At 29.5% G+C, this 57,671-nt stretch carries 55 protein-coding genes and 1 pseudogene (2 of these 56 running past the window's edge); 27 read left to right on the top strand and 29 right to left on the bottom strand.

Going from position 1 to position 57,671, the window contains the following annotated elements:
- The 6 genes from IEW75_RS06190 to lipA all read left to right on the top strand — a co-directional run.
- Positions 1-1,375 carry the 3' portion of an elongation factor G gene (locus tag IEW75_RS06190; RefSeq protein ID WP_134247860.1) on the top strand. Its footprint begins 734 nt before the window's first position, so only the last 1,375 of its 2,109 coding nucleotides appear in the window; its start codon lies beyond the left edge, outside the window; it ends in the stop codon at positions 1,373-1,375.
- Positions 1,376-1,803: 428 nt separating this feature from the next.
- Entirely contained in the window at positions 1,804-1,989 is a 186-nt protein-coding gene (locus IEW75_RS06185) for a membrane or secreted protein (protein ID WP_134247859.1), read from the top strand.
- Between the two features lie 3 nt (positions 1,990-1,992).
- Positions 1,993-3,105, top strand: coding sequence for a glycosyltransferase (locus IEW75_RS06180; RefSeq protein WP_134247858.1), 1,113 nt, complete (start codon positions 1,993-1,995; stop codon positions 3,103-3,105).
- Positions 3,099-3,680, top strand: coding sequence for an RNA polymerase sigma factor (locus IEW75_RS06175; RefSeq protein ID WP_229714407.1), 582 nt, complete (start codon positions 3,099-3,101; stop codon positions 3,678-3,680). Before IEW75_RS06180 ends, IEW75_RS06175 begins: the two co-directional genes overlap by 7 nt.
- Complete coding sequence (locus tag IEW75_RS06170) at positions 3,661-4,890, top strand: NRAMP family divalent metal transporter (RefSeq protein WP_134247857.1); 1,230 nt, start codon at positions 3,661-3,663, stop codon at positions 4,888-4,890. Before IEW75_RS06175 ends, IEW75_RS06170 begins: the two co-directional genes overlap by 20 nt.
- Before the next feature lie 34 nt (positions 4,891-4,924).
- Positions 4,925-5,800, top strand: coding sequence for a lipoyl synthase (lipA, locus tag IEW75_RS06165; RefSeq protein WP_134247856.1), 876 nt, complete (start codon positions 4,925-4,927; stop codon positions 5,798-5,800).
- 125 nt (positions 5,801-5,925) lie between these two features.
- On the opposite strand, the gene IEW75_RS06160 is transcribed toward lipA, so the two are convergent.
- From IEW75_RS06160 to ung, 3 genes are all read right to left on the bottom strand, one after another.
- Entirely contained in the window at positions 5,926-6,189 is a 264-nt protein-coding gene (locus tag IEW75_RS06160; protein ID WP_134247855.1) for a hypothetical protein, read from the bottom strand.
- Positions 6,190-6,384: 195 nt separating this feature from the next.
- Entirely contained in the window at positions 6,385-7,107 is a 723-nt protein-coding gene (locus IEW75_RS06155) for a hypothetical protein (protein WP_134247854.1), read from the bottom strand.
- A 61-nt stretch (positions 7,108-7,168) separates the two neighbouring features.
- Complete coding sequence (ung, locus tag IEW75_RS06150; protein ID WP_134247853.1) at positions 7,169-7,834, bottom strand: uracil-DNA glycosylase; 666 nt, start codon at positions 7,832-7,834, stop codon at positions 7,169-7,171.
- A gap of 58 nt (positions 7,835-7,892) precedes the next feature.
- Here ung and IEW75_RS06145 point away from each other — a divergent pair, with 58 nt between their 5' ends.
- The 3 genes from IEW75_RS06145 (at position 7,893) to IEW75_RS06135 (ending at position 12,094) form a co-directional block, all read left to right on the top strand.
- Positions 7,893-10,100: an endonuclease MutS2 gene (locus IEW75_RS06145; protein ID WP_134247852.1), complete on the top strand. Its 2,208-nt coding sequence runs from the start codon at positions 7,893-7,895 to the stop codon at positions 10,098-10,100.
- Positions 10,101-10,222: 122 nt separating this feature from the next.
- A complete protein-coding gene (locus tag IEW75_RS06140) occupies positions 10,223-11,260 on the top strand; it encodes a TraB/GumN family protein (RefSeq protein WP_134247851.1) in 1,038 nt (345 codons plus the stop codon).
- Positions 11,261-11,431: 171 nt separating this feature from the next.
- Positions 11,432-12,094, top strand: a complete 663-nt coding sequence (locus IEW75_RS06135; protein WP_134247850.1) for a peptidase associated/transthyretin-like domain-containing protein — start codon at positions 11,432-11,434, stop codon at positions 12,092-12,094.
- 77 nt (positions 12,095-12,171) lie between these two features.
- On the opposite strand, the gene IEW75_RS06130 is transcribed toward IEW75_RS06135, so the two are convergent.
- The 14 genes and pseudogenes from IEW75_RS06130 to IEW75_RS06065 all read right to left on the bottom strand — a co-directional run bounded on the left by IEW75_RS06130 (position 12,172) and on the right by IEW75_RS06065 (position 25,038).
- Positions 12,172-13,350, bottom strand: coding sequence for a GlmU family protein (locus IEW75_RS06130; RefSeq protein ID WP_134247849.1), 1,179 nt, complete (start codon positions 13,348-13,350; stop codon positions 12,172-12,174).
- 61 nt (positions 13,351-13,411) lie between these two features.
- Entirely contained in the window at positions 13,412-13,786 is a 375-nt protein-coding gene (locus tag IEW75_RS06125; protein WP_134247848.1) for a HEPN domain-containing protein, read from the bottom strand.
- Positions 13,787-13,860: 74 nt separating this feature from the next.
- Positions 13,861-17,394, bottom strand: a complete 3,534-nt coding sequence (gene nifJ, locus IEW75_RS06120) for a pyruvate:ferredoxin (flavodoxin) oxidoreductase (protein WP_229714406.1) — start codon at positions 17,392-17,394, stop codon at positions 13,861-13,863.
- A 514-nt stretch (positions 17,395-17,908) separates the two neighbouring features.
- Positions 17,909-19,369, bottom strand: a pseudogene (locus IEW75_RS06115) (magnesium chelatase).
- A 2-nt stretch (positions 19,370-19,371) separates the two neighbouring features.
- A complete protein-coding gene (locus IEW75_RS06110) occupies positions 19,372-20,493 on the bottom strand; it encodes a vWA domain-containing protein (protein WP_134247847.1) in 1,122 nt (373 codons plus the stop codon).
- A gap of 14 nt (positions 20,494-20,507) precedes the next feature.
- Positions 20,508-20,864 (bottom strand): glyoxalase, encoded by a 357-nt coding sequence (locus IEW75_RS06105; protein WP_134247846.1) that lies wholly within the window; start codon positions 20,862-20,864, stop codon positions 20,508-20,510.
- A gap of 17 nt (positions 20,865-20,881) precedes the next feature.
- Positions 20,882-21,388 carry a CIA30 family protein gene (locus tag IEW75_RS06100; RefSeq protein WP_134247845.1) on the bottom strand — a complete coding sequence of 169 codons (507 nt, stop codon included), beginning with the start codon at positions 21,386-21,388 and terminating at the stop codon, positions 20,882-20,884.
- 30 nt (positions 21,389-21,418) lie between these two features.
- Positions 21,419-21,904 carry an SRPBCC family protein gene (locus IEW75_RS06095; protein ID WP_134247844.1) on the bottom strand — a complete coding sequence of 162 codons (486 nt, stop codon included), beginning with the start codon at positions 21,902-21,904 and terminating at the stop codon, positions 21,419-21,421.
- Positions 21,905-21,997: 93 nt separating this feature from the next.
- Positions 21,998-22,459 (bottom strand): TspO/MBR family protein, encoded by a 462-nt coding sequence (locus IEW75_RS06090; RefSeq protein WP_134247843.1) that lies wholly within the window; start codon positions 22,457-22,459, stop codon positions 21,998-22,000.
- Positions 22,460-22,469: 10 nt separating this feature from the next.
- Positions 22,470-22,949, bottom strand: coding sequence for a glutathione peroxidase (locus IEW75_RS06085; protein ID WP_134247993.1), 480 nt, complete (start codon positions 22,947-22,949; stop codon positions 22,470-22,472).
- A 96-nt stretch (positions 22,950-23,045) separates the two neighbouring features.
- A complete protein-coding gene (locus IEW75_RS06080; protein WP_134247842.1) occupies positions 23,046-23,729 on the bottom strand; it encodes an SDR family NAD(P)-dependent oxidoreductase in 684 nt (227 codons plus the stop codon).
- A gap of 6 nt (positions 23,730-23,735) precedes the next feature.
- Positions 23,736-23,957, bottom strand: a complete 222-nt coding sequence (locus IEW75_RS06075; RefSeq protein WP_134247841.1) for a hypothetical protein — start codon at positions 23,955-23,957, stop codon at positions 23,736-23,738.
- Positions 23,958-23,960: 3 nt separating this feature from the next.
- Positions 23,961-24,662, bottom strand: coding sequence for a GTP cyclohydrolase I FolE (folE, locus tag IEW75_RS06070; protein WP_134247840.1), 702 nt, complete (start codon positions 24,660-24,662; stop codon positions 23,961-23,963).
- Positions 24,625-25,038: a 6-pyruvoyl trahydropterin synthase family protein gene (locus IEW75_RS06065; RefSeq protein ID WP_134247839.1), complete on the bottom strand. Its 414-nt coding sequence runs from the start codon at positions 25,036-25,038 to the stop codon at positions 24,625-24,627. The genes folE and IEW75_RS06065 overlap by 38 nt, the downstream gene beginning before the upstream one ends.
- A 172-nt stretch (positions 25,039-25,210) precedes the next feature.
- Here IEW75_RS06065 and IEW75_RS06060 point away from each other — a divergent pair, with 172 nt between their 5' ends.
- From IEW75_RS06060 to IEW75_RS06045, 5 genes are read left to right on the top strand one after another with little or no spacing between them, the layout of a single operon-like run.
- On the top strand, positions 25,211-25,867 hold the full coding sequence (locus IEW75_RS06060; protein WP_134247838.1) for a TetR family transcriptional regulator C-terminal domain-containing protein: 657 nt from the start codon (positions 25,211-25,213) through the stop codon (positions 25,865-25,867).
- A 7-nt stretch (positions 25,868-25,874) separates the two neighbouring features.
- A complete protein-coding gene (locus IEW75_RS06055) occupies positions 25,875-27,188 on the top strand; it encodes an ABC1 kinase family protein (RefSeq protein ID WP_134247837.1) in 1,314 nt (437 codons plus the stop codon).
- The gene (locus IEW75_RS15950) at positions 27,188-27,367 is read left to right on the top strand and encodes a hypothetical protein (protein WP_308423309.1); all 180 of its coding nucleotides are present in this window, start codon (positions 27,188-27,190) and stop codon (positions 27,365-27,367) included. The genes IEW75_RS06055 and IEW75_RS15950 overlap by 1 nt, the downstream gene beginning before the upstream one ends.
- Before the next feature lie 24 nt (positions 27,368-27,391).
- Complete coding sequence (locus IEW75_RS06050) at positions 27,392-27,805, top strand: flavin reductase family protein (RefSeq protein ID WP_308423308.1); 414 nt, start codon at positions 27,392-27,394, stop codon at positions 27,803-27,805.
- Positions 27,806-29,230 carry an SDR family oxidoreductase gene (locus tag IEW75_RS06045; protein ID WP_134247836.1) on the top strand — a complete coding sequence of 475 codons (1,425 nt, stop codon included), beginning with the start codon at positions 27,806-27,808 and terminating at the stop codon, positions 29,228-29,230.
- Between the two features lie 4 nt (positions 29,231-29,234).
- Here IEW75_RS06045 and IEW75_RS06040 read toward each other — a convergent pair whose 3' ends face one another.
- From IEW75_RS06040 to rpmH, 9 genes are all read right to left on the bottom strand, one after another.
- Positions 29,235-30,521 (bottom strand): cryptochrome/photolyase family protein, encoded by a 1,287-nt coding sequence (locus IEW75_RS06040; protein ID WP_134247835.1) that lies wholly within the window; start codon positions 30,519-30,521, stop codon positions 29,235-29,237.
- The gene (locus IEW75_RS06035) at positions 30,522-31,214 is read right to left on the bottom strand and encodes a lycopene cyclase domain-containing protein (RefSeq protein WP_134247834.1); all 693 of its coding nucleotides are present in this window, start codon (positions 31,212-31,214) and stop codon (positions 30,522-30,524) included.
- Positions 31,211-31,651, bottom strand: a complete 441-nt coding sequence (locus IEW75_RS06030) for a sterol desaturase family protein (protein ID WP_134247833.1) — start codon at positions 31,649-31,651, stop codon at positions 31,211-31,213. Before IEW75_RS06030 ends, IEW75_RS06035 begins: the two co-directional genes overlap by 4 nt.
- Positions 31,648-32,148 (bottom strand): hypothetical protein, encoded by a 501-nt coding sequence (locus IEW75_RS06025; RefSeq protein WP_134247832.1) that lies wholly within the window; start codon positions 32,146-32,148, stop codon positions 31,648-31,650. Before IEW75_RS06025 ends, IEW75_RS06030 begins: the two co-directional genes overlap by 4 nt.
- Positions 32,148-32,987: a phytoene/squalene synthase family protein gene (locus IEW75_RS06020; RefSeq protein WP_134247831.1), complete on the bottom strand. Its 840-nt coding sequence runs from the start codon at positions 32,985-32,987 to the stop codon at positions 32,148-32,150. The genes IEW75_RS06025 and IEW75_RS06020 overlap by 1 nt, the downstream gene beginning before the upstream one ends.
- Positions 32,988-33,014: 27 nt before the next feature.
- Positions 33,015-34,475 (bottom strand): bifunctional phytoene desaturase/3,4-desaturase, encoded by a 1,461-nt coding sequence (crtID, locus tag IEW75_RS06015; RefSeq protein WP_134247830.1) that lies wholly within the window; start codon positions 34,473-34,475, stop codon positions 33,015-33,017.
- A gap of 54 nt (positions 34,476-34,529) precedes the next feature.
- Positions 34,530-35,429 (bottom strand): MerR family transcriptional regulator, encoded by a 900-nt coding sequence (locus IEW75_RS06010; RefSeq protein ID WP_134247829.1) that lies wholly within the window; start codon positions 35,427-35,429, stop codon positions 34,530-34,532.
- 97 nt (positions 35,430-35,526) lie between these two features.
- On the bottom strand, positions 35,527-38,379 hold the full coding sequence (gene carB, locus IEW75_RS06005; protein ID WP_134247828.1) for a carbamoyl-phosphate synthase large subunit: 2,853 nt from the start codon (positions 38,377-38,379) through the stop codon (positions 35,527-35,529).
- Positions 38,380-38,521: 142 nt separating this feature from the next.
- Positions 38,522-38,683, bottom strand: coding sequence for a 50S ribosomal protein L34 (gene rpmH, locus IEW75_RS06000; RefSeq protein ID WP_134247827.1), 162 nt, complete (start codon positions 38,681-38,683; stop codon positions 38,522-38,524).
- Positions 38,684-38,876: 193 nt separating this feature from the next.
- Here rpmH and IEW75_RS05995 point away from each other — a divergent pair, with 193 nt between their 5' ends.
- From IEW75_RS05995 to IEW75_RS05965, 7 genes are all read left to right on the top strand, one after another.
- Positions 38,877-39,752, top strand: a complete 876-nt coding sequence (locus IEW75_RS05995) for an SDR family oxidoreductase (RefSeq protein ID WP_134247826.1) — start codon at positions 38,877-38,879, stop codon at positions 39,750-39,752.
- A gap of 107 nt (positions 39,753-39,859) precedes the next feature.
- The gene (locus IEW75_RS05990; protein ID WP_134247825.1) at positions 39,860-42,364 is read left to right on the top strand and encodes a cation-translocating P-type ATPase; all 2,505 of its coding nucleotides are present in this window, start codon (positions 39,860-39,862) and stop codon (positions 42,362-42,364) included.
- Positions 42,365-42,586: 222 nt separating this feature from the next.
- Positions 42,587-44,230, top strand: coding sequence for an alpha-glucan family phosphorylase (gene glgP / locus IEW75_RS05985; protein ID WP_134247824.1), 1,644 nt, complete (start codon positions 42,587-42,589; stop codon positions 44,228-44,230).
- Between the two features lie 230 nt (positions 44,231-44,460).
- Positions 44,461-46,074 carry a CTP synthase gene (pyrG, locus tag IEW75_RS05980; RefSeq protein ID WP_134247823.1) on the top strand — a complete coding sequence of 538 codons (1,614 nt, stop codon included), beginning with the start codon at positions 44,461-44,463 and terminating at the stop codon, positions 46,072-46,074.
- A gap of 108 nt (positions 46,075-46,182) precedes the next feature.
- Positions 46,183-48,081, top strand: a complete 1,899-nt coding sequence (yidC, locus tag IEW75_RS05975; protein WP_134247822.1) for a membrane protein insertase YidC — start codon at positions 46,183-46,185, stop codon at positions 48,079-48,081.
- A gap of 91 nt (positions 48,082-48,172) precedes the next feature.
- Positions 48,173-48,616, top strand: coding sequence for a hypothetical protein (locus tag IEW75_RS05970; RefSeq protein ID WP_134247821.1), 444 nt, complete (start codon positions 48,173-48,175; stop codon positions 48,614-48,616).
- Positions 48,617-48,726: 110 nt separating this feature from the next.
- Entirely contained in the window at positions 48,727-50,157 is a 1,431-nt protein-coding gene (locus IEW75_RS05965) for a bifunctional metallophosphatase/5'-nucleotidase (protein WP_134247820.1), read from the top strand.
- An 11-nt stretch (positions 50,158-50,168) separates the two neighbouring features.
- On the opposite strand, the gene IEW75_RS05960 is transcribed toward IEW75_RS05965, so the two are convergent.
- Both IEW75_RS05960 and IEW75_RS05955 read right to left on the bottom strand, forming a co-directional pair.
- Positions 50,169-51,119, bottom strand: a complete 951-nt coding sequence (locus tag IEW75_RS05960) for a phosphoribosylaminoimidazolesuccinocarboxamide synthase (protein WP_134247819.1) — start codon at positions 51,117-51,119, stop codon at positions 50,169-50,171.
- 81 nt (positions 51,120-51,200) lie between these two features.
- Positions 51,201-52,154, bottom strand: coding sequence for a PhoH family protein (locus IEW75_RS05955; protein ID WP_134247818.1), 954 nt, complete (start codon positions 52,152-52,154; stop codon positions 51,201-51,203).
- Positions 52,155-52,337: 183 nt separating this feature from the next.
- On the opposite strand from IEW75_RS05955, the gene IEW75_RS05950 reads away from it, so the two are divergent.
- From IEW75_RS05950 to IEW75_RS05925, 6 genes are all read left to right on the top strand, one after another.
- A complete protein-coding gene (locus IEW75_RS05950; RefSeq protein ID WP_134247817.1) occupies positions 52,338-53,168 on the top strand; it encodes an SAM hydrolase/SAM-dependent halogenase family protein in 831 nt (276 codons plus the stop codon).
- A 9-nt stretch (positions 53,169-53,177) separates the two neighbouring features.
- Positions 53,178-53,474, top strand: a complete 297-nt coding sequence (locus tag IEW75_RS05945; protein WP_134247816.1) for a putative quinol monooxygenase — start codon at positions 53,178-53,180, stop codon at positions 53,472-53,474.
- Between the two features lie 23 nt (positions 53,475-53,497).
- Complete coding sequence (gene gldF / locus IEW75_RS05940; RefSeq protein WP_134247815.1) at positions 53,498-54,226, top strand: gliding motility-associated ABC transporter permease subunit GldF; 729 nt, start codon at positions 53,498-53,500, stop codon at positions 54,224-54,226.
- Positions 54,216-55,856 carry a gliding motility-associated ABC transporter substrate-binding protein GldG gene (gene gldG / locus IEW75_RS05935; RefSeq protein ID WP_134247814.1) on the top strand — a complete coding sequence of 547 codons (1,641 nt, stop codon included), beginning with the start codon at positions 54,216-54,218 and terminating at the stop codon, positions 55,854-55,856. The genes gldF and gldG overlap by 11 nt, the downstream gene beginning before the upstream one ends.
- Before the next feature lie 103 nt (positions 55,857-55,959).
- Positions 55,960-56,802, top strand: a complete 843-nt coding sequence (locus IEW75_RS05930; protein WP_134247813.1) for a DUF2911 domain-containing protein — start codon at positions 55,960-55,962, stop codon at positions 56,800-56,802.
- The gene (locus IEW75_RS05925; protein ID WP_158283780.1) at positions 56,802-57,296 is read left to right on the top strand and encodes a DUF2911 domain-containing protein; all 495 of its coding nucleotides are present in this window, start codon (positions 56,802-56,804) and stop codon (positions 57,294-57,296) included. Before IEW75_RS05930 ends, IEW75_RS05925 begins: the two co-directional genes overlap by 1 nt.
- A gap of 97 nt (positions 57,297-57,393) precedes the next feature.
- Here the strand turns inward: IEW75_RS05925 and ligA are convergent, their stop codons facing one another.
- Positions 57,394-57,671, bottom strand: the final stretch of a protein-coding gene (ligA, locus tag IEW75_RS05920; RefSeq protein WP_134247811.1) for an NAD-dependent DNA ligase LigA. Its footprint extends 1,726 nt past the window's final position; 278 of the gene's 2,004 nt are visible here — the last part of the coding sequence; its start codon lies off the right edge, out of view — the gene reads right to left on this strand; its stop codon occupies positions 57,394-57,396.

The raw sequence follows: 57,671 nt of genomic DNA, 5'->3' as shown, positions 1-57,671 counted from the left end.
GTTGAATCATGAATTATTTCCTGTATTTTGTGTTTCTGCCTTAAACGATATGGGAACTGGTAGATTAATGGGCTTTATTGATAATGTTGCTCCATCTGCTGCAGATTTAAAACCAGAACAAAGTGTTGAAGGCGAAACTATTGAATGTAAGCCAGATGCACCAACATCATTATTTATTTTTAAAACTTTATACGAACCAAATTTAGGTCAAATTAGCTTCTTTAAAGTAAAATCTGGAGAAATAAAGCAAAACGATAAATTAGAAAATTCAAGAAACGAAGAAATTGAAACACTTAATCAATTGTACATCATGGACGGTAAAAACCGTGAACCTGTAGAAAAGTTAAGTGCTGGAGATATAGGGGCAACCTTAAAACTTAAATATACAGAAACCAACGATACATTAAGAGTTAAAGGTTCTAATATTACAATAAAACCTATTAAATTTCCAGAACCAAGGATTACAAAAGCTGTAAGTGCAATTGATAAAAACGATGAGGAAAAGTTAAATGATGCACTTAAAAAGATTCATAGTCAAGATCCAACCGTTTCAATTCGATATTCAAAAGAACAAAAACAACAAATTTTATCTTGTCAAGGTGAATTACACTTAGCAACAATTGATTGGACTCTTCAAAAAATTTATGGTATAAAAGCTGCATTTGAACAACCTAAAATAACGTATAGAGAAACAATTCAACGTTCTGCAACCACAAGTTACAAACACAAAAAACAATCTGGTGGTTCTGGACAATTTGGTGAAGTTCATTTAAAAATAGAACCTTGGTTTGAAGGAATGCCAGAACCTGAAGGCTTTAACATTAGAGGAAAAGAAGAGGTAGATTTAGATTGGGGCGGTAAATTAATTTTTTATAACTGCATAGTTGGTGGTGTGATAGACACACGTTATTTACCATCTGTTTTAAAAGGCTGTTTAGAAGTTATGGAAGAAGGTCCTTTAACTGGATCTTACGCTAGAGATATCAGAGTTATGGTATTTGATGGTAAAATGCATCCAGTTGATTCTAATGATATTTCATTTAAGATTGCTGCTGCTCATGCTTTTAAAGCTGCTTTTCTAAATGCAAAACCTAAACTTCTAGAACCTATTCAAGAACTAACCGTTAAAGTTCCTGAAGAACTTATGGGTAATGTTATGACAGATTTACAATCTAGAAGAGCTATAATTTTAGGTATGGATAGTGAAGGAAAATACCAGTCAATTAAAGCAAAAACTCCTTTAGCAGAAATGTATCGATATTCAACAACTTTACGTTCTATTACGCAAGGTAGAGGTAGTTTTAGCACCAAATTTTCTAATTTTGAATTAGTTCCAAACAATGTGCAAGAAACTTTGATAAAAACAGATTCTTAAATAAAATAGTACTTTTATAAAGTAAAAAAAGACTCGTTATTTTAAAATAACGAGTCTTTAAATTAGTAGTAATTCGATTAATACTTATTTAATTCAATCAATCCTAATTATACAATTTATCTAGTTGGTTTAATCTCTAAAAATTAGTATATAAATATTAATCATTGCTAATTTAGTAATTTTTTCGAACTAAACAAGGTAAACTTATTAATAATTAACATTTTAAGTAAATTATATTTACTTTTTAACCCAAAACACTGCGTAAAGTTTAATAGAGATCAGAAATCTATTTACTTTTAAAGTTCGTTCAAAATTCTTTATCTTTGCAATTCAAAAAATTCACAAGAAAGAGAGTTACTTAATACCTCCTTTTTAAGGCAAAAATTAAGTGACAATTTTAAGAAAAATAACTATAAATTTCCAATTAGATGAAATTATTATTTATCACATTAGCATTATTAGGATTAGGAGTTGCCGGAATTGCAATTAAAATATGGGCAAAAAAAGATGGTAAATTTGCAGGTACTTGCGCTAGTCAAAATCCCCATCTAAATAAAAATGGAGAACCTTGTGGTTATTGCGGTAAAACTGCTGAAGAATGTGAAAATAGGTAAGAAATGCTCGAATATCTTTTTATTGCTTTTATAGTAATTTTTTGTATTCAATGTATTTTCTACCTCTTTCTTTTTGGAAATTTTGCATTTTCAAAAAAAACAGTTCAAAATAATGATTTTGAGCAAGCTGTGTCTGTTATTATTTGCGCAAAAAATGAAGCTGAAAATCTTAAAAAAAATATTCCTTACTTTTTAGAGCAAAACTACTCTAATTTTGAAATTGTTCTTATCAATGATGCTTCCAGAGATGCTTCTTTAGAAATAATGAAGCAATTTAAAAGTAACTATCCTACAAAAATTAAACTTGTTGATGTAGTTCCAAATGAACAATTTTGGGGAAGTAAAAAATATGCTTTGACCCTAGGCATTAAAGCCGCTACTCATGAATATTTATTATTCTCTGATGCTGACTGTAAGCCTGTTTCAAAAAATTGGATTCAAGAAATGTCTAATAATTTTTCTTCTCAGAAACAATTAGTTTTAGGCTATGGCACTTATAAAAAAATTGAAAATTCAATTTTAAATAAACTCATTCGTTTTGAAACACTATTTACCGCTATTCAATACTTTTCATATGCTAAAGTAGGGATTCCATATATGGGTGTTGGACGCAATTTAGCCTATACAAAAGCGACTTTTTTTGATGCAAATGGCTTTGTTAATCATATGCACCGAATTAAATCTGGAGACGATGATTTGTTTATAAACCAAGTTGCAACTAAGAACAATACTGCATATTGTATTTCAAAAGATAGTTTTACAGAATCTACACCTAAAACATCTTTTAAAAACTGGCTTCAACAAAAAAGGAGACATATTTCAACCGCATCGCACTACAAACCTATTCACAAGTACTTATTAGTTCTATTTTTTAGTTCACAATTACTTTTTTGGCTATTCGGAATTATTTTATTGAGTTTTCAATTTAACTTAATAAACGTTTTACTAATATTAGTATTAAGGCAATTATTCTTTTATCTTTCTGTAGGTTTTTCTGCAAAAAAGTTAAATGAAACTGATTTAATTCTATTATTACCTTTTTATGAAATATTTTTAATATTCATTCAATTGTTTATCTTTATAAAAAATCTTATTTCAAAACCCACGCATTGGTAAATAAAAATATTGATATTATTGAATTAATTGAAAAAGCACGTAAAAAAGATCAAAAAGCTTTTAATACATTATTAAACACTTATTGGAGTGATGTTTTTAGATTTCAACTATCTAAAACAGAAAATGAAGATGAAGCTGAAGATATTACTATTAAAACGTTCTCAAAAGCCTTTGATAAAATTCATCTTTATAACGAACGCTATAACTTTAAAACTTGGTTAATTTCTATCTCTAAAAACATTTTTTTAGATCATTTACGCAAACAACGAACCAACACTATTTCTATTAATAAAAAAGAATCTGAAGCTTATAAAATTTTTGATGAAACACCATCAGCCGAAGATCAGTTAATCATTGAGCAAAATTTAGCCCAATTATTAAACTACTTGAAACAACTAAAACCACATTATCAAGAAATAATAAATCTTCGTTATTTTAGAGAGATGAGTTATAAAGAAATGGCTGATAAATTGAACGAACCAATGAGCAACATTAAAGTTAAACTACTTAGAGCCAAAAAGTTATTAGCTGAAATTATTGAAAAGTCATCAAAAAATGATTTCAAAAACAAATAATTGGCTAAAAAAATTAGGTCCAGGATTACTGTTTGCTGGTGCAGCAATTGGAGTTTCACATTTAGTGCAATCTACCAGAGCTGGAGCCAATTTTGGTTTTGGTTTAATTTGGGCTTTGGTATTAATACATATTGTTAAATATCCTTTTTTTCAATTTGGCCCAAGATATGCAACCGCAACTGGAGAGAGTTTATTAGATGGCTATAAAAAACTAGGAAAAGGCGTTTTACAAACCTATTTTATTCTAAACTTAGCTACAATGTTTACCATACAGGCTGCGGTTACTATTGTTACAGCTGGATTAGCAGCAAATTTGTTTGGAATAACTACAAACCCAGTTATCTGGAGTATTATAATTACACTAATTTGTTTTTCATTATTAGTAATAGGGAAATATAAATTACTAGATAATTTAATGAAACTTATTATTATAACCTTAACAATAAGCACCTTAGCAGCTTTAACTATTGCTTATTTTAATACAGATACAACTGTAAATTTTACTCAAATTTTACCTAAAGGAAGTGTAGAAGTAGGTTTCTTAATTGCTTTCTTAGGATGGATGCCAGCTCCTCTCGATGTTTCTATTTGGCAATCTCTTTGGGCAATTGAAAAACAAAAAGACAATACTATTAAGTTCAACACAAAACAAGCAATTTTCGATTTTAATATAGGTTTTGCTGGTACCCTAATTTTAGGAATTTGTTTTGTTTCTTTAGGTGCCCTAATTATGTTTAATTCTGGTGAAACTTTTAGTGGCAGCGCTGTAGAGTTTTCGCAACAACTCATCCAATTATACACTAAAAACTTAGGTACTGGAATGTATATTTTTATTGCAGCAGCCGCATTTACAACAATGTTTAGTACAACACTAACAACCTTAGATGCTTCGCCAAGAGCAATGACGAAGGCTTTTGATTTACTCACAAATAAATCTTATAAAAATATATATTGGTTTTGGATTAGTTTTCTAGCTATTGGAACTATTGCTATTTTACTATTTTTTATGTCTGAAATGGGCGTTTTAATTAAAATTGCAACAATACTATCGTTTTTAACAGCCCCTTTTTATGCTATCATAAATTTCCTTTTAATATCTGGAAAACACACTCCAAAACAATGGAGGCCCTCAACTCCAATAAAACTTCTAAGTTGGTTTGGAATTTTATTTTTAATAGGATTTAGCATTTGGTATTTATTCAGTTTATAAATTCTTTGTATTTTTGCATTCAATTTTGAATGAAATGAGCAAAGAAATAACAATACCAACAGATAAGAAAATACAAAAACCAAAATGGTTGCGCGTAAAATTACCTGTTGGAAAAAAATATACGGAATTAAGAAGTGTAGTTGATAAGTACAAACTAAACACTATTTGTACAAGTGGAAGTTGTCCAAATATGGGTGAATGTTGGACCGAAGGCACAGCAACTTTTATGATTTTAGGAAATATTTGTACACGTTCATGTGGTTTTTGCGGTGTAAAAACTGGAAGACCAGAAACGGTAGATTGGGAAGAGCCCGAAAAAGTTGCACGTTCCATTAAATTAATGAATATAAAACACGCTGTTATTACATCTGTTGATAGAGATGATATTAAAGATGGCGGTTCTATTATTTGGGCTGAAACTGTAAATGCTATTAGAAGAGCAAATCCAACTACAACATTAGAAACTTTAATACCAGATTTTCAAGGAAACACAACTAATGTAGATCGAATTCTAGCTGTTGCTCCTGAAGTAATTTCTCACAATCTAGAAACTGTGAGACGCCTAACTCGGGAAGTGCGAATTCAAGCAAAATACAACCGTAGTTTAGAGGTTTTAAAATATATGAAAGACCAAGGGCAACGTAGAACTAAATCTGGCATTATGCTTGGTTTAGGTGAAACTGAAGCTGAAGTAATTGAAACTATGCAAGATTTAGCAAATGCTAAAGTTGATATTTTAACCATAGGGCAATATTTACAACCTAGTAAAAAGCATTTACCTGTTAAAGAATTTATTACTCCAAAACAATTTGATAAATACAAGAAAATTGGATTAGAAATGGGGTTTAGACATGTAGAAAGTAGTGCTTTAGTTAGATCATCTTATAAGGCTCAAAAACATTTAGAGTAAAAAACATAATCTAATTTAACTTTTTTTATTAAACCAAAGACTACTTGCAACCTTTTGTTTTTTAATTAAACCAACTTTTATCTTAAAAAGATAATTAATCTTTTAACAAAGGGTATTTATACTTTTTATCTGTAAAATAAAAATTCCAGTTCCAGAATTTTAAAGGTTCTAAATAAAATTGTATCTTTTGTATGGAGGTTTTCTATCAAAAAAGAATTAAACTGATTTTTCATCATAGGAATATCTCGTCCTTTTTCTTCAATTACAATAAATGAAAATTCATTATTAATAGTTCTATATTCATAAGAATTCATTATCCCGTTTAAAATTGGTTTTACAAACCCTAAATTTGAAACAAAAATTGCTAAAAATTTCGCTATTTTGTTCATATTAAAATAATTTAGTTAGAATTTACAAATAAATTAACCTTAACTTATATTTAACAATCGTAGTCTCTTTTTTGGCACAAGTATTGCTTTAATTAAAATGAAGCAAAGAAGTTGTTAGCTTTGTTTTCATTATATAAATTGAGTTAGTTAATAAAAAAAAGCGCCCAAAGCGCTTTTTTTTATTTTACCTATTCACTATTTTATTAATTCACCTTCTTCCAGAAGAATATCATAAACATATCCGTATCCAAAATCTTTCTCTAATGTAATTTTACCTTTAAAAGTTACAATATCACCTACTTCAATAATTTCTTGCGTTGTAACAGTAATACTTTTTTTATCTTCAAATTGAGTTCCATCAGCAATATGCACCCAGTTCTTGTTCATAATTCCATTATTTACTTTTACAACTTTTCCTTTTAAAATTACTTTTTTACCTTCATATGATTTTTTATTAGAAAGTAATTCATCTAAAGAAATTCCGTTCTCAGCTTTTTCAATTTTTACTACTTCTTCCACGGCGGCTTCTGCTGTATTATGTACATGTCCCTCATTTTGTGCAGGACTAGCAACTTCTTCAGAAGTTCTAATTCCCTCAACAAAAATAATTTCATCAAAAACTCTATTTAGTTGTTCACTTTTAAAGTCTTTCATAACCATTCCTCCATCATAAAAATAAGTACCTCCTTCTTTCACATCCATATTTGGAATTGCCATCCAATAACTATCATTACCCTCAGTTACATTTAAGTAAGCGTACGTTCCGCCTCCAACATATTCATCAACAACAATTTTGTGAATAGTTGTTTTTGAAGCAGTTTGTGGTGTATCTATTTTAGAATAATTACTTTTTTCTTTACAAGAAATTACTAGTAACATGCTGATAACAAAGACAATATAATTTATATTTTTTTTCATTTGAATTGATTTAATTTTAAATAAAAGTAACTAATATTACATTTAATAAATATGACAAAAATCACCAATTAATTATTGGTAAATTGTTGTTTTCTAAATAACTATTTGCTTTACTAAAATGCTTATTACCAAACCAATAACCTCTATTTGCACTTAACGGTGACGGATGTCCACTTGTTAAAACAAAATGTTTACTGGTATCTATCTTTAAACCTTTCTTTTTGGCAAAACCACCCCAAAGTAAAAAAACAACATGTTCATGTTCCTTTGAAACTTTAGAAATAACTGCATCTGTAAATTGCTCCCATCCCTTTTTTTGATGCGATCCAGCCTTATGTGCTCTTACAGATAAAGTTGCATTTAATAAAAGTACTCCTTGCTTAGCCCAACGCTCTAAACTTCCACTTATTGGATATGGAATATTTAAATCAGCTTCAATTTCTTTAAAAATATTTATAAGAGAAGGAGGATGTTTAACACCATCGTTCACAGAAAAACAAAGTCCGTGTGCTTGTCCAACATCATGATACGGATCCTGACCAATAATTACAACTTTTAAATCTTCAAAAGGGCATAAATTAAAAGCTTCAAATAGTTTATTTTCAGGAGGAAAACATAAATTTGTTTCATACTCTTGTCTCACAAACATCGTAAGTTCCTCAAAATAAGACTTTTTCAACTCAGCATCGAGTATTTCTCTCCAACTAGTAGCTATTTCAATTTTCATTACTTGTATTCACGTTAAATTTATACTTTTGTACATTGTGTCAAAAGTAGCACTTTTTATGAGTAACATTTCAGAAAAAACATTAATAGATTTAGAATTTTTTACCATTTTACAATCGGTAAGTGAAAATTGTATTTCTGAATTAGGAAAAAATAGCGCTTTAGAAATTAGACCTTTTAACACAAAAGCAGCACTAATTTCTGAACTAAATTTGGTAAATGAATACCTTTCTTCTTATGAGAATGATAACAGACTACCAAATCATTATTTTGATGATATTCAAAAGGAAATTCATTTATTAAATATTGAAAATAGTTATTTAGAACCTGCTTCCTTTTTAAAAATTTCTAATAATGTAACCACAATTTTTGAACTTTTAAAATTTTTAAAAAAGTTTAAAACAATTTACCCTTCATTGTATAATTTCTCAGAAGAAATTGATTATCAAAAACTTATTACAGAAAACATTAATTCAATCATCACTTCATTTGCTGAAGTAAATGAAAACGCGTCGGTCCTTTTAAAACAAATTAGGACTGAAATTAACGCTGTACGTTCAAAAATTGGTTCAAGTTTTACGAAAGCTTTAAGTATGTATAGTAGCTCTGGTTATTTAGATGAAATTAGAGAATCTGTAGTTGACAATCAGCGAGTTTTGGCCGTACAAGCAATGTATAGAAGAAAGGTAAAAGGTAGCCTTTTAGGGAGCTCAAAAACTGGAAGCATTGTTTATATTGCACCTGAAACAACATTACAATTTAGTAGAGAATTACAAAATCTTGCTTACGAAGAACATCAAGAAATTGTTCGTATTTTAAAGGAATTAACTAACAAAATAAGAGTTTTTGTTCCAGATTTAATTGCCTACCAAAACTTTTTAATAAAGCTAGATGTTATTGGAGCAAAAGCTAAATATGCTAAAAAGATTGAAGCTTGTTTACCAAAAATTACTACTGAAAAAAAGGTATTCTTACGAGATGCTTATCATCCAATTTTATTACTAAAAAATAACGAAAAGCACTTAAAAACAGTTCCTCAAACGTTAGAATTAAATAACAAACAACAAATTATTGTTATTTCCGGTCCAAATGCAGGTGGTAAAAGTATCACACTAAAAACTATAGGTTTATTGCAAGTAATGTTGCAAAGTGGTATTTTAATTCCTGTACACGAACGCTCTTCATCTTATTTTTTTGATAAAATTTTAACAGATATTGGCGACAATCAGTCTATTGAAAACCAACTAAGTACTTATAGTTATCGTTTAAAAAATATGCGAAGTTTTTTAAGAAGATGTAATGGAAGCACGCTGTTTTTAATTGATGAATTTGGTACAGGAAGTGATCCTGAATTAGGTGGCGCATTGGCTGAAATTTTTTTAGAAGAATTTTATAATAAAAATGCGTACGGAATTATAACAACACACTATTCTAATTTAAAAGTATTGGCAAACGAACTGGAAAATGTTGCAAATGCTAATATGCAATTCAACGAAAAAACCTTAGAACCACTATTTAAATTATTTATTGGACAAGCCGGAAGTTCTTTTACTTTTGAAGTTGCGCAAAAAAATGGAATTCCTTTTAGTTTAATTAACAAAGCAAAAAAACGTGTTGAAGGAGAAAAAGTAAGATTGGATAAGACAATCTCTAGACTTCAAAAAGAACGTAATATTCTCCAAAAGACTTCTGAAAGCTTAGAAAAAGAAAAAAATATTGCTGCTGAAAAAACAGGTGCTCTGACAGAAAAGCAAGAAAAAATTCAAGAAAAACTGGAAAGTTTTCAAACATTATACGATAGCAATCAGAAAATGTTGGCTTACGGAAGAAAAATTAATGAACTATTAAACAAATACTTACAGACCAATAATAAAAAAGAGCTGAACCTAGCATTTAATAACTGGGTAACTTCTGAAAAAACAAAACACCTTAAAAAAAATCCACCAAAACCTAAAACAAAGGCTCAAAAACAGAAAGTAAAAGTTGAGCAAAAAACAGAAGAAAAAAAGTTAATTACAACGGAAAAAGAAGTGTTGGTTGAAGTTGTTAAGGTTAGAGAACATAAGAAAACTGAAGCAAAAAAGGTTGCAAAACAAAGAGCTGATTATATTTTTAAAGTAAACGACAAAGTTAGATTAATCGACAGTAATGCTTGTGGTACCATTGAGAAGATTGAAAAAAACAATGCATTTATTAATTATGGTGTTTTTACAACTAAAACAACTATTAATAAATTAGAACTGGTTGAATCTGCTAAGAAAAAATAGCTATTTTTACAACTGCTAGTCGAAAAAAACACCCAACTTATAGGGTGCTTTAATTTCTATTTGGTTTTTATTTATTAAATTAGTTCTATATAAATCGAAGTCAAATAACTTTAAAATAAATTATGAGAAAACTATTACTTAGCATAATCATAATTCTTTCTATTTTACAGTGTAGACCAAAGCATATTGAACCTTTACCGCAAAATGGATTATTTTGGAAAATATCAGGCAATGGACTAAAACACAACTCATATTTATTTGGAACATATCATAAAGAAGGTGGTATGAAAATTCTTGATTCCATCAAAACATTTGATTCAATATTTAACTTATCAAATCAACTTATATGTGAAGTTCAACTTGCTGATTACTTCAAATTTTCTAATAAAAAAAAGGAAAATAATCTAAATTCAATAAGAAACAATTTAAAACCTTGGCCTATAAAAGATTCAACCTATGATAATTTATTAAATAACAAACAAAAAAACTTATTAGATTCTTGTATAAACTCTAGTAAATTACTAACAAGTTTTAAGCTTGCTAATATTAATTTACGACCTATTGATCTATTATATTACTTTAATTTTTCTTATAGAGAGTCTCTCAATACATCTAATTCAAAAAATCATATCCCAACAAATGATACATTAAAAAAATATTATCTTGATTCATATATACGAAATCTAGCAAGAAAACGTAATATGAAAATCGTTTCTTTAGATTCTCCTGCAGAATATCTAGAAGTTATAGATTCGGTCGATAATCTTTATTCACAATTAAGTTATAGCACCGAGGTTGATATTATGCTTTATTATATTAAAAACCATATTACAATAAACTCTTTAAGACAAGACATAGCGGAAAGTTACCTATTATCATATTTAAAGCAAGATCTAAGTTTCTCTCTAAATACAAACAAACAAGAAGAAGTCAATATTTATAATAATAAACTTTTGTATTACCTCGAGAACGATAATTTTATAATAGAAAGCAATAAACTTTTGTTTGACAAACGCAATAATTACTGGATGAATAAAATTCCTAAATTATTAATAGAATCATCTTGTTTTATAGCTGTAGGTGCAGGTCATTTAAGTGGAGAGGAAGGGCTCATTAATCAATTACGGGAATTAGAATATACAGTTGTTCGAATTCCTTAAATTTATAAATAAAAACAACCTTTAATTAACAATACATATAATAAATTACAAAATTTTGAAATAGTAATTGTACAATCTTGTTATTCAACAATTGTTACCAAAATAGCTTAGAAAATTGCAACAAATTGAGAAATAAATATTATTTGAAATAAAAAACAACTCAAAAACACAATGAAAAATACAATTATTATTGGAATAATATTGTTTATTTTTCCGTTCTACTTGGTTAGTCAAAACAAACAAATTGTTTGGGAATATATAACACCAAGTAATAATGGACATACCATAAATTTAAAAAAAATTGAAAGAATTGTTTTTTATGATGATAATTCTTTTGAAAGTTTAACTTCTGATCCAGGATACGCTGGTGGTAAAGGAAAATATGAAGTTGATAATTCTATTATTACTTGTATTTATAGTGATGAAATAGAAAAAAATAAAGGGTATGTAGAAATTATTAATCCTGATATTGATAAAACGGAATTTAGAATTATTGTTTCCAATTTAAAGGGAGAAAATTTACCTGGAACTAATGTTTTTTTAAAATCAAGTCAAAATGAATTAATTGAAAAAATCACTACTAATTTTGATGGAGTAGCAATAATCCCAAATAAAAAATTTAATAAAATAATAGTTGAATTTATCGGTTACAAGTCTCTAGAAGCAACTATTTCAGAAACTTATAATACTGACTTAAAGTTTATTCTTGGAGAATGCTGTCCAGAGTTGGTCATTGCCAAGGGTAGTATACAACAGTTTAAAATAATTAAAATTGATAAAAAGTCTTTAAACCTAAAACAACTTAATTTCAAAAAAGTTCTATTTAAAAATTAAAATCAATTATTAATAATAAAATAAAGCCAAAAATATTTACAGATTACAGATGAATTAAATTAATATCCAAATTGCTTTTATTTAAAATTTCTATATTTTGAAGTTAACTCAAAAATATGATTTAAAATTCTTTTTCCTTGCTCATCAAATTCCAATCCTTTACGCGCAAAAACCAAAGATGCAGTTTCTATAGCTTTGGAAACTTTATATTCAGAAAAACCAGCAGCTCCACCCCAACTAAATGAAGGAATAAAATTTCTTGGAAAATTACTACCATAAATATTAGCACTTACACCTAAAACAGTTCCTGTATTAAACATAGTATTTATTGCACATTTAGAATGATCTCCCATCATTAAACCACAAAATTGCAAACCAGTTTTAGCAAACCTCTGAGTCTCATAGCTCCATAACTTTACCTCAGCATAATTGTTTTTCAGATTAGAATTGTTAGTTCCCGCACCCAAATTACACCATTCACCTATTACTGAATTTCCTAAATAACCTTCATGCCCTTTATTGGAATATGCCATTAAAACACTATTTTTAATTTCACCACCAACTGTACAGTTTGGACCTACTGTTGTGGCTCCATATATTGTTGCTCCCATTTTAACAACACTATCTTTACCCAAACTAAAAGGACCTCTAATAGCACTACCTTCCATAATTAAAGCATCTTTACCAATATAAATTGGGCCTGTACTTGCATTTAAAGTTGAAAATAATACCTCAGCTCCTTCTTCAATAAAAATATCATCTTTATTAAGACAGTTAACTCCTTCTGGTATTGCTTGTGATTTTCTTCCTTCAGTAACTAATTCAAAATCCAGTCTAATAGCAGCATCATTTAGAGAAAACAAATCCCACGTATTACAAATTTGTAAAATCTCGTCTTTAAAATCTATTTTTTCATACACTTCAAAATCAACTTCCTCCTGATTATCAGTAGTATAAAAAGCAATTACTTCATTATTTTTATAAACTGCTTGATTTTCTTTCAGTCCTTTTATAATTTCAACCAATGAAGTTGTTGGTAAAAACGAAGCGTTTATCATAACATTTTTCGCCATTTCTACCATTGGATATTTTTCTTCTAAATATTCTTCGGTTAAAGTAGTTGTTGTAAATCCTAGATGCTTTTCCCATTTTTGACGAATAGTGAGAATACCTATACGTAAATCTGCAACTGGCTTTGTGTAGGTAAAAGGCAATAATGCATCTCGCACAGAACCGTCATATAAAATATAATTCATTTGTCAAAATAATTTCGACAAAGGTACTGCAACTTTTTTTTTTGCCAAAAAAAATATGATTTTATAAAAGACTAATTTTTCTTAAATAAGTATCAATATTGTCTGCAGTATCAAAACAAGCACTTACAGAATTTATTTCTGAACAATACCTTGAATCAATTGCATGGTCTTTACAACCAATTGTGTTTATATCAATATTTTTAAAGTTTTTATCTATAGCTATACATTTATTGTATAACGTAGCAATAGTTTCATTTTTTACTATTTCAACTTCGTTGTTAATTAAAAAACCTTTCAGATAGTTTTCAATTGCAAATTGTGCGTTTTTACAAATTGAATAGGTTACAATATCTTCAGAAGGTTTAAACAATTCGTTTTTTGCTAATTGTAAATTTTTTGTTGCTTCCTTAAAAAAAGCCGATGATCTTGATTTCATAATACTATCTTTAATAAGTTAATAAAAAAAGTGCCAGGTACAATAAATACCTGGCACTTTAAAATTAGTTTGGTTTATAAATTTTTATAAAGCTCTAATCGTTCCCATTGAACATCTACTTGTTCTTGGGCTCTATCCAATAAATCTTTTCCTAATTCTGCATTTTCTTTTACAACTCTTGTAAAACGAGTTTCTGAATACATGAACTCTTCTAAAGGAGCAGATGGTGCTTTTGAATCTAATCTAAATCTTTTTCCTTTAGCTCCTAAAGGATCAAATCTAAATAATGGCCAGTAACCAGTTTCAACAGCTTTTTCTTGGTGTTTAGCTCCATCTTTTAAATCGTAACCATGTTCACCACAATGTGAATAAGCTATTATTATTGATGGTCCAGGATATGCTTCTGCCTCTTGAATTGCTTTTAAAGTTTGATTGTCTTTAGCTCCAATTGCAATTTGCGCTACATAAACATTTCCATAAGAAACTGCTTGTAAAGCTAAACTCTTCTTATTGCTTTGTTTACCTTTCATTGCAAATTTAGCACTTGCCCCTAGAGGTGTAGCTTTTGAAGCTTGACCACCAGTATTAGAATACACTTCTGTATCCATTACTAATATATTTACGTTTTCTCCAGATGCTAATACGTGATCCACACCACCGTAACCAATATCGTAAGCCCAACCATCACCACCAAAGATCCAAACCGCTTTCTTACGCAAGTACTCACTTAGGTTTCTTAATTTTTTAGCTTCGTACGTATCAATTGTATCTAAAATCTCGTTTAGCTCTGCAATATCTTTTAGTTTTTCAGCTTTTAAAGTTTCTGTATTTTCTGGACTATCAATAATTTTATTAACTAATGTACTTCCAATAACATTCTCTAAAGATTTTAATAAGCTAACTGCTATTTCTTCTTTTTTATTTAATGCTAATTTAATACCTAAACCAAATTCAGCGTTATCTTCAAATAATGAATTTGCCCAAGCTGGCCCTCTACCATCTTTATTGGTTGTGTATGGTGTTGTAGGTAAGTTTCCTCCATAAATAGAAGAACAACCTGTTGCATTGGCAATTACCATACTGTCTCCATACAACTGAGTAATCAACTTAATGTATGGTGTCTCACCACAACCAGAACAAGCTCCTGAGAACTCAAATAATGGTTCTAAGAATTGAGATCCTTTTACATTTGTAGTTACTAATTCTGTTCTATTATAATCTGGAAGATCAATAAAGAAATCCCAATTTTCGTTTTCAACTTTTTCAACCTCAGATTTTTTAGCCATATTAATAGCAAAAATACCTTCAACTTCTTTGCTTTCAGCTGGACAAACAGCTACACAAAGATCACATCCTGTACAATCTTCTGGTGAAACTTGCAGAACGTAGCTTTCAGTTTTACCATCAAACGGTCTTCCTTTAGCTGGCACATGTTTTAAACCAGAAGGAGCATTTTCTAATATTTCATTTGAAACAACTTTAGCTCTAATAGCCGCATGTGGACAAATTGCAACACATTTATTACATTGTGTACATAAATTTTCATCATCCCAAGTTGGAACAGCATCTGCAATTCCACGTTTTTCATATTGTGTTGTTCCGGTTGGGAACGTTCCATCAGCTGCAAATGCACTTACTGGAAGCGAATCTCCGTTACCTGCTAAAATTGTTCCTAAAATTTCTTTTACAAAATCATCTGCTTTTTCACTCATCATAGGCACTAAACCATCTTGGTTTGTTGTATGACGAGGATATTCAACTTTTTGTAAGTTTTCTAACGATTTATCAACCGCATTAAAGTTCATTTCAACAACACCTTCTCCTTTATGAGAATAAGATTTCACAATTGCATCTTTAATTTTTTTGATTGCTTCATCCTTTGGAAGCACACCAGAAATTGCAAAGAAACAAGTTTGTAATATCGTATTTGTACGTTTTCCAAGATTTGCTTCTGCAGCAACTTTTGTTGCATCAATTACATAAAACTCAACATTATTATCAATTATTCTTTGTTGAACAGTACTTGGCAATTCAGCCCAAATCTTATATTTTGAATGTGGTGTATTTAAAAGGAACGTTCCTCCCGGCTTAATCTTTTTCAAAATATCGTATTCATTCACAAAGTTTGGTTGGTGACAAGCGATAAAATTAGCTGTACTAATTAAATAAGAAGAATAAATTGGTTCTGGTCCAAAACGTAAATGTGAAATTGTTTGTGCTCCTGCTTTTTTAGAGTCATACACAAAATAACCTTGAACAAAATTATCAGTTGTTTCACCAATAATTTTAATAGAATTTTTATTTGCACCTACAGTACCATCAGATCCCAATCCATAGAACATACAGTTAAATGTAGATTTTCTTGTTTGAAAATCTGGCTTATAAGTTAAACTTGTATGTGTAACATCATCATTAATACCCATTGTAAAGTGATTTTTTGGAGAATTATTATCTAATTCATCAAAAATACCTTTTACCATAGAAGGTGTAAATTCTTTAGAAGAAAGTCCATAACGACCACCAACAACAGTTGGCATTGATTCTCCCATTTCTACATATGACGTAACAACATCTAAGTATAATGGTTCTCCAGTACTTCCTGGTTCTTTTGTTCTATCTAAAACAGCAACTTTTTTTACTGTTTTTGGCATTTGCTCAATAAAATTATGAATTGAGAACGGACGATATAAACGTACGAATAATGCTCCAACTTTTTCACCTTTCTCTACTAATGTATCTATGGTTTCTCTTACTGGACCTTGAGCAGATCCCATAATTACCATAACTTTTTCTGCCTCTGGGTGACCAATATAATAGAATAAACTATATTTTCTACCAGTTAATTCAGCAAATTGATCCATTGTATTTTGAACAATTTCAGGAACTTTTTCGTAATATGAATTCGCTGCTTCACGCGCTTGGAAAAATACATCTGGGTTTTGAGCTGTACCTCTAATTACTGGATTATCTGGATCTAATGAATTTTTTTTATGTTTCATTATTTCCTCTTCTGGCATCATAGTTTTAATTACTTCATCAGAAATTGCATCTATTTTAGAAATTTCATGAGAGGTTCTAAACCCATCAAAAATATTCATAAATGGCACTTTACTTTTTAATGCCGCAACTTGAGATATTAATGCAAAATCATGTGCTTCTTGTACAGAACCTCCAAACAACATAGAAAAACCAGTTTGTCTAGCAGACATAACATCTGAATGGTCACCAAAAATTGATAACGCGTGTGTTGCTAATGTTCTTGCTGCAACGTGAATTACTGTAGGTAATAATTCACCAGCCATTTTATACATATTAGGAAGCATTAAAAGCAACCCTTGTGATGCTGTAAAAGTAGTTGTTAGCGCCCCTCCTTGCAAAGAACCATGAACAGTACCAGCAGCACCACCTTCACTTTGCATTTCAATAATTCTTGGGACATCTCCCCAAATATTTTGTTTTCCTTCAGCACTATAAACGTCCACATGCTCTCCCATCGGAGAAGCTGGAGTAATTGGATAAATTGCACATACTTCATTTGTTTTGTGAGCTACTCTTGCAACAGCTTCATTAGCATCACAAATTAATTTTTTGTTTTCTGGTTTCATCATACTTTATATTTACACTTAATAATTTGCGAAACCCGTAATTAAATTCGGATTAAATTGCAAACTATATAATTCGACTATTCATTTTTACAGTGTAAAATTAGAGTTATAATGTAAAAGTTATAATGATATATATCAGCAAAAGAAGGTAGAAAACTATTTAGAATTAATTAAAATAAGAAACGCAATCAACTGATTGATATAGTATTAAAAACAACACTAACAGAAATGGATTTTTTTTTGTAACAAAAATAACAATTCTTTAACTTTTAAAAATGACCAATTAAAGAGATTTTATTAATTTTATATATAATGTAATTTTTTAATTTTAGTTTTTTTTTAAGTATCATAACTTTATATTTATATGTTAATTTTTTACTGAAAAAATAGCTAAATACTAAGTTTTTTTTCTAAATTATTTGAACAATAGTTACAAGAAAAAAACAACCATAAATTTAAGAATTTATAGTTGCTTTTAAATTATTAGTTTATGAATAGCGTCTAGATCTATATTACTTTATAAATCTGAAAAATAAACCCCAAAAGTATCTCTAAATAAGAACCCTTTTAAAACTCGTTGTTTATTTAATTTTTGCTTCTCCACCAAATACCATAAAATAAATTCTTTTACAAATAAAACATCTTTATCAACTATTTTAGGCATATAATTACTTATTAGAGTAGCTAATGGAGTAACTTGGTTTAAAGTGTTTGCGTATTCTTGTTCAGATGCATCATCCAATAATTCAAATGAACCATGCTCGAAAAACCAATCTAAAACAGCATCATAAGGGTCATTTTCATTCTCATGTTTTAATTTTTTAACCTCTGGAAAATACTTGGAAAATAACGTAATAGCTGCGCTCCCAATTAATGATTGTGCAACAAAATCGGCTCCTTCTTGCTCTCCTTCATAAACTAGTTCTATTTTACCAGTTATAGAAGGAATTATACCTAATATATCTGCAAACCTAATAGTAGTATTTTGTGAACTAGAACTTAAACACCTATACTCTGCAGTACTTAATAAGTTTTCATAAGCCGTAATACTCATTCTTGTACTAATACCGCTTTTATTGTCTACATATTCACTATTACGAGCTTCAAAAGCAATTTGCTCCACTAAATCTTTCGCAATTTCCGGTATGTATATTTCGCATACTCTCTCCTCTTGTAATTTAGCTTCTTGTTTTGTTATTGTTTTGGAAATCTCAATATTTTCAGGATAGTGGGTCAAAATTTGCGACCCAATTCTATCTTTTAAAGGAGTTACTATACTTCCTCTATTTGTATAGTCTTCAGGATTTGCTGTAAACACAAATTGCAAATCTAATGGCATTCTTAACTGAAAACCTCTTATTTGAATATCACCTTCTTCTAAAATATTAAACAACGCAACTTGAATTCTAGCTTGTAAATCTGGCAATTAATTAATTACAAAAATACATCTGTTCGCTCTTGGAATCATTCCATAGTGAATTACTCTTTCATCGGCATAACTCAATTTTAAATTTGCTGCTTTTATGGGATCGATATCCCCTATTAAATCTGAAATAGTTACATCTGGAGTAGCTAATTTTTCATAAAACCGATCACTTCTGTGCAACCATGATATTTTTGTTTCATCTCCAAATTTTAAAAGCTGTTCTTTTCCAAATGCACTGATTGGATTTAAAGGGTCGTCATTTATTTCGGAACCTTTTATAACCGGAATGTATTCATCTAATAACTGCACCATTAAACGTGCTAATCTTGTTTTTGCTTGCCCACGGAGACCTAATAAATTAATATTATGTTTAGAAAGGATTGCTCTTTCTAATTGAGGAATCACAGTGTTTTCATACCCATGAATACCTTTAAAAGACTCTTTGTTATTTTTAATATTTTCAACTAAATTTAAACGAAGTTCATCTTTTATACTTTTAGAAACATACCCTGCTTCTTTTAATTCTTTGATAGTTTTTATAGTAGTATTCATAGTTATCTAATTCTTTTTTTTCTATTATTTTCATAATCGTGAAAAATCATTTCACCTAAACCTTCCAATCCTGTATAAAAAGCTTTCCCTCTATTCGACTCAGTGAATTTCTCAACAAAAGATTGTAAATAAGGATCTTGAGCAATCATAAAAGTTGTGATTGGAATATGTAATTTTCTAGCATGAGCCGCCATATTGTAACACTTTTCAACAATAAATTTATCTAAACCATTGCTGTTTTTATAATACGTTCCATCTGGCATTTGTAAACAGCTTGGTTTACCATCGGTAATCATAAAAATATGTTTATTGGTATTTCTTTTTCGTCTTAAAATATCCATTGCCAGTTTTAAACCAGCAACTGTATTTGTGTGGTAAGGACCCACCTGAAGGTACGGTAAATCCTTCACTTTTATTGGCCAAGCATCGTTTCCAAAAACCAAAATATCTAAGGTATCTTTAGGGTATCTTGTAGTAATTAATTCTGCTAATGCCATAGCCACCTTTTTGGCTGGTGTTATTCTATCTTCACCATATAGTATCATACTATGGCTAATATCAATCATTAACACAGTACTCATTTGAGATTTATGATGTGTATCTTCTACTACTAAATCTTGTTCGGTTAATTTAAAACTTCCTAAACCGTGATTAATTTGAGCGTTTTTTAAACTTTCCGTAACCGATAAACGATCTAAAGAATCACCAAATTCAAAATTCCTATAGTCACCGGTATGCTCATCTCCAATTCCCGTAATTTTTGTTTTGTGATTACCCGTTCCACTCTTTTTTAGTTTTCCGAAAATCTGATTTAAGGCATTTTTTCGAATGGCTCTTTCTGTTTTTGCTGTAATACTACTTTTAGAATTACCGTCTGGTGTTATGGTTTCTTTTAAATATCCTTTATTTTTTAAATCTTCAATAAAATCTTCAATTGTATAATCTTTAGTTGTAAGCTTATATTCTTTATCTAGCATTTTTAACCAATCAATCGCTTCATCAAAATCGCCTGATGTATGTGTAATTAATTCTTTAAAAATATCAAAAAGCATATCAAAAGGACTTTTTATTTTAGCCTCATATGATGAAAACTTAAACCCTTTTCTATTACTCTTTTTACTCATATTAATTAATGTGTTTATTGATAACTTAAGATGCGTTGTTTAATAATTCCCAAAATTCTTTTATTGATATCTTTAGTTGCGTTTTTATAAAAATTATATTCTTCAATAGAAAAATGACCAATTACAAACCCTTTAATCTCATTTTTAAATTGATTGTCTTTTAAAAAAGCTACTGTAACAAATTTTTCCTTTTGAACATCTGTTAAATTCACAATATCAAACCTTTTTAGGATCATATAGTTCTGAAAGTAAACAAATAACAAATCATTTAATGATTTAATTATTGGACGTAAGGTTATATTTTGAAATTTCTCTAGCTCTTTTGTCTTATCAAAAATAACCGCATTTGGTACTAATGGCCTTCCTTTCATTTATATTTAAACTAAAGTTACTCTAAAATAATAGCATCTAAAATAAGTTGAAATTTTTCTTGTTTTTTATTTCCTATTAAAAAACCAACTTCCTCTAATTCAGTTCCATAAAAATTTGGCATATCTAATTTTCTACCTCTAAAAACGGGCGTAAGATCTGTTAATTTTAGTTCAATGGTTTGCCATTCTCCACTAGTTTGAAAATAACCAACATAAGAATATTGATTAAATCTAGATGGTTTTATTCTAAACTGATATTTTTTCCCATCTCCTTTTAACCGTATCTTTATTTTTGAAAAATTTGAAATATCTAATTTTTCAAAACGATACCTAAGAGACGAAAACCCTCCGTTATTTTCTAAAGACACTGCTCCCTTAAACACGGCATTCCCTTCCTCATTTATCTCAATTGTACTAGTAGATTTACCTCCCATTACAACATCATTTACAATAGACCAGCTGTGTAGTTTGCTGTTTTTTGTAAAATCTACAATTGTATGGTTTGCATTTAGAAGTATTGACATAAGTATAAAAATTTTAAAAATTGGCATTGTTTATTTTTTATATTCTCCAAAGAGTTCGATTAGTTTTTTAGTTCTATAATTAAAAATTTCTGTAAGTTTTGGTTTTACTAAGATTGGATGCACCAACCTCCCTAAAAATCCAAAAGGCACTTTATAATCTATAATATCTTCCATTTCTACACCACCATCAATTTCTTTAATAAAATGTTTGTGGTGCCAAAGTGCATAAGGTCCAAATCGCTGTTCATCAACAAAATATTGTTTATCCACAACGTGTGTTATTTCTGTAACCCAATTGGTTTTAATTCCTAATACTGGAGTTACAACATATTGAATTATTTGTCCTGAAAACATATGTCTATCAGCACCAGATAATATATCAAAACTCATATAAGCTGGTGAAATTGTTTTTAAATTTTTTGGACTCGACAAAAACTCCCAAGCTTTATCAACTGTTATTGGTAATTTTTGTTTTGAAGATAAGCGATAAACAATTCCTTTTGATGAAAATTTCATGTGTCTATATTTATTATTTTTTAAAGTCACATTCAGCCCTATATCAAATATTTAGCTGTATGACAAACTTCCTAAAGTGCTCGTTTTAAAGCATTAATTTTTTAAATATGAATAAGCATTTAAACTAGTTGCAATTAGTAACCATATAAAATAAGGCGCAATTAATAAGGATTTAAACGTCATATCAGACAAAAAACTGAACAAATAATAACCAACTAGCACTGTTAATGAAATTATTACCACCAAGGCAAACCCAATAGCATGTTGATTAAAAAATATATAGTTCCAAGATACATTTAAAATAAATTGTATAATAAAAAGTATCCAAAACGTATTGGTTTCTTTAATATCTACCAAATACGATAAATAAATTGAAAAACAGATCATTATGGTTGTCCAAGCTACACCAAAAACCCACCCTGGAGGTGTCCAAGGAGCTTTATTTAATGTTAAATACCAGCCAGATGTTGGGCCATTGTTCATTAAATAGCTACCAATACCAAGAGCTGAAAAATTTATTACTAAAAACAGTACTAACCACATTAATTGTTTCATTAAACTTTTATTATAGTTGCTTTGTAATTTTACTACTTAATGGTTTTGTCATTGAATAATAAAAATCGATATAATCTCCATTTTCATCAATCAAATATTTTTGAAAATTCCATTTAACTGATGAATTTTTGACTCCATTCAATTCCTTCTTAGTTAACCAAGCATATAATGGGTGTTGATTATCTCCTTTAACATCAACCTTTTCTGTCATTAAAAATGTAACACCGTAATTAACTTCACAAAAAGTTTTAATTTCAGTTAATGTTCCTGGCTCCTGTCCTCCAAATTGATTACAAGGAATTCCAATTACAACTAATTTATCTTTGTAAGTTTTATGCAACTTTTCTAAGTCTTCATATTGCCCCGTAAATCCGCATTCTGAAGCAGTATTTACGAACAGTATTTTCTTGCCTTTAAAATCATTTAAATTAATTGCCTCTCCTGTAATACTATTTATTGTAATGTCATATAAAGACGATTGTGAATCCATATTCGTGTTATTTAAATTTGTTTCGTTTATAAAAAATACTGAAAGTATTATACTTGTTATTAAACCTGTTATTTTCATGTGTTTTATTTTGAATTATTAGTTTTTAAATGTAGTGATTCCACAATCCATTTCAAATATTTGCCCAGACATAGATGCTGATTTATCCGAAATTAAGAAGGCCGCCATTTCAGCAACTTCTTCAGGATTTAAATATTTTTTTAAAGGATGCCTTTCTATCATTTGCTCTTTTTGCCGATCATTTCTCAATAATTTCGCTGCCAAAGTTGTATCTGTAACAGTCGGTGCAATTGCATTAATTCTTATTTTTGGAGCATATTCTGCAGCTAACGATTTTACCAAACCTTCAATTGCTGACTTTACACTTGCAATGCTGGTATGAAAAGGCATTCCTAATTTAGATGCAACCGTGCTAAATAATAAGATATTTGCATTATTTGTTGCTTTTAAATTTGGCAAATATTTTTGAATTGCTTTAACTGCACCAATAAAATTAATTTCGTAATCATTTTTAAAATCTTCTATTTTTAAGCGTTCAAAAGGTTTTAAATTTATACTTCCTGGGCAATAAATTAATGTGTCAACCTTTTCTAGATCTGGCAATTCATCTGTTAAAATATCACAATTATAATGTGTTAAATTTCGATGAGGAAATTCTGGTTGAGACCTGCTAATATTAATTACGCTATTTTTATCTAACATTGCAGTAGAAATTGCTTTTCCAATACCTTTGCTTCCACCTATAATTACAATTGTTTTCATATAAATTTAAATAGTAATCCGTAATTTTAATCGTTTTTCAATTTTTTTCTTAATAACTGTTAAACGCTTCATAAGATCCATTAATTCGGGGTTTTTTGTTTTTTTATAAATTTCATTTAACCCTAAAATTAATGCTTTCACTTCTCTTGAAGCTAAAATCCGTTCGTTTGTTGTTTTTAATGAAAGTTTACGCTCCTCAAATTCCAACGCTTTTTCAACTAATTCCATACTTTATAATTTTAAATAATTTTGTAATTCTACAATTTTTTCTTGTTGATTAAAAATCCCTCCATAATAACTTGTAACAGTTGCAGAAGAATCATCTTTAATTCCTCTTGAAGCCACACACAAATGCTTAGCATCGATAATAACAGCAATATCATCCGTTTCTAAAATGGAAGCTAATTCAAGTGCAATTTGATTTGTTAATCGTTCTTGAACCTGAGGTCTGTTAGCAAAATATTGTACAATTCGATTAATCTTTGATAGCCCAATTACTTTTCCAGAAGAAACATAAGCTACATGTACTTTGCCAAAAATTGGCACAAAATGATGTTCACAATTAGAATAAAATTGAATGTTTTTTTCAACCAACATTTGGTTATACTTATATTTATTCTCAAACAAAGCAATTTTAGGTTTATTCTCAGGGTTTAAACCTGAAAATATTTCTTCAATATACATTTTAGCAACTCTTTTGGGAGTTCCTTTTAAAGAATCATCGGTTAAGTCTAACCCCATAACTTCCATTATTTGTGAAAATAATTTAGCTATTTTTTCTTTTTTTTCTTCATCAGAAATATCAAAGGCGGTTGATGTTAATGGAGTTTCAATACCAGTATATAAATGATCGTCGCCTATTTCATCAAATGTAAATCCATTCAGTTTTGTTCCGTTAATAGGGATATTCAACAAAGTTTCTTCGTGTCTCATAAAGCTTAATTTTTAGTTCGTAATTCTCCTCAATAAGAGGTCTCAAAATGTTATAAATAACAATAGCAATATTCTCTGCGGTTGGATTTAAATTTTTAAAATCTTCAACATCTAAATTCAAATTTTTATGATCAAATTTATGTAACACATGCTCTTTTATTAAATCTGACAAGTATTTAGTATCTATAATATAACCTGTGTCCTCATTAACTATGCCAATAATTTTTACTTCTAATTCATAATTATGTCCATGATAATTTGGATTATTGCATTTACCAAATACAGCGAAGTTTTTTTCATCGGGCCACATAGGATTATGCAATCTGTGTGCCGAATTAAAATGCTCCCTTCTTACTATTGCTGTCTTAAAATTCATTTTGTTTATTTAATTTTAAACAAAGTTAAACATTTTATTTTAAATTTCAATTATTAGCTATCAGTTTTACTTATACTTTAATAAACTTTTAACATAGTTAAATACATAATAAGTGGCTTTATTTTGTTTAATTTGTTTATATTTATGTTAAACATTTTAAAAAATTAATAATATGTCAAAAAAGAAAGAAATAAATAAACTAGAAATCATAACATTATATATGGGTTATATTCTAGACCACAGCGCAAAACCAACTTCTGTTTACAGTTTTGCAAAAGAAAATAAGTTTGAAGAAGCCATATTTTATGAGTTTTACGGATCGTTTGAAGCTATTGAAAAAACAATTTTCAATACATTTTTTGAAAACACTATTAAAATATTAGATAAGAGTAACGATTATAAAACATTTGATGCTCGAAATAAATTATTGAGTTTCTACTATACCTTTTTTGAAAATTTAAATGCAAATAGAAGCTATATTATTGCAACTTTAGACTCTAAAAAGTTAGATTTAAAAAAATTAGATGCGCTATCTGATCTTAAAAAAAGTTTCACACATTATATAGATACGCTTGAAATTGAAACTATTGATTTAAAACAGAAAAACATAGAGCAGATTCAACAAAAAAGCATTAAAGAGACTGCCTGGCTTCAACTTTTGATTACACTAAAATTTTGGTTAGACGATAGCTCCGCCAATTTTGAAAAAACAGACATTTTTATTGAAAAATCTGTAAATACAAGCTTTGATTTAATTGACTCAACTCCTTTAAAAAGCATCATAGATTTGGGAAAATTTTTATACAAAGAAAAAATGAATATAAACTAATTTAATTATGCTAAAAACAATTGACACAATTCCAGTTTCTAAAATTCATAGAGCTTCTAAACTAGTACAAACTGGTGCAAAAGTTGGTATAAATTACTTAAAATATTACGGTGATAAATTAGTAAATACTGAAGACGAAGCAAAAGAAAAACTCAACAAAAATAACGCCGAAGATATTTATGATGGGCTAAAAAAATTAAAAGGTAGTGCTTTAAAAGTTGCTCAAATGTTGAGTATGGAAAAAAGTGTTTTACCAAGAGCCTATGTAGAAAAATTCTCTTTATCTCAGTTTTCTGTGCCTCCATTATCTGCACCATTAGTTTTAAAAACATTCAAAAAATATTTTGGAAAAGCTCCGGATGAAATTTTTGATACTTTTAATGCAAACTCTGTAAATGCTGCAAGTATTGGGCAAGTGCATAAAGCTAAAAAAGATGGTAAAAATTTAGCGGTTAAAATACAGTATCCAGGTATTGCAAATAGTATTTCTAGTGATCTTACTATGGTAAAACCAATTGCCATTAGTATGTTTAATATTAAAGGAAAAGATTCTGATAAATATTTTAAAGAAGTTGAAGATAAATTAATTGAAGAAACCAATTATTTAATCGAAATTAAACAAAGTAAAGAAATTTCTGAAGCCTGTAAACACATTCCAAACTTAAATTTTCCGAAATATTATGAAACGTTTTCTTCTGAAAGAATTATTACAATGGATTGGATGAATGGTGAACATTTATCTGAATTTACCGCACATAACAACGACTTAGAAAAATCTAATAAGTTAGGACAAGCATTATGGGATTTTTATATGTATCAAATTCATTCTCTTAAAAAAGTACATGCAGATCCGCATCCTGGTAATTTTTTAATATCAAAAAACGCAAATTTAATTGCACTGGATTTCGGGTGCATGAAAACCATTCCAGAAGATTTTTACATTCCTTATTTTGAATTGGCAAAAAAAGAGAATATCCAGAATCCTGAAATTTTTAAACAAAAACTATTTGAATTAGAGATTTTAAGAGACGATGACTCTCCAGAAGAATTAGCTTTTTTTACTGCAATGTTTCATGATATGTTAAGTTTATTTACACAACCTTTTCATCAAGAAGTATTTGATTTTTCTGATCCAAATTTCTTTAAAAAGATTGCTGAGCTAGGAGATCGTTATTCTAAAAGCACAGAACTTAAAAAAATGAATGGTAATAGAGGTTCTAAACATTTTATATATATCAACAGAACCTTTTTTGGGTTGTATAATTTAATGCTCGAGTTAAAAGCAACAACAGTTCACATTAATAATTTTAAAAATTTATAATGAAATATTTGAATGTTGATGAAATACATAATCTAAACCATTTATATAAAATAAATCTTATTAATAGTTGTGCTGGTTTTAAATCCGCAAACTTAATTGCTACAAAATCTACTGATAATAACACAAATGTTGCTATCTTTAGTTCCGTAATACATTTAGGTTCGGCACCTCCGTTATAAGGTTTTATTTTAAGACCTACTTCAGTGCCAAGAAATACGTATGAAAACATTATGGAAACTGGCTATTATACAATAAATCATGTTCACGAGAAAATTATTAAAGATGCACACCACACATCTGCAAAATACGATAGTAAGGTTTCTGAATTTGATGTTACAAATTTAGAAACCAGCTATAAAAACAACTTTTTTGCGCCATTTGTGCAAGATTGTCCTATTCAAATTGCTATGAAATATGTTGAAGAATATGACATTAAGTCAAATAACACGAAACTTATTATTGGAGAAATTCAAGAATTGTATATTGAAGACACACTTTTAAAAGATGATGGATTTATTAATTTATCTGAAGGAAATATTGCAACTATAAATGGACTAAACGGTTATGCAATTCCAACATTAAAAGAACGCTTAGAATACCAAAGACCTAAAATATAAATGAAAATTCTAGTTACAGGAGCCACAGGCTATATTGGAAAACGCTTAATACCTTTGTTATTAAATGATGGTTATAGTATTGTTTGCGCTGTGCGTGATAAAAACCGAGCTCCAAAAAATTTTATAAATGATAAAAATATAAGTATTGTAGAAGTTGATTTTTTAAAACCAGAAACTTTTAAAAATATCCCTAAAGATATTAAAACAGCTTATTATTTAATTCATTCTATGTCAAATTCTTCAACAGAATTTCATGCGCTTGAAGAAACATGTGTACAAAATTTTAAAAATTATATAGAAACAACTTCTGTTGAACAAGTAATTTATTTAAGCGGAATTACAAACGACACAAAGCTGTCTAAACATCTATTATCACGTAAAAATGTTGAAAACAGGTTAGCTTCTAATAATTATGCATTAACCACCTTTAAAGCTGGAATTATTGTTGGCTCTGGTAGTTCTTCTTTTGAAATAATTAGAGATTTAGTTGAAAAATTACCATTTATGATAACTCCAAAATGGCTTAATACCAAAACCCAGCCAATTGCAATTAGAGATGTTTTGGCTTTTTTGCAAAGAGCTATTGGCAAAAAAGAGTTGTATAATAAATCGTTTGATATTTTTGGTCCAGAAATACTTACTTATAAGCAAATGCTCTTAGAATTTGCAGAAATTAGAGGCTTAAAAAGACATATTATAACCATTCCGTTAATGACTCCAAAACTGTCATCTTATTGGTTGTATTTTGTCACTTCAACTTCTTATAAACTTGCTGCATCATTGGTAAACAGTATGGGTATAGAAATTATTGGAAGACCAAGTAATATTTACCAAATGCTAAAAGTAAAGCCTATTTCCTACAGAGAAGCTGTACAAAATGCTTTTGCAAAAATTGAACAAAACAGTATTGTTTCAAGCTGGAAAGATTCATTTATTAGTAGTGCACTAAAAAGTGATTTACATAAACATATTAACGTACCTAAATATGGATGTTATACAGATAAAGAACAACGTACATTAAAAGATGAAAACTATACGCTCAATAAGATTTGGGCAATTGGTGGTGAAAATGGTTGGTATTATGGAACTTTTTTATGGAAATTACGAGGCTATATAGATTTACTTTTTGGAGGAATTGGGTTAAGGCGTGGACGTACGCATCCAACAGATTTAAACAATGGAGATTCTTTAGATTTTTGGCGTGTTATTTATGCAAATAAAGAAGCCAAAAAACTTTTATTATATGCCGAAATGAAACTTCCGGGTGAAGCTTGGTTAGAATTTAAAATTGAAAATAATATCTTATACCAAACAGCAACTTTTAGACCACAAGGAATTGCAGGACGCTTATACTGGCATGCCGTAACACCGTTTCATTGGTTTGTTTTTAACGGCATGATTTCAGCATTGGCAAAATCGCCTTAAGTTGTTATCGTAACAAAGATTTTTTTACGACGTCTAAATAGCGTAAACGGGCAAATTTATGCTCAACAATTTCAGGAATATTTTTGTAATTAGGATTCCATTTTTCGATGTACTTAAAATCTGGATCAAACTTTTGTTGTTGAGTTGTTGGATTAAAAATCCTAAAATATGGTGCCGAATCACATCCAGTTCCAGCAACCCATTGCCAATTTCCATTATTTGCAGCTAAATCATAATCTAATAATTTTTCAGCAAAATAAGCTTCTCCCCAGCGCCAATCAATCAACAAATGTTTGTTTAAAAAACTTGCAGCAATCATTCTAACTCGGTTGTGCATATAACCAGTTTTATTCAATTCGCACATACCAGCATCAACTATTGGATAACCCGTTTTTCCTTCGCACCACAATTTAAATTCTTCTTCATTATTCCGCCAAGGAATAAAATTGTATTTCGATTTAAAATTATTATTTACAACTTTTGGAAAATGATACAAAATTTGCATAAAAAACTCTCTCCAAATAAGCTCGTTACAATACGTTTCATTTTTGGTTTGCGCATATTTAAATAGCTTACGTGTACTTATCAATCCAAATCTTAAATAAACTGAATTATTAGATGTATTAACAATTGGAAGGTCTCTAAAGTTTTGATAATCTAAAATTGCATTTTTATTAATTGCTCTAACTTTTTTAGCACTTTCAGTAAAACCTAACTCCTCTATTAAAGGAAAGTTATGATTAGATTCTATAAAATTTTCTTTATAATTTTCTGAAGGAAATAATTTTAACTCGCCTGAATGAAACAAATTCCACCATTTATTTTTATAAGGTGTGTAAATTGTATAAGGAGTTCCATCATCTTTTAAAACTTCACCTGCTTCAAAAATAACCTGATCTTTATAAGAAAAAACTTCAATATTTTTATCTGAACACAAATTAGTTATTTCAGCATCTCTTTTAATTGCATAAGGCTCGTAATCTTTATTGAAAAACACCTTTTTAATATTGAAATTACTCAAAAGCTCTTTCCAAACAGCAATTATTTCTCCCTTTCTAATGTATAATGAAGATTTATTTTCAATTAAATCTTCATTAATTTCATTTAATGATTGATGTATAAAACTTAGTCTTGCATCATTTTTAGCTAATTCATTTAAAATAGCTTCATCAAAAATAAAAATTGGTAGTACTGGATATTTAGAATTTAGGGCATAAAATAATGCAGTATTATCATGCAATCTTAAATCTCTTCGAAACCAAAATATAGCAATTTCTTGTTTGCTTGTCATTTACTTTTTCTTAAAAATTGGTTTAAATTTTTCAATTAGCACAGTTGCGCCATACAACATACTAAATGCATAAAAAGCATCTTCAACAGGAACAGTTCCTAATCTAATTCCTAAATTTTCTGCATTGTTATACCAAACAACTTGGTCTTCTATAAAACTTCCAGTTAACAAACCGTTTACAATAAAAAACGGAATTAAAACAACCAAAAATGTAATGTAAAACGAATTTAATAGCGTATCCTTAATTATTAGCGCATACAATAAAAGTGCTGCAAAAACTGAAAAATTTACTAATGTGTACCATTTATCATAATTAAAAAACACAATTACAAGCGCTATTAACAAAAGAGAAATAGATATTCCTTTTGTAACTTTTTTTGGTAAAGTTAACTTCGGAAAAAAATATAATAATGCATAATGCGTAAAAATACTTGAATATGGAATAAAGAAAAAAAACAGCACCTCTTCAAAAGGTAAATTAGCAATTTTTGGTCCCAACAAATAGGTTGGATTAAAACCCCAAACTCCCATATTCGTAAACCAAACATCCCAAATTAAAAATGGAATTGCCACAATTGAAATCGCTAAAAACACAGATTTCCAGTATTGTATGTAATTCATTCTTTTTTCAAAACTGTACAAAAATGGAATTGAAAAAGATGCCACGTTTATTATAAAATATAAAGAGGTCATACTTTATAGTACTTAAAAGGAACAAACAGCATACCGAAACATTCACCTTCTTCTTTTCCCAAATGTTTATGATGTACTTTGTGTGCCTTTCTTAAACCAATTAAATATTTATTGTTCGTTTTATTGAACCACTTAAAACGCCTATGAATTAAAACATCGTGCACCAAAAAATAAGCCATTCCGTATAACATGATACCTAAACCAATAAAAAATAAATAATTTAAACCGCCTTCAACACCAAAATAAAACAAAGCTATACTAGGAACTGCAAAAATAACGAAAAACACATCGTTTCGTTCAAACCAATTTTGATACCGTGGCTGATGGTGATCTTCATGAAAATACCACAAAAATCCGTGCATAACGTACTTATGAGTTAACCAAGTAACACATTCCATAATCAAGAAAGTAGCTATTGTAATAAGAGCAAATATCATAATTTATCTAGTATTTCGTGAATTTTATTTTTGTTCATTTCACTTAAATCATCTACCAACAACATAGTGTCTAACATTTTAAGTTTCAAATTTTTGTTTAAATTTGATTCTAATAGTTTAGCAGAAATAACGCTAAAATCTTCTTCTATATTTTTATTATAACCCAAAAAATTAGGAATTCTCTTTTGCATTAAAAATCGAATATACCTAATCTCTAAAACCTCTGGATTTTCGTTTATATCGTTATCCAAAATTTTCTTCCCATGTTTAAAAAATTTTAATTTCGAGAATGGACCTTTTATATAGCGAGATTTCATTAAAAACATTGCAGCCGTATAGCCTTTTGCCTCAGGTGAACTATCGTTTTTCAGTTTTTCTATAAACTTATTGGCTTCATTTAACGATGTAATATCAGGGAAATGATCTCTCACACTCTCAAGAGGTGTTTGCACACTTAAAGAGATTAATGAAAAAAAAATAAGTCCAAAATATTTCATTATAATAAATTTAATTTATACACTACAAAAGATTTAGCCAATAAACTAATTTTTAACGAATTAGAAACACGAATACGTGTATTTAAAATTTCTGTTGAAGGTGTTTTACTTAATTTATTCAACAACCTTTTATAATAAACATAAGCAGTATATACGCCAAATTTTGCCTCTAAAGGCAATTTTTTTATCCCAATTAAAGCCTCATTAAAATCAGCTTCAATATCTGAAATAATTTCTGCTTTTTCTTCAGCTTTTAATTCTTTTAAATTTACACCTGGAAAATAAGAACGGTTTAACAATTCATAATCATCTTTTAAATCACGTAAGAAGTTTACTTTTTGAAAAGCTGAGCCCAATTTCATTGCAGAAAACTTTAATTCATCATACCTTTCAGTATCTCCATTTACAAATACCTTTAAACACATTAACCCAACAACATCTGCCGATCCATAAATGTACTCGTTGTATTCCTCAACAGTATTATAGGTTTCTTTATTTAAATCTGCCTTCATACTATTTAAAAACGACTGAATTAAATCGTCTGTAATGTTATATTTTTTTACAGTATGCTGAAAAGCATTTAAAATAGGGTTTAAGCTAACATTGTTCTTGTGCGCCTTATAATAATCTGCTTCAAATTCATTTAATAAAACTTCTTTTTCATGGGTGTGAAAAGAATCTACAATTTCATCAGCGAAACGAACAAAAGCATAAATACTGTAAATGGCTTCTCTTATTTTGGGCGATAACATATAAACCGCTAAAGAAAAAGAAGTACTATATTTTCTAGTAACAATTTTACTACATTTAAAAGAGGTTTCATCAAATAGCTGCTTCATAATGATTTTTTTTAGTTAGTTGTAATTTTATTTAGTATTTTTTATAACCATATCTGAAACAATTTTTCCAGAAATTATAGCTGGAGGTACTCCAGGACCTGGAACAGTTAATTGTCCTGTAAAAAACAAATTTCTTACTTTTTTACTTTTAATTTTAGGTCTTAAAAAAGCAGTTTGAAATAATGTATTTGCCAAACCATAAGCATTTCCTTTGTACGAGTTGTAATCATTTACAAAATCATTCACACAATACGATTGTTTAAACAACACCTTATCTTTTAAATTTTGTCCAGTTAAAGTCTCTAAACGTTCTATAATTTTTAAAAAATACTCTTCTCTTACCTCAGGAATATCAGTTAAACCTGGTGCCAAAGGGATTAAAAAAGTTGCAGCTTCTTTTGAATCTGGAGCAAAACTAGCATCGGTTATACTCGAAAAACTTGCATAAAATAAGGGATCTTCTGGCCATTTTGGATTATCATAAATATCCTGCGCGTGTATGTCAAAACTAGTATCAAAAAATAATGTATGATGCGCTACATTTTTAATTTTTGTATCAAAGCCAACATAAAAAAGCAACGCAGAAGGAGCAAAAGTCTTTTTCTTCCAATACTTTTCTGAGTACATTCTATACTTTTTATTCAACAATGTTTCGGTATGATGGTAATCTGCACCACTAATTACTGAATCTGATTCTTTAAAAACTGCATTTGAAACAACCCCCTTAACTACACCGTCTTCTACAACAATCTCTTCAACATTTTGATTGGTTAAAATTTCAACACCTAAGTCTTCCGCCAACTTTACAAAACCATTTACCACTTCATACATTCCTCCTTTTGGATGCCAAGTACCAAGACCAAAATCGGCATAATTCATAAAATTATAAAAACTGGGCGTGTTTGTTGGTTTTGCACCTAAAAATAATACCGGAAATTCTAAAATTTGTTGAAGTTTTGTACTTTTAATTTTTTTACGAACCGTTGAGCTAATAGATGTGAAAAATTGATTCGCTTTTGACAGTGTTGTGAAATTTATTAATTCTGTAATAGATTCTCCAGGTTTGTAAACTAAATCATTAATTGCTACTTCATAATTAAATTTAGCTGAATCTAAAAATGATTTTAAATGTTTTGAACTCCCCTTTTCTTCATTCTCAAAAACATCATAAATTTCATTTAATGTACCTGGAATTGTAATTGAATCGTCTTCACCAAAGTATACTTGATATGCTGGAGAAAGTCTTTCTAATTGGTAATAATCTGAAGTTTTTTTATTAAAATCTTTAAAAAATTTCTCAAAAACATCAGGCATCCAATACCATGTTGGCCCCATATCGAATTTAAAACCATCTTTTTCAAACTGTCTCGCTCTTCCACCTATTGTGGAATTTTTCTCAAGGATAGTAACTTTATAACCCGCTTTTGCCATATGACAAGCAGCCGAAAGTGACGAAAATCCTGAACCAATAATTATTATATCTTTCATCTGTTTAGCAAATATACACTTTTGTTAAACAAAAGCAAATTTGTTTGATATTTTTTACAATTTATTTAACAGTAAATCAATAGATTTAAACATTCTTACATTTGCTAAATTTAAATCCTCTTCAACTTCAGTTAATTTTCTTCCTAATAGCCATAATTCGCTATTGGTATCTGTTAAAACTGTATCATTAACTGTTACAATATACTCAAAAACTGACATTCTTGATGGCTCAACAGTTAAATAACTAATAAAACATATATTATCATACACCTTTTGAACATCGCTTAAATTGGCTACAGGAACACTTTGTCCTAAATAAATAGATTGATAACCGTGTAATAATAATTCATAATGCAGGTACAATAAACCTAAATCATGTATTTCATTCATTGGTAAGTATAAAACAAATATTTTTTCAAAATTAGTTGGTGATGCTAATTGTAAGCGCTCAATATTTATATGAATTTTTTGTGAAATTAGATTCGTAATAAAATGCTCATGAGCAGGAGTAATTGAATTTACCTGCCATAACAATCCTAAATCATTCATAAATGGAAGGAGAACATTTTTAAAAATGTCTCTAAGTGATGCTTGTGCTATTAAATTATTATAAGTAATATTAAACAAATTCTCATCAAAATTTAACATTGCAAGCTTCAGTGAATTTGATGCTTGTGAGTTTACTCCTTTTTTAGAAACTAATTCACGAACTGATGCATTAATTTTAGATTCTGGTAACTCAGCAATTTTAGATATTTTTAATCCATTTGCATTTAAAAGCGACACATTTAAAAGCTTCTGTAGGTTATTAATATCATAATACCGAATGTTAGATTCTGTTCTATTTGGCTCTAAAAGATCATATCTTTTTTCCCAAATTCTAATAGTGTGTGCCTTAATTCCAGTGAAATTTTCAAGGTCTTTTATCGTAAATTCTGACTTAATATTGTTCAATGTAATTATTTTTTGTTTAAACAAAAGTACAAACAAAAAATGATATAAACAAAAAAGAGCCCCGAAAGGAGCTCTTTTTAAATATTTATTACTTTTTTTACTTATTTAAATACATCTTTCTACGTGAGTACAATTCATAAAATTGATCATCTTTTAAATTATCAATAAATAAAATACTCTCTCCTGTAGATTTCATTTCTGGCCCTAATTTTTTATCTACATTAGGAAATTTATTAAATGAAAATACAGGTTGTTTAATTGCAAAACCTTCTAATTGCGGATTAAAAACAAAGTCTTTTACTTTTTTATCACCCAGCATTACTTTAGTGGCATAATTCACATAAGGTTCTTGATATGCTTTTGCAATAAATGGAACCGTACGAGATGCTCTTGGGTTTGCCTCAATTATATAAACAGTATCATCTTTTACTGCAAACTGAATATTTATTAACCCTTTAGTTTTTAGAGCTAGTGCAATTTTTTTAGTATGATCTTTAATTTGTTGCATTACAAACTCACCTAAATTAAATGGTGGTAATGTTGCATTTGAATCTCCTGAATGCACTCCACAAGGCTCTATATGTTCCATTATTCCAATAATATAAACATCTTCACCATCACAAATGGCGTCAGCTTCCGCTTCAATTGCTCCATCTAAATAATGATCTAGCAACAACATGTTATTAGGGATTTTACGTAATAAATCTACTACGTGTTTTTCCAACTCTTCTTTATTAATAACAATTTTCATTCCTTGTCCACCTAAAACATAAGAAGGTCTCACTAATATTGGAAAATCTAAACTATCAGCTATTGCAGCTGCTTCATCTGCGGTTGTTGCGGTTCCGTATTTGGGAAAAGGAATATCTAAATCAACTAATAATTCAGAAAAACGCTTTCTATCTTCCGCTAAATCAAGGGCTTCGAAGCTAGTTCCTATAATTTTAACACCCCATTTATCCAACTTTTCAGCTAATTTTAATGCTGTTTGCCCACCTAACTGAACTATAACCCCTTCTGGTTTTTCGTGTTCAATTATATCGTAAATATGCTCCCAGAATACGGGTTCAAAATATAATTTATCTGCGGTATCAAAATCTGTGGAAACTGTTTCTGGATTACAATTAATCATAATTGTTTCATAACCAGCTTCTTTAGCTGCTAATACGCCGTGGACACAACAATAGTCAAATTCAATTCCTTGTCCAATTCTGTTTGGACCAGAGCCTAATACAATTATTTTCTTTTTATCGGTTACAACACTTTCATTATCCGCTTTAACAACTCCATCTGGAGTAATCATTTTATTTTCGAACGTAGAATAATAATATGGTGTTTGTGCACTAAATTCAGCTGCACAAGTATCTACTAATTTGTAAACCCTATTAATATCTAATGTTGTACGTTTCGCTTTTACTTCACTTTCTAAACAACCTAACATATGGGCTATTTGTCTATCTGCAAAACCTTTTTGCTTTGCTTCTAACAATAATTCATAGGATAACGAATCTAATTTATTTGTTGAAATTTCATTTTCAAGCCCTAATAATTCTTCATATTGTCTTAAATACCAGTAATCAATTTTTGTGATTTCGTGAATCCTACTTAACGGTATTCCTATTGAAATTGCATCATAAATTACAAAAACTCTGTCCCAACTTGCGTGTGTTAATTTTTGAATTATTGTATCATAATCCTTCTCTCCTTTTCCATCAGCACCTAAACCATTTCGTTTAATTTCTAAAGATTGCGTGGCTTTGTGCAACGCTTCTTGAAAACAACGACCAATTCCCATTACCTCTCCAACCGATTTCATTTGTAAACCAAGAGTTCTATCTGAACCTTCAAATTTATCAAAGTTCCAACGTGGAATTTTTACAATTACATAATCTAATGTTGGTTCAAATAAGGCTGAAGTTGTTTTTGTGATTTGATTATCTAATTCATCTAAATGATAACCAATTGCCAGTTTTGCAGCAATCTTAGCAATAGGATAACCTGTTGCTTTTGACGCTAAGGCAGATGAACGAGAAACACGTGGGTTAATTTCAATAGCAATAATATCTTCTTTTTCATCTGGACTAACTGCAAATTGAACATTACAACCACCTGCAAAATCTCCAATAGAACGCATCATATGTATTGCCATATCGCGCATTCTTTGAAAAGTAGTATCACTCAATGTCATTGCTGGAGCAACCGTTATTGAGTCTCCAGTATGAATTCCCATGGGATCCATATTTTCAATTGTACAAATAATAACTACATTGTCATTACTATCTCTTAACAATTCTAATTCATATTCTTTCCAACCTAATAATGCCTTATCTATTATAACTTCGTGAATTGGTGAAGCTTCTAAACCTCTGCTCAACAATTCATCAAAATCTTCTTTCTTATAAACTATAGATGCTCCAAACCCACCTAATGTGAATGATGGTCGAATAACCAACGGAAAACCATATTCCTGCGCAATTTCTTTACCCTTTAAAAATGATGTTGCTGTTGTAGAAGGCGCTTGTCCAACTCCAATGTCAATCATTAATTTTCTAAACTGCTCTCTATCTTCGGTTATATTAATAGCATCAATATCAACACCTATTAGCGATACATTAAAATCTTCCCAAATTCCTTTATCATCCGCTTCAATACATAAATTTAATGCTGTTTGCCCGCCCATTGTTGGCAATACGGCATCAATTTCAGGATGAATTTTTAAAATCTCTATAATAGATTTTGTAGTTAAGGGTTTTAAATAAACATTATCAGCTAAAGACGGATCCGTCATAATTGTAGCCGGATTCGAGTTAATTAAAGTAACTTCAATTCCTTCTTCTTTTAACGATCTAATTGCTTGGGAACCAGAATAATCAAATTCACACGCTTGACCTATAATTATAGGTCCAGAACCTATAATTAAAATTGACTTAATGTTTTTGTTTTTTGGCATTTGTTAGTATTAATTAATAATTTGGTAAATATCTATAAAATTCAAATTTTTTAAAAAAATAGTTTTAAAAACTTATTAAAAGGTCATAAAAAAAGGCGTTACTTAAGAAAAGTAACACCTTATATATAAAACTATTGTTTCATTATTTCTTTGGTCTTGGGTCAGAAGAAACACTTACTCTATTTCTTCCTTTAGCTCTTCTTCTTGCTAAAACTTTTCTACCAGTTGCAGAAGCCATACGCTCTCTAAATCCGTGTTTATTTCTTCTCTTTCTTTTTGAAGGCTGAAATGTTCTTTTTGGCATTACTTATAATTTTTAAAATCGTGTTTCTTTTTTTCTTAATTTACTTTAAGAAGAAGTCTCCTTTAAAGCGTGGGCAAATATACAAATCCTTTTGTGTTTGACAAATAGAATTTAAAAAAAAATAAAAAATATTATTTTTCAAGCTAAATTTGAAAAAATCCCTATTTTTATAATAAACAAAAATACCATTTTTATGTATCAAAAACCAATGTTAAAAGAAGGAAGTTTAAAAGATCAAGTAATTGTTGTAACTGGCGGTGGCAGCGGTTTAGGAAAAGCTATGACTACCTATTTTTTAGAATTAGGAGCTTCAGTTGTAATAACATCTCGAAATATTGAAAAATTAAATACGGTTAAAATTGAGTTAGAAGAAAAAACTGGAGGAAAAGTTTTAGCTGTGCAATGCGACGTTAGAAATTATATTGAAGTTGAAAATGTTTTAGCTGAATCTTTAAAAAAGTTTGGAAAAGTTGACGGTTTACTTAACAATGCTGCTGGAAATTTTATATCACCTACCGAACGTTTATCTGCAAACGCTTTTGATACTATTATTGATATTGTTTTAAAAGGAAGTAAAAATTGTACGCTTGCTTTTGGAAAACATTGGATTAAAACAAAGCAAAAAAAATCTACTATTTTAAATATTGTAACTACATATGCATGGACAGGCTCGGGTTATGTTGTGCCATCTGCAACTGCAAAAGCAGGTGTGTTGGCTATGACACGCTCTTTAGCTGTTGAATGGGCTAAATATGGAATTCGATCAAATGCTATTGCTCCAGGTCCTTTTCCAACAAAAGGTGCTTGGGATAGATTGCTTCCTGGAGAATTAAAAGAAAAGTTTGATATGAAAAAGAAAGTTCCTGTTGGCAGGGTTGGTGAACACCAAGAATTAGCAAATTTAGCAGCCTATTTAATGAGTGATTTTTCTGCTTATATAAACGGAGAAGTTATAACTATTGATGGTGGTGAGTGGCTAAAAGGCGCAGGTGAATTTAATATGCTCGAAGAAATCCCAAAAAATATGTGGGATATGCTAGAAGCTATGATACGGAAAAAGAAAAAGTAGTACTATTAAAATTTACTTTGTTTAAGGCTCTTTTAAAATAATTGATGAGATTTATATGTAATAATTACCCCTAACCCTATCCAACCTAATGTAATTAAAACTAAACATTGACTACAAATAATTTCGACATATTAGGGTTAACAAACGAGCAGGTAATTCTTGCAAGGGAAAAATTTGGACAAAACACATTAAACTACAAAAAAGAAAACAGTTTCTTAAACACCTTAAAATATATTGTTAAGGAACCAATGACGATTTTATTATTGGTTGCTGCTTCTATTTATTTTATTAGTGGTGAAATAGGTGACGGGATTTTCTTAGTAGCTGCTATTTTATTCATCACCTCAATTTCTTTATACCAAAATTCGAGAAGCAAGAACGCTTTGGAAAAATTAAAAGATTTTTCTCAACCCCATTGCAAAGTCATTCGCAATGGTAAAATAGAAGAAATAAAAAGCAATGAACTGGTTGTAGGTGACAGCCTAATTGTGGAAGAAGGAACCCTTATTGCAGCAGATGGAAGCATTATTCATTCCAACGACTTCTCGGTAAACGAATCCATACTTACAGGCGAATCATTAGCTGTTTTTAAGGATAAAACTAAGGAAGATAAAAGTATTTATAGCGGCACAACTGTGACAAGTGGTTTAGCTATTGCAACAATTACTGCAATTGGTAACAAAACCAAATTGGGTAAAATTGGAATAAGTCTAGAAAGTATTATTGAAGAAAAAACACTTTTAGAAATACAAATTGCAGATTTTGTAAAAAAGATGGCAATCGCAGGTGCTGTAGCCTTTCTATTTGTTTGGGCAATTAATTATTGGAATTCTCAAAGTCTATTGAACAGCTTATTACAGTCACTTACTTTAGCCATGAGCATTTTGCCTGAGGAAATCCCCGTTGCTTTTACAACTTTTATGGCTTTAGGCGCTTGGCGCTTAATGAAAATAGGGATTGTAGTTAAGCAAATGAAAACCGTTGAAACATTAGGTAGTGCAACCGTTATTTGTACTGATAAAACAGGAACCATTACTGAAAACAAAATGAGTTTAGCAAAACTCTTTTTGCTATCATCGAATAAAATCTCTCAACCCAACAACCAATTATCAGATGATGAAAAACAACTTATAGAATTAGCAATGTGGGCTAGTGAACCTATTCCGTTTGAGCCAATGGAAGTGGCACTACACCAAACTTATAAAAATATTGTAAAAAATGATGAACGACCAAGTTACAAACTCATTCATGAATACCCATTAGGTGGTAAACCACCTATGATGACACATGTTTTTGAGAACAATAAAGGCAACCGAATTATAGCAGCTAAAGGAGCTCCCGAAGCTTTGATAAATATATCAAACCTTACAAAAATCGAAAAACAACAAATAAATGAAGCCATTCAAATATTGGCAAATGATGGTTATAGAGTATTGGGAGTAGGTGTGTCAAATTTTACAGAAAATAATTATCCTGCAAAACAACAAAAATTGTCATTTCAATTTAAAGGAATTATTGCTTTTTATGATCCACCCAAAAAGAATATTCAAAAAGTATTAGAAGATTTTTATAATGCGGGCATTGCTGTAAAAATTATAACTGGTGATTATTCAGCAACTACTATTGCAATTGCAAAACAAATTGGATTTAAAGGTTACGAGAAAAACATTACAGGTGAAGAATTGATGAAATTAGATGATAATGAATTAAAAAACTGTGTAATGAATACTACAATTTTTACTCGTATGTTTCCAGAAGCTAAATTAAAAATTATCAATGCCTTAAAATTCAATAATCAAATTGTAGCAATGACAGGAGATGGCGTGAATGATGGACCAGCTCTAAAAGCAGCACATATTGGTATTGCAATGGGTAAAAAAGGAACGGAAATAGCGAAACAAGCAGCATCATTAATTTTATTAGAAGATGATTTGTCAAAAATGGTTGATGCAATAGCTATGGGTAGAAAGATATATGCGAACCTAAAAAAAGCAATCCAATACATTATTTCTATACACATACCTATTATTTTAACTGTATTTATTCCCTTGGCTTTAGGATGGATTTACCCCAATGTATTTTCACCCATCCACATCATTTTTTTAGAATTAATAATGGGACCAACTTGTTCTATTCTTTATGAAAACGAACCAATGGAAGAGAATACGATGTTACAGGAACCTAAAGCATTGACAACTTCTTTTTTTAATTGGAAAGAATTATCGATAAGTATTGTGCAAGGGTTGATGATAACAGTAGGAACTTTATTTGTTTACCAATATTCAGTAATTAGTGGTTACAATGAAGCTTTAACAAGGACAATGACTTTTACTGTTTTAATAGCCGCAAACATTTTCCTGACTTTAATAAACCGCTCATTTTATTATTCTATTTTAACAACTTTAAAGTATAAGAATAATATGGTCTTATTTATCATTTTTATAACCATTGCTCTTGTAGCTCTTATCCTTTATGTAAACCCACTTACAAGTTTTTTTGAATTTGAACATTTGAATTTGCTGCAATTATCAGGCTGTATTGCAATTGGTTTCATTTCAGTGCTTTGGTTTGAAATTTTTAAAATCACAAAAAGAACAAAACCAAAGCACTGAAATAATAGTCATTAAAAATTTATAAAAAATTGCTAATAAAATTAATATTAGGAGCATTACACCCCACTACTATATATGTTCTAAATTAACCAAAAACCAGTAAAAACCGAACCAAATGTTCCAAAAAACACATTTTCAAACATAAATAAGTTAAAATATTACAGATTTAAAATAACATAAATACTTAATTTTGTATTCAATTTTTTTAAAACGAACGAACCTATGGTAAATGAATATAGTAAATGGCATCACCCTTACAAACCAGCAAAAAAATATGACAAAAAAGTAGCATATTTTAGTATGGAGTTTGGAATTCACCAAGCGTTAAAAATTTATTCTGGAGGATTAGGCTTTTTAGCTGGTTCACACATGCGCTCTGCACATGAATTAAAACAGAATATGGTTGGGATTGGAATGCTTTGGAAATATGGATATTATGATCAAGCAAGAAACGAAGACCGTACACTTAGAACTGATTTTATTGAAAAAACATATAACTTTTTAGAAGATACCGGAATTGAAGTTGAAGTACCGCTTCACGACAATCCAGCAGTAAAAGTTAGAGCTTATATTTTAAAACCTGAAATTTTTGGCTGTGTACCAATGTACCTTTTAAGTACCGATGTAGAAGGTAACGATCATTTATCAAGAACTATTACAAATCATTTATACGATTCAAATGAACTTACTCGAGTTTCTCAAAGTATAATTTTAGGTATTGGTGGAGCTAAAGTTGTAGAGGCTTTAGGCGGTGCAGATATGTATCATTTAAATGAAGGACACGCATTACCTGCATTTTATTATTTAAGAGATCAAGGTGTAAAAAAAGAGCAATTTGCTTTTACAACACACACACCTGAAAAAGCTGGAAATGAAGAACGTGATGCAAGACATTTAAATAGATGTGGCTTTTTTGGAAGAACACTTTCTGAAGAAGAATTAAGACAAGAAATGGTAAACGATGGTATGATTAATTATACCGTTGCTGCTTTAAGAATGGCAAATAAATCGAATGCTGTATCTAAACTACACGCTGTAGTTTCAAATGATATGTGGAAAGGTTTTGATGGAATCAATAAAATAATTCCTATTACAAATGCACAAAATCAAAATTTCTGGCAAGATGAAGAAATAAAGAAAGCCTGGAAAACTAAAAGCGCTAAGAAATTTAAAGATAGAAAAACAGCTTTAAAAAATGAGTTATTTGATGTTGTTTTAAATCAAACTCAAAAAAGATTTGACCCTAACGTAATTACAATTGTTTGGGCAAGACGTTTTGCAGGTTACAAAAGAGCAGATATGTTTTTATACGATTTAGAGCGTTTTGAAAAACTACTTTCAAACGAAAAATATCCAGTTCAAATTATTTGGGCAGGAAAACCATATCCAAAAGATTATTACGCTATTGACATTTTTAATCATTTAGTGAATTTTTCTAAAAATAGAAAAAACTTAGCCGTATTAACTGGCTACGAAATGGATTTATCTAAACAACTAAAATACGGTTCAGACATTTGGCTTAACACACCAAGAATTACACGAGAAGCTTCTGGAACAAGTGGTATGACAGCTTCTTTCAACGGTTCTGTAAACCTATCAATTAACGATGGGTGGATTCCTGAATTTCAAAAACATGGAGAAAACTGTTTTGTATTACCTGAATTAGATCACAAAAAACCTGTTTGGGAACAAGATGAAGAAGATTGTGCTAATTTATTTGAAATTCTAGAAAACGAAGTATTACCTACATATTACAACAAGCCTAAAAAATGGCAAGAAATTGTACTTAATGGTATCACAGATACTATTCCAGAATTTACAAGTAATAGAATGGCACAACAATATTACGACGAACTATATAGCTAATACACTTACTACTATACTTTACAAAAGCACTTTAATTTTCAACAATTTTAAAGTGCTTTTTTTTGTTTCAAACAATAATTCTCAAGTTTTTGACTTTGAACCTTTCCTCTTGTCAACTTTTCAACCTTTTCAACATTTCAATATTCGCACTCTTAAACTTTCAAACTTTTTACACATTTCCCTTTTGTAAACTAAAATAGAGTTAGTACTTTTGCCCAAACCTAAGAATAATGAAAAATACAAAATATGTTTTTGTAACAGGAGGCGTAACTTCTTCACTTGGAAAAGGAATTATCGCAGCTTCTTTAGCAAAATTACTACAAGCTAGAGGCTATTCTGTTACCATTCAAAAACTTGACCCATACATTAATATAGATCCTGGAACTTTAAACCCTTACGAACATGGCGAGTGTTATGTAACCGATGATGGAGCTGAAACAGATCTAGATTTAGGCCATTATGAGCGTTTTTTAAACATCCCTACTTCACAATCTAACAATGTTACAACTGGTAGAATTTACCAATCGGTAATAAATAAAGAAAGAAAAGGTGAGTTTTTAGGAAAAACAGTACAAGTAATTCCACATATTACAGATGAAATTAAAAATAGAATTCAAATATTAGGTAATACAGGAGATTTTGATATTGTAATTACTGAAATTGGAGGAACTGTTGGTGATATTGAATCGTTACCTTATGTAGAATCTGTACGTCAATTATTATGGGAATTAGGACACGAAAATGCCATTGTTATTCATTTAACCTTAGTTCCTTATTTAGCTGCCGCTGGAGAATTAAAAACAAAACCTACACAGCATTCTGTTAAGATGCTTATGCAAAGTGGAGTAAGTCCAGATATTTTAGTGTGTAGAACAGAACATGAAATTTCGGACTCTATAAAAAATAAATTAGCATTATTCTGCAATGTAAAAAAGGAAGACGTCATTCAATCTATTGATGCTGAAACTATTTACGATGTCCCTAACTTAATGTTAGAACAGGGTTTAGACAAAGTAGTTCTTAAAAAATTACAATTACAAGACGATAAACAGCCTGATCTTAAAATATGGAATGCCTTTTTAAAGAAATTTAAAAATCCTAAAAATACGGTTGAGATTGGTTTAATTGGAAAATATGTTGAATTACACGATGCATATAAATCAATTTCTGAAGCTTTTATTCATGCTGGAGCTCAAAATGAAGTTCAGGTAAATATAAATTGGATTCATTCTGAAGATTTAACCGTTAAAAATGTTCCTCATAAATTAAAAAATTTAAATGGAATTTTAGTTGCACCTGGTTTTGGTGAGCGCGGTATTGAAGGAAAAATTGATGCGGTTCGTTATGCCAGAGAAAATAATGTGCCTTTTTTAGGTATTTGTTTAGGAATGCAAATGGCAGTAATTGAGTTTTCAAGAAACGTTTTAGGTTATAAAGATGCGAATTCCGTTGAAATGGATAGTGAAACACAACATGCTGTAATTGATTTAATGGAAGAACAAAAAAACATTGTTAATTATGGTGGAACTATGCGTTTAGGTGCCTGGGATTGTTCTTTAATAGAAGGAAGTAAAATTAAAAACATCTATAAAAAAGAACTTATTAGCGAAAGACACCGCCACAGATACGAATTTAACAATTCGTATTTAAAACAAATTGAAGCTGCTGGAATGATTGCAACAGGTACAAACCCAGAAACAAATTTGGTTGAAGTTGTTGAAATCCCTTCTCATCCATGGTTTGTTGGTGTGCAATACCATCCAGAATATAAAAGTACAGTTTTAAATCCGCACCCTTTATTTATTGATTTTGTAAAAGCCGCTTTGGAACATTCTTTAAACTAATATAGAATACTTAATAAAAACTAATTATTAACGTTACTTTTAGTACTTTTGTCGGGCTTTTTAGAATTTTTTAAAAAGTAAATGACAAATTGACATTTAATTATACACATGGAACAAAAGAAATTCGATTTTAATTCACTTATAGGTTTTGTGCTTCTTGGCGCTATTATGTTATGGTGGATGTACAGCAATCAACCAACGCCTGAAGAACAAGCAGCTCAAGAAAAGGCAGCTGAAATAGAACAAGTTGAAGCTACAAAAGCAACTACAAATACTGCAACTTTTAACGATACTACCCAAACAACACTGCAAGCTACAGATTCTTTATCTTTAATAAAAGCTAAAGGTAAATTAGGTGATTTTGGGTATTCTGCAACAATTGCTGAAGGTGAAACAATTTTAGAAAATAATGTTCTAAAATTAGTAATCTCTAATAAAGGTGGACAAATTAAAGAAGCATTAATAAAAAATTATGTTACCTATGATTCTTTACCTTTATATATTGTAAAAGATCAAAACGCTTCTTTCAACATTAATTTTGGAACTTCAGAAAACAGGATCTTAAATACAAAAGATTTAATGTTCGAACCAACTTTAACAACAGATGGATCAAACGAAGTACTTTCAATGAAATTAAAAGTTTCAGATTCTAGATATTTAGAATACCGTTATGAAATGAAACCAGATGAATATATGGTGGATTTTAATATTCGTTCACAAGGTTTAAGTACTTCGCTAAACTCCGCACAGCAAATTACATTAGATTGGAGTTTAGATGGTTTTAGTCACGAAAAAAGTATTCGTTACGAAAATCAACAAACAGAAATGTATTATGAAAAAGGTGATGAAGATATTGATTACCTTTCCGTTGGTGGTGAAGATGATGCTGAAGAAACGGATGTAAATTGGGTCGCTTTTAAGCAACACTTCTTTTCAGCAATCTTAATTTCAGACAAAGCATTTGATAGCGCAAAATTGACCTCTGTTACTTTAACTAAAGACGAAGAAATTGACACTGTTTTTACAAAAGCATTCGCTTTAAAAGCCCCTTTAGCTTTGGATGGTGGAGAATTTAATTATAATATGAATTGGTATATTGGGCCTAATGATTATCAAATTCTTAAAAAATACGATAGAAATATTAAAGAAATTGTAAATCTAGGTTGGGGAATTTTTGGTTATATAAACCGATTAATTTTTGTACCTGTATTTAATTTTCTTCAAGGCTTTATAGGTAATTATGGTGTTATTATAATTTTACTAACTATAGTTGTTAGAATTATAATGTCGCCATTGGTATATAAATCTTACTTGTCTAGTGCAAAAATGAAGGTGTTAAAACCTGAAATGGAAGAAATTAACAAGCGCTTACCAGGAAAAGAAAACGCAATGAAACGTCAGCAAGAAACAATGGCTGTTCAGAGTAAAGCTGGTGTTAGTCCGCTTTCTGGTTGTATACCTGCATTATTACAAATGCCAGTATTCTTTGCATTATTTAGATTTTTCCCTTCTAATATAGATTTACGTCAGAAAGGATTTTTATGGGCAGATGATTTATCTTCATACGATTCTGTGTTTGAACTTCCGTTCCACATACCAATGTACGGATCTCATATTAGTTTATTTCCAATATTAGCTTCTGTTGCAATTTTCTTTTATATGAGAATGAGTCAGAGTCAACAAATGGGAATGCAACAACCTACGCAAGAAGGAATGCCAGATATGCAAAAGATGATGAAAATGATGATGTATCTCTCTCCTGTTATGATGTTAATTTTCTTTAATATGTATGCGAGTAGTTTAAGTTTATATTACTTTGTTTCTAACTTATTGACTATTACTATAATGTTAGTTATCAAGCATTATATTATAGATGAAGAAAAAATTCATGCTAAAATTGAAGAAAATAAAAAGAAACCAAAAAAAGAAGGGAAGTTTAGAAAAAGATTGAATGATGCAATGAAACAAGCCCAAGAACAACAAGCAAAACAGCAAAAGAAACGATAAAACGTACCATTTGTTAAATTCTAAGTCCTTTTGTTTTTTCAAAAGGACTTTTTTTTTAAATTTATATTCTAACCAAACCCCAAACTGTTATATGGCAGATTTAAAAAGTTCATATAAAATAATTGCTAAACATAATATTATTATCGAATACCATAAAGGGAATATCGATGTTAATTCCTACATTAAATTTAAAGAAAAAATATTTAATGATAAAGGCTTTAAAACGGGTCTCAATTACTTAATTCATTTTAAAAATGTCAGATTCTTAACTCCCCCAGAGGATATCATAAAGTTTGTGAATTTTATTAAAAAGAACACTCCTAAACTAGGTAGAAGAAAAATAGCCTTTATTACAAGAACTCCTGATCAAGTTGTTAAAACCACAATCTACAAAACATTGTTGGCAGATGTTGAGCAACAAGTTGCTGTTTTTTCTACAAATAATACCGCTTTAAATTGGTTAAATTCAACCCCTTTAAATACTAACGATTTAATTGAAGTTTTAACAGTTATAGAAAAAGAATTTGAAGGATAATCAATTAAAAACAGTAAGATTCTATATTCTTACTTCATAATAAGTTCTAGATTTGGTTTTTATTTAAAAGCATTCTAAAGCTCGTTCGATTTTCAATCAAAAAATAACCTATGAAATTTACATTTAAATATATTCTAATTTCTGCATTATTACTTTCTTTTTTCGCTTGCTCCAAAGAAAGTAATAATGCCGTTCCAATACCAGAAAAAAATTTAAAAACCCTTACAATATTTCATATAAACGACCAACACGGACAATTAAATAATTTTGCAAAAATAAAAGATATTGTAGCTAAAGAAAAAAAAGAAACTAATGTTTTATTGGTTTGTAGTGGAGATATTTTTTCAGGAAATCCAGTTGTAGACAATCACCCAGAAAAAGGTTTTCCAATGATTGATTTAATGAATAAAACTGGGATTGATATCTCTGTAATTGGCAACCACGAATTTGATTACGGAGAAGCCATTTTAAAAGACAGGTTTAACCAATCTCAATTTGAGTGGGTTTGTGCCAATGTTGAAATGAATAACAGCGGAATCCCAGAACCCCATGAATTTAAAACTATTTCAATAAATAATTTAAGTGTTACTTTTCTAGGTTTGGTAGAAACTAATGGAAAAGACGATGATATTATTCCTTCTACACATCCTTGGAGAGTGAAAAATTTAACTTTTGAAAAGTACCAAAACATAATTAGCAACTATGCTCAACTTAAAGAAACTGAAAATTCTGATTTGTACATTGCGCTTACACATTTGGGAGAATCAACCGATTCTAATATTTCTAACAAGTACCCATATTTTGATTTAATAATTGGAGGACATTCACACACTAAAGTGAATAACACTATTAATAATATTCCAATTTATCACGCAGGTTCTAATCTTAATTATCTAGGCAAAATTGAATTAGAGATTGAGAATAAAAAGATAAAAAAATCAAATTACACATTAATTAATTTAACTACTTACCAAGAATATAATAGTACTATAAAAGACCTAATTGACACTTACAATATAGATGCTAATTTAAATGAAGTTATTGGTTTTTCTGAAGCCTATCATAATAGGTCTAACGTTGGTAGTTTTTATACTGATGCGCTAAGAAATGAAATGAATGTTGATATTACTTTTCAAAATACTGGAGGGATTAGAAGTAATTTAAATGAAGGCTACATTTTAAAAAGTGAAATTTATAGTATAGATCCTTTTAATAATGGAAGTGTAACTTACACAATGACTGTTGCCGAAATTAAAAATTTTTTAAAAGGCAGTAAAGCCTCTCTTTATTATTCAGGTGTTATAATTGAACAAGATAATAATTCAATTATTATTAAAAATAAAAACAATGAAATTTTAAATGATAACGAAACGTTAACAATAGGGCTGAATGACTATATACCTGCTGTTTACGATAATTATTTTACTAAAAACCCAATATTCCTGCCATATACAACTGCCGAAACTTTAATAAATTATCTTGAAAACACAACAGCCCCAATAAATTATACAACCATAAATAGTTACTTCAAATATGAATAATTATTGAAATCTTAACTATTCAAAAAAGTTAAGATGTTCCGTTCAATTCTTTTAGAAATATTTTGTACATCAGATTTTACAAAAATTTCTCCAGTAATATTTTCGAACAATTCAATATATCTTTCAGAAATTTCTTGAATTTTTTCGTCACTCATCTCTGGCACTGTTTGTCCTTCTAATCCTTGAAAACCATTGGCAATTAACCACTGACGTACAAATTCTTTAGACAACTGTTTTTGAGCTTCTCCTCTATTCTGTCTTTCTTTGTACCCTTCGGCATAAAAATAACGTGAAGAATCTGGTGTATGAATTTCATCAATCAATAAAATTTTTCCATCTTTAGTTTTTCCAAATTCATATTTTGTGTCCACTAAAATTAAACCTCTTTCAGCTGCAATTTCAGTGCCTCTTTGAAATAAAGCACGTGTATATTTTTCCAAGATTTCATAATCTTCTTTTGAAACTATTCCTTTAGCAATAATATCTTCTTTAGAAATATCTTCATCGTGATCGCCATCTGCTGCTTTTGTTGCAGGAGTAATTATTGGTTCAGGAAATTTATCATTTTCTTTCATTCCTTCTGGCATTGGAACACCACATAACATCCTTTTACCTGCTTTATATTCTCTAGCTGCGTGACCAGACATATATCCTCGGATCACCATTTCTACTTTAAATGGTTCACACAGATGTCCAATTGCCACATTTGGATCTGGAATTGAAATAATCCAATTTGGAACAATATCCTTTGTTGCCTCCATCATTTTAGAAGCAATCTGATTTAAAATTTGCCCTTTATAGGGTATTTGCTTTGGCATTACAACATCAAATGCAGAAAGTCTATCCGATGCAATCATCACTAAAATTTCATCATTAATATTATAAACTTCTCTAACTTTTCCTTTATAATAAGATTTCTGTTTTGGAAAATTATAATTCGTATTATTGATTGTATTGCTCATTATTTTAAATATTTATCTATTAACTTGTTCAATTATAGCATTGTGTTTCAAACGCCTATAAGATTTTTCTCTTACAAGAATCTATTCATTCCCAACTGTCAAACTTTTATAAGCTGAAATTATTTCTTTTACTAATCTATGTCTAATTACATCTTTTTCATCTAAATGAACAAATGCAATACCTTTAACATTCTTAAGCGTTAAAATTGCTTCCTTTAAACCAGAAACTTGTCGTCTAGGTAAATCTATTTGACCAGGATCACCATTAATAACAAATTTTGCGTTTTTTCCCATTCTGGTTAAAAACATTTTCATTTGATTGTGTGTAGTGTTTTGTGCTTCATCTAAAATAACAAATGCATTGTCCAAAGTTCTACCACGCATAAATGCTAGCGGTGCAATTTGAATTACCCCCTTTTCAATATAAGAATCTAACCTTTCAAAAGGAATCATATCTCGTAAAGCATCATATAAAGGTTGCATATATGGATCTAGCTTTTCTTTTAAATCTCCAGGTAGAAACCCTAGATTCTCACCAGACTCAACTGCTGGACGAGTCAGTATAATACGTTTTACTTCTTTTTCTTTCAATGCCTTAACCGCTAATGCAACTGCTGTATATGTTTTACCTGTACCCGCTGGTCCAATTGCAAAAAGCATATCGTTAACATCCATTAATTCAACCATTTTACGTTGGTTTGCAGTTTGTGCTTTTATTAACTTTCCGCCAACACCATGCACCAACACTCCATCTGCTAATTTAGAACTTTTATGCTCTTTACCATTTGAAGTTAGCATACGTTCAATACTATTTTCATCTAATTTATTATAACGGTTAAAATATTTAATAAGCATCTTAACCCGTTTCTCAAACTCATCTAAAATAGTTGGTTCTCCAAAAGCCTTTAAACTAGTGCCACGAGCAACAATTTTAAGTTTTGGGTAATATTTACGTAAAATATCTACGTTTGAGTTCTGAGTACCAAACAAATCCTCTGGGTTTATCTCTGTTAGTTCAATAATACGTTCGTTCAAATGTAAAATGTGTTAAGTTTAATTCAATAAAATGTACATAAAATAACCGAATAAATGATTAGATTTGCAAAACAAATTTAATTATATCAAATAACAATAATTAAAACTTTTTGAATAAGTTTTAAACATTTTATTAAGGATATTTAATTGCTATTCATTAAAAAAAAATCGTGTATATATTTTATGTCAATAATTACATTAACTACTGATTTTGGGACAAAAGATCATTTTGTTGGTTCTGTAAAAGGCACTATTTACAGCGAATTAGCCGATGCCCGAATTGTTGATATATCACACCAAATTGCTCCATTTAACATAACCGAAACGGCATATATTTTAAAAAATGCATATAAAGGTTTTCCTGATGGAAGTATCCATATAATTGGAGTAGATTCCGAGTTAAATGAAGAAAACAAACATATTGCACTTAAATTAGACAACCATTATTTTATTTGTGCAAATAATGGAGTAATTTCTCTTTTAACCGCCGAAATTAAACCAGAAAAAATAGTTGAGATTAATATTCACGATCGTGTAGAAACAAGTTTTCCTGTTTTAGATATTTTTGTAAAAGTGGCATGCCATATTGCTAGAGGTGGAACCCTTGAAGTTATTGGAAAAGTAATTAGTGATGTAAAAAAACTAATAGAATTACAACCGTTTATTTCAAGTGACAATACTTCAATTTCTGGAAATATAATTTATATCGATAATTATGGAAATTCTATAAGTAATATCTCAAAAAAATTGTTTCAAGAAGTTGGTAAAGGGCGTAATTTTGAAATAACTGCAAATAGATATACTTTTAAGAAAATTTATTCTAAATACAGTGAATTTGTTGATTTTTCTGTACCTAAAGAAATACGTCAAAAAGAAGGAAGCAGGTTGGCGTTATTTAATTCTGCAAATTATTTAGAAATTGCAATTTATAGAAGTAATTTAAATACGGTTGGTGGTGCAGCTTCTTTACTTGGTTTAAATTACAGAGATAAATTAACTATTAATTTTATTTAAAATTAAACTATGTTTGTTCGCATTGTAAAAATGAGTTTTGAAGCTTCTAATATTGAAAAATTCCTTCAAAATTTTAACAATAACAAAGAAAAAATACGAAATTTTAAAGGCTGCCGTTTATTAGAGTTATATAGAGATAAAAAAGAACCAACAGTATTTTTTACTTATAGCTATTGGGAATCTGAGCAAGATCTAGAAAATTATAGAAATTCCGAATTGTTTAAATCAGTTTGGACAAAAACGAAAAAATTATTTAATAAAAAACCTGAAGCCTGGAGTGTTGACAAACTCTTTGTTTTGGAATAGTTTTAAACTTTTAAACCTAATTAATGTTACCCATTCTAAAAAAAGAACTTATTTCCTTTTTTTCTTCTCCAATTGGCTATTTGGTAATTGCGGTATATTTAGTAATTAACGGACTATTTCTTTGGATTTTTGAAGGAGATTATAATATTTTACATGCAGGTTTTTCCGATTTAAGCAGTTACTTTTTTTTAGCTCCTTGGATTTTTATTTTTTTAATTCCTGCAATAACAATGCGCAGTTTTTCCGATGAATTTAATGCCGGAACTATTGAAATTTTAAGAACAAAACCACTAACCGATTGGCAATTAATTTTAGGTAAATTTTTTGGAGCATTAATTTTAGCTGTTTTAGCAATAATACCAACATTAATTTATGTGTTTAGCTTATATCAATTAGGAAATCCTATTGGAAACATTAATATTGGTACCACAATTGGATCTTTTTTAGGATTGCTATTTTTAGCGAATGCTTATACAGCCATCGGAATTTTTTCTTCCACACTTTCTAACAATCAAATTGTTTCTTTTATAATAGCCGTTTTTAGTTCGTTTTTCTTATTTTATGGTTTTGAAGCTTTAGCTACCTATAACCTATTTGGAAATTCAGATTATTTAATTCAAAAAATTGGAATGAACAGCCATTATAGCAGTATTGGAAAAGGTGTTTTAGACACACAAGATTTACTCTATTTTATATCAGTGACTGCCTTCTTTTTATTTTTAACTAAACTTAGAATACAACATGAAAAATAAGTATTCTAAAATAATAGTATTTCTTATAGGAATAATCTTAATAAACTACATTGGATCAAAGATTTACAAAAGATTTGACCTAACAGAAGACAAGCGCTATACGTTATCTAAAACAACAGAAAATATTTTAGCGAATGTTGATGAAATTATTGGTATTAAAGTATATCTGGAAGGTGATTTTCCTGCGGAATTTAAACGCCTTCAAATTGAAACTAAACTACATTTAGAAGAATTAAAAATCCGTAATAAGAATATACACTTTAGATTTATAAATCCAATTGAAAACGCTCAAGAGTTAATAGAAAAAGGTCTTGAACCAAGCAGATTACAAGTTGAAGAAAATGGGAAATTATCTGAAATTGTTTTGTTTCCTTTTGCAGAAATTAATTATAAAGATAAAACAGAGTACGTCTCTTTGTTAAAAGATATTTTTTCTAATTCGCAAGATGAGCAATTACAAAGTTCTATTCAAAATTTAGAATATGCTTTTGCACATGCCATTCATAAAGTAACAACGGTAAAATCTAAAAAAATAGCTGTATTACGTGGTAAAGGGACATTAGATGATATTTATTTATTCGATTTTTTAAAGAAATTAGGTGACTACTATTACCTTGCTCCTTTTAGCTTAGATGCTGTTGCTGAGCAACCACAAAAAACAGCACATCAGCTTTTTAATTACGATCTTGCAATCATTGCAAAACCAACCGAAAAGTTTACTGAAGAAGAAAAATATACGCTAGATCAATTTGTAATGCAAGGCGGAAAAACATTGTGGACGCTAGACAATGTGCACGCAGAATTAGACAGCTTAATGCAAACTGGAGAGTCGTTAGTGTATCCCAGGGATTTAGGATTAACCGATTTATTTTTTAATTATGGTGTTAGAATCAATCCAGATTTAATAAGCGATTTATACAGTTCTCAAATTACATTGGCAACAGGAAATATTGCAAATAAAACACAATTTAATAATTTTCAATGGAATTATTTTCCGTTGACTAATTCTTTAAATAACCATCCTATAAACAATAATATTGCCCCCGTTAATTTTAAATTTCCCAATAGTATAGATACTTTAAAAAATAACATAACAAAAACTGTTTTATTACAAAGTTCTCCGCTTTCAAAAGTTGTGGGAACTCCTACAATTATTTCTTTAAAAAGCATCAGTCAAAAACAAGATCCTGCTAATTTTTCTAATGGAAATAAACCATTAGCTGTGTTGCTTGAGGGCGCATTTAAGTCCGCATACAGCAACCGCGTAAAACCTTTTGAACTAGATAATTACAAAGAAAATAGCACCAATACTAAAATGGTTGTAATTTCAGATGGTGATATTATTGCAAATGAAATTGTAAAAGGAAAACCTATTGAATTGGGTGTTCATAAATTTATAAATAAACGCTATGGAAATAAAGACTTTTTATTAAATACAGTTAATTACCTATTAGACGATTCTGGCTTAATAAACTTGCGTTCTAAAACCATAAAAATAGCTTTTTTAAACAAACAAAAAGCCTATGAAGAAGCTGTAAAATGGCAGTTGATTAATATTATTTTCCCTTTGATTATTTTGGGTGTTTTTGGACTTACATTTAACTACTTCAGAAAGAAAAAATACAGTTAAATTTCTAAAACCTTCTTCTTAAAAATTTGTTAAAATTAAAACCACTTCGTTTATAGGGTTTTATATAAGTTATATTTGTTACAAAACTTAAATATACCTTATTATGCTAAAAAAATTATCACTCTTATTATTATTTGTTGGTTTAATTTCAACATCTTATGCGCAAATTAAAACACCACAACCAAGTCCTGCTGCAAAAATGGAACAAGTTGTTGGTTTAACTGACGTTTCTGTTGAATACTCGCGCCCTGCTATGCGTGGAAGAACAATTTTTGGAGATTTAGTGCCTTACGGAGAAGTTTGGAGAACGGGAGCAAATGCCAATACAAAAATAACTTTTGGCGACAATGTAACAATCGACGGACAAGAATTAAAAAAAGGAACGTATGCAATTTTCACAATTCCTAATGAAACATCATGGGATGTGATTTTTTATAGCGATTCCAACAATTGGGGAGCTCCTCAAAAATGGGATGAAAGTAAAGTTGCCGCAAAAACTACCGCTAAAGTTGAAGAAATGCCGATGTCTATTGAATCTTTCACACTAACTTTTGATGATGTAAAAACAGGTTCTGCTGTTTTAGGAATGCTTTGGGAAAATGTTTATGTAGGTGTTACTTTTGAAGTTCCAACGGACAAAATTACTTCTAAAAGTATAGAAACTGTAATGGCTGGGCCATCTGGAAACGATTACTTTCAAGCAGCTTCTTATTATCACACAGAAGGTAAAGATTTAAAACAGGCTTTAGCTTGGATGAAAAAAGCAACTGCTGGAGATAATCCTCCTTTTTGGTATTTAAGAAGAATGAGTTTAATTCAAGCAGATCTGGGCGATAAAGCTGGAGCAATTGCTACTGCAAAAAAATCTTTAGAAAGTGCAATGAAAGCTAACAATGCAGATTATGTTAAAATGAATAAAGAATCAATTGCAAAATGGCAAAAATAATGACAAAATTTAAACTAACACTTGTATTTCTATTAGTAGCAACAATAACATTTGCTCAAAAAAGTCCTAGAAAACAAGCTACAGGAAAAATTGGACAAGTTTCTTTAACTGTTGATTATGGTGCGCCAAGCGTAAATGGAAGAACTATTTGGGGAGAATTAGTGCCATATAATAAAGTTTGGAGAGCTGGTGCTAATGAAAACACTACTGTAAGGTTTAGTAAAGAAGTTACTATTAAAAACACAACTGTTCCGGCAGGAAAATATGGATTATTCTTAATTCCTTCCGAAGAAGGTGAATGGATTGTTATTTTTAGCAAAAAAAATGACGCGTGGGGATCAAACGGATATAACGAGGAAAATGATTTGTTACGCATTAAATTAAGAGCTAATACGGCTGCTAAAAGTACAGAACAAATGACTTTTTCTATTGATAAGGATAACGGTATTTTATTTAATTGGGACAAAGTATTATTACTTATTCCAGTTCAATAATTAGATATACTTGCTATAAAAGGTCTGTCTAAATGTTTTAAAACATTTAGACAGACCTTTTTTTAATTAGCATCCACTACTATTTTTTTAATAAAAATTACTCCAACATTTTTAAATAATCACTTTCAGAAATAATTGGAATTCCTAAAGTTTCTGCTTTTGCTAATTTACTTGGCCCCATATTTTCACCTGCAATAACATAAGTTGTCTTTTTTGAAATAGAACTTGCCACCTTACCTCCGTTATCTTCAATCGATTTTTTTAAATCATTTCTATTAAAAATTGTAAAAACTCCAGAGACGACAAATATTTTATCTTTTAAAATTGTTGTAATATTTTCTTGTGATTCTGCGGACATTTCTAACTGAACACCAT

The sequence above is a fragment of the Lutibacter litoralis genome (genome assembly GCF_014646675.1).
Classification (GTDB): Bacteria; Bacteroidota; Bacteroidia; order Flavobacteriales; family Flavobacteriaceae; genus Lutibacter; species Lutibacter litoralis.
This window is presented reverse-complemented; position numbering and strand designations above follow the sequence as displayed.

What these genes read in the sequence shown, in the direction of transcription:
- IEW75_RS06185 (WP_134247859.1), top strand. Translation starts at nt 1,804, where the DNA reads ATGAAATTATTATTTATCACATTAGCATTATTAGGATTAGGAGTTGCC.
- IEW75_RS06180 (WP_134247858.1), top strand. Translation starts at nt 1,993, where the DNA reads ATGCTCGAATATCTTTTTATTGCTTTTATAGTAATTTTTTGTATTCAA.
- IEW75_RS06170 (WP_134247857.1), top strand. Translation starts at nt 3,661, where the DNA reads ATGATTTCAAAAACAAATAATTGGCTAAAAAAATTAGGTCCAGGATTA.
- lipA (WP_134247856.1), top strand. Translation starts at nt 4,925, where the DNA reads ATGAGCAAAGAAATAACAATACCAACAGATAAGAAAATACAAAAACCA.
- IEW75_RS06160 (WP_134247855.1), bottom strand. Translation starts at nt 6,189, where the DNA reads ATGAACAAAATAGCGAAATTTTTAGCAATTTTTGTTTCAAATTTAGGG.
- IEW75_RS06155 (WP_134247854.1), bottom strand. Translation starts at nt 7,107, where the DNA reads ATGAAAAAAAATATAAATTATATTGTCTTTGTTATCAGCATGTTACTA.
- ung (WP_134247853.1), bottom strand. Translation starts at nt 7,834, where the DNA reads ATGAAAATTGAAATAGCTACTAGTTGGAGAGAAATACTCGATGCTGAG.
- IEW75_RS06145 (WP_134247852.1), top strand. Translation starts at nt 7,893, where the DNA reads ATGAGTAACATTTCAGAAAAAACATTAATAGATTTAGAATTTTTTACC.
- IEW75_RS06140 (WP_134247851.1), top strand. Translation starts at nt 10,223, where the DNA reads ATGAGAAAACTATTACTTAGCATAATCATAATTCTTTCTATTTTACAG.
- IEW75_RS06135 (WP_134247850.1), top strand. Translation starts at nt 11,432, where the DNA reads ATGAAAAATACAATTATTATTGGAATAATATTGTTTATTTTTCCGTTC.
- IEW75_RS06130 (WP_134247849.1), bottom strand. Translation starts at nt 13,350, where the DNA reads ATGAATTATATTTTATATGACGGTTCTGTGCGAGATGCATTATTGCCT.
- IEW75_RS06125 (WP_134247848.1), bottom strand. Translation starts at nt 13,786, where the DNA reads ATGAAATCAAGATCATCGGCTTTTTTTAAGGAAGCAACAAAAAATTTA.
- nifJ (WP_229714406.1), bottom strand. Translation starts at nt 17,394, where the DNA reads ATGATGAAACCAGAAAACAAAAAATTAATTTGTGATGCTAATGAAGCT.
- IEW75_RS06110 (WP_134247847.1), bottom strand. Translation starts at nt 20,493, where the DNA reads ATGAGTAAAAAGAGTAATAGAAAAGGGTTTAAGTTTTCATCATATGAG.
- IEW75_RS06105 (WP_134247846.1), bottom strand. Translation starts at nt 20,864, where the DNA reads ATGAAAGGAAGGCCATTAGTACCAAATGCGGTTATTTTTGATAAGACA.
- IEW75_RS06100 (WP_134247845.1), bottom strand. Translation starts at nt 21,388, where the DNA reads ATGTCAATACTTCTAAATGCAAACCATACAATTGTAGATTTTACAAAA.
- IEW75_RS06095 (WP_134247844.1), bottom strand. Translation starts at nt 21,904, where the DNA reads ATGAAATTTTCATCAAAAGGAATTGTTTATCGCTTATCTTCAAAACAA.
- IEW75_RS06090 (WP_134247843.1), bottom strand. Translation starts at nt 22,459, where the DNA reads ATGAAACAATTAATGTGGTTAGTACTGTTTTTAGTAATAAATTTTTCA.
- IEW75_RS06085 (WP_134247993.1), bottom strand. Translation starts at nt 22,949, where the DNA reads ATGGATTCACAATCGTCTTTATATGACATTACAATAAATAGTATTACA.
- IEW75_RS06080 (WP_134247842.1), bottom strand. Translation starts at nt 23,729, where the DNA reads ATGAAAACAATTGTAATTATAGGTGGAAGCAAAGGTATTGGAAAAGCA.
- IEW75_RS06075 (WP_134247841.1), bottom strand. Translation starts at nt 23,957, where the DNA reads ATGGAATTAGTTGAAAAAGCGTTGGAATTTGAGGAGCGTAAACTTTCA.
- folE (WP_134247840.1), bottom strand. Translation starts at nt 24,662, where the DNA reads ATGAGACACGAAGAAACTTTGTTGAATATCCCTATTAACGGAACAAAA.
- IEW75_RS06065 (WP_134247839.1), bottom strand. Translation starts at nt 25,038, where the DNA reads ATGAATTTTAAGACAGCAATAGTAAGAAGGGAGCATTTTAATTCGGCA.
- IEW75_RS06060 (WP_134247838.1), top strand. Translation starts at nt 25,211, where the DNA reads ATGTCAAAAAAGAAAGAAATAAATAAACTAGAAATCATAACATTATAT.
- IEW75_RS06055 (WP_134247837.1), top strand. Translation starts at nt 25,875, where the DNA reads ATGCTAAAAACAATTGACACAATTCCAGTTTCTAAAATTCATAGAGCT.
- IEW75_RS15950 (WP_308423309.1), top strand. Translation starts at nt 27,188, where the DNA reads ATGAAATATTTGAATGTTGATGAAATACATAATCTAAACCATTTATAT.
- IEW75_RS06045 (WP_134247836.1), top strand. Translation starts at nt 27,806, where the DNA reads ATGAAAATTCTAGTTACAGGAGCCACAGGCTATATTGGAAAACGCTTA.
- IEW75_RS06040 (WP_134247835.1), bottom strand. Translation starts at nt 30,521, where the DNA reads ATGACAAGCAAACAAGAAATTGCTATATTTTGGTTTCGAAGAGATTTA.
- IEW75_RS06035 (WP_134247834.1), bottom strand. Translation starts at nt 31,214, where the DNA reads ATGACCTCTTTATATTTTATAATAAACGTGGCATCTTTTTCAATTCCA.
- IEW75_RS06030 (WP_134247833.1), bottom strand. Translation starts at nt 31,651, where the DNA reads ATGATATTTGCTCTTATTACAATAGCTACTTTCTTGATTATGGAATGT.
- IEW75_RS06025 (WP_134247832.1), bottom strand. Translation starts at nt 32,148, where the DNA reads ATGAAATATTTTGGACTTATTTTTTTTTCATTAATCTCTTTAAGTGTG.
- IEW75_RS06020 (WP_134247831.1), bottom strand. Translation starts at nt 32,987, where the DNA reads ATGAAGCAGCTATTTGATGAAACCTCTTTTAAATGTAGTAAAATTGTT.
- crtID (WP_134247830.1), bottom strand. Translation starts at nt 34,475, where the DNA reads ATGAAAGATATAATAATTATTGGTTCAGGATTTTCGTCACTTTCGGCT.
- carB (WP_134247828.1), bottom strand. Translation starts at nt 38,379, where the DNA reads ATGCCAAAAAACAAAAACATTAAGTCAATTTTAATTATAGGTTCTGGA.
- rpmH (WP_134247827.1), bottom strand. Translation starts at nt 38,683, where the DNA reads ATGCCAAAAAGAACATTTCAGCCTTCAAAAAGAAAGAGAAGAAATAAA.
- IEW75_RS05995 (WP_134247826.1), top strand. Translation starts at nt 38,877, where the DNA reads ATGTATCAAAAACCAATGTTAAAAGAAGGAAGTTTAAAAGATCAAGTA.
- glgP (WP_134247824.1), top strand. Translation starts at nt 42,587, where the DNA reads ATGGTAAATGAATATAGTAAATGGCATCACCCTTACAAACCAGCAAAA.
- pyrG (WP_134247823.1), top strand. Translation starts at nt 44,461, where the DNA reads ATGAAAAATACAAAATATGTTTTTGTAACAGGAGGCGTAACTTCTTCA.
- yidC (WP_134247822.1), top strand. Translation starts at nt 46,183, where the DNA reads ATGGAACAAAAGAAATTCGATTTTAATTCACTTATAGGTTTTGTGCTT.
- IEW75_RS05970 (WP_134247821.1), top strand. Translation starts at nt 48,173, where the DNA reads ATGGCAGATTTAAAAAGTTCATATAAAATAATTGCTAAACATAATATT.
- IEW75_RS05965 (WP_134247820.1), top strand. Translation starts at nt 48,727, where the DNA reads ATGAAATTTACATTTAAATATATTCTAATTTCTGCATTATTACTTTCT.
- IEW75_RS05960 (WP_134247819.1), bottom strand. Translation starts at nt 51,119, where the DNA reads ATGAGCAATACAATCAATAATACGAATTATAATTTTCCAAAACAGAAA.
- IEW75_RS05950 (WP_134247817.1), top strand. Translation starts at nt 52,338, where the DNA reads ATGTCAATAATTACATTAACTACTGATTTTGGGACAAAAGATCATTTT.
- IEW75_RS05945 (WP_134247816.1), top strand. Translation starts at nt 53,178, where the DNA reads ATGTTTGTTCGCATTGTAAAAATGAGTTTTGAAGCTTCTAATATTGAA.
- gldF (WP_134247815.1), top strand. Translation starts at nt 53,498, where the DNA reads ATGTTACCCATTCTAAAAAAAGAACTTATTTCCTTTTTTTCTTCTCCA.
- gldG (WP_134247814.1), top strand. Translation starts at nt 54,216, where the DNA reads ATGAAAAATAAGTATTCTAAAATAATAGTATTTCTTATAGGAATAATC.
- IEW75_RS05930 (WP_134247813.1), top strand. Translation starts at nt 55,960, where the DNA reads ATGCTAAAAAAATTATCACTCTTATTATTATTTGTTGGTTTAATTTCA.
- IEW75_RS05925 (WP_158283780.1), top strand. Translation starts at nt 56,802, where the DNA reads ATGACAAAATTTAAACTAACACTTGTATTTCTATTAGTAGCAACAATA.